Origin of the sequence: Prevotella sp. oral taxon 376 (assembly GCF_003043945.1) — a bacterium.
Taxonomy (GTDB): domain Bacteria; phylum Bacteroidota; class Bacteroidia; order Bacteroidales; family Bacteroidaceae; genus Prevotella.
Map to the genome: position 1 here is coordinate 921,693 of NZ_PYXG01000001.1, position 57,671 is coordinate 979,363.

46 protein-coding genes (2 of these 46 cut by a window edge) are annotated in these 57,671 nt (G+C 51.1%); 22 read left to right on the top strand and 24 right to left on the bottom strand.

The genetic code is table 11. The features are described from left to right. The 11 genes from C7120_RS04050 to C7120_RS04105 all read right to left on the bottom strand — a co-directional run. Positions 1-144, bottom strand: partial view of a TonB-dependent receptor domain-containing protein gene (locus C7120_RS04050; RefSeq protein WP_107620450.1) — the 5' portion only. 2,580 nt of this gene lie to the left of the window's left edge; 144 of the gene's 2,724 nt are visible here — the first part of the coding sequence; its start codon is at positions 142-144; its stop codon lies off the left edge, out of view. Between the two features lie 8 nt (positions 145-152). Next, positions 153-1,733, bottom strand: a complete 1,581-nt coding sequence (locus tag C7120_RS04055; protein ID WP_107620451.1) for a leucine-rich repeat domain-containing protein — start codon at positions 1,731-1,733, stop codon at positions 153-155. 274 nt (positions 1,734-2,007) lie between these two features. Then, positions 2,008-3,534, bottom strand: a complete 1,527-nt coding sequence (locus tag C7120_RS04060; protein ID WP_107620452.1) for a PAS domain-containing protein — start codon at positions 3,532-3,534, stop codon at positions 2,008-2,010. Between the two features lie 571 nt (positions 3,535-4,105). Further along, the gene (fucO, locus tag C7120_RS04070; RefSeq protein WP_107620454.1) at positions 4,106-5,260 is read right to left on the bottom strand and encodes a lactaldehyde reductase; all 1,155 of its coding nucleotides are present in this window, start codon (positions 5,258-5,260) and stop codon (positions 4,106-4,108) included. Between the two features lie 102 nt (positions 5,261-5,362). After that, positions 5,363-5,731: a TerB family tellurite resistance protein gene (locus C7120_RS04075; protein WP_146154193.1), complete on the bottom strand. Its 369-nt coding sequence runs from the start codon at positions 5,729-5,731 to the stop codon at positions 5,363-5,365. A 3-nt stretch (positions 5,732-5,734) separates the two neighbouring features. Then, positions 5,735-6,013, bottom strand: coding sequence for a hypothetical protein (locus C7120_RS04080; RefSeq protein ID WP_107620456.1), 279 nt, complete (start codon positions 6,011-6,013; stop codon positions 5,735-5,737). A gap of 278 nt (positions 6,014-6,291) precedes the next feature. Continuing rightward, positions 6,292-7,290, bottom strand: a complete 999-nt coding sequence (locus tag C7120_RS04085; RefSeq protein WP_107620457.1) for a hypothetical protein — start codon at positions 7,288-7,290, stop codon at positions 6,292-6,294. Positions 7,291-7,300: 10 nt separating this feature from the next. Continuing rightward, positions 7,301-8,671 (bottom strand): MBOAT family protein, encoded by a 1,371-nt coding sequence (locus C7120_RS04090; protein ID WP_107620458.1) that lies wholly within the window; start codon positions 8,669-8,671, stop codon positions 7,301-7,303. Positions 8,672-8,683: 12 nt separating this feature from the next. After that, a complete protein-coding gene (locus C7120_RS04095; RefSeq protein ID WP_107620459.1) occupies positions 8,684-8,932 on the bottom strand; it encodes an acyl carrier protein in 249 nt (82 codons plus the stop codon). A 6-nt stretch (positions 8,933-8,938) separates the two neighbouring features. Further along, positions 8,939-10,432 carry an AMP-binding protein gene (locus C7120_RS04100; RefSeq protein WP_107621382.1) on the bottom strand — a complete coding sequence of 498 codons (1,494 nt, stop codon included), beginning with the start codon at positions 10,430-10,432 and terminating at the stop codon, positions 8,939-8,941. 208 nt (positions 10,433-10,640) lie between these two features. After that, positions 10,641-12,620 (bottom strand): glycoside hydrolase family 97 protein, encoded by a 1,980-nt coding sequence (locus C7120_RS04105; protein WP_107620460.1) that lies wholly within the window; start codon positions 12,618-12,620, stop codon positions 10,641-10,643. A gap of 151 nt (positions 12,621-12,771) precedes the next feature. Between C7120_RS04105 and C7120_RS04110 the strand changes: the two genes are divergently transcribed. Next, positions 12,772-13,629: a phosphate acyltransferase gene (locus C7120_RS04110; RefSeq protein ID WP_107620461.1), complete on the top strand. Its 858-nt coding sequence runs from the start codon at positions 12,772-12,774 to the stop codon at positions 13,627-13,629. Positions 13,630-13,647: 18 nt separating this feature from the next. Beyond that, positions 13,648-14,709, top strand: coding sequence for a butyrate kinase (gene buk / locus C7120_RS04115; RefSeq protein WP_107620462.1), 1,062 nt, complete (start codon positions 13,648-13,650; stop codon positions 14,707-14,709). Positions 14,710-15,031: 322 nt separating this feature from the next. Here buk and C7120_RS04120 read toward each other — a convergent pair whose 3' ends face one another. Continuing rightward, positions 15,032-15,736 carry an NAD-dependent deacylase gene (locus tag C7120_RS04120; RefSeq protein WP_107620463.1) on the bottom strand — a complete coding sequence of 235 codons (705 nt, stop codon included), beginning with the start codon at positions 15,734-15,736 and terminating at the stop codon, positions 15,032-15,034. Positions 15,737-15,875: 139 nt separating this feature from the next. Here C7120_RS04120 and C7120_RS04125 point away from each other — a divergent pair, with 139 nt between their 5' ends. From C7120_RS04125 to C7120_RS04190, 13 genes are all read left to right on the top strand, one after another. Then, positions 15,876-16,481, top strand: coding sequence for an FKBP-type peptidyl-prolyl cis-trans isomerase (locus C7120_RS04125; RefSeq protein WP_107620464.1), 606 nt, complete (start codon positions 15,876-15,878; stop codon positions 16,479-16,481). Between the two features lie 127 nt (positions 16,482-16,608). Then, a complete protein-coding gene (locus tag C7120_RS04130; RefSeq protein ID WP_107620465.1) occupies positions 16,609-17,493 on the top strand; it encodes an FKBP-type peptidyl-prolyl cis-trans isomerase in 885 nt (294 codons plus the stop codon). A gap of 22 nt (positions 17,494-17,515) precedes the next feature. After that, entirely contained in the window at positions 17,516-18,427 is a 912-nt protein-coding gene (locus C7120_RS04135; RefSeq protein WP_107620466.1) for an FKBP-type peptidyl-prolyl cis-trans isomerase, read from the top strand. 121 nt (positions 18,428-18,548) lie between these two features. Beyond that, entirely contained in the window at positions 18,549-19,013 is a 465-nt protein-coding gene (locus tag C7120_RS04140; protein ID WP_107620467.1) for an Lrp/AsnC family transcriptional regulator, read from the top strand. 31 nt (positions 19,014-19,044) lie between these two features. Then, positions 19,045-20,790, top strand: coding sequence for a membrane dipeptidase (locus C7120_RS04145; RefSeq protein WP_107620468.1), 1,746 nt, complete (start codon positions 19,045-19,047; stop codon positions 20,788-20,790). Between the two features lie 17 nt (positions 20,791-20,807). Then, positions 20,808-21,866, top strand: a complete 1,059-nt coding sequence (locus tag C7120_RS04150; protein ID WP_107620469.1) for a M28 family peptidase — start codon at positions 20,808-20,810, stop codon at positions 21,864-21,866. Between the two features lie 47 nt (positions 21,867-21,913). Beyond that, complete coding sequence (locus C7120_RS04155) at positions 21,914-22,408, top strand: sigma-70 family RNA polymerase sigma factor (RefSeq protein WP_107620470.1); 495 nt, start codon at positions 21,914-21,916, stop codon at positions 22,406-22,408. A 34-nt stretch (positions 22,409-22,442) separates the two neighbouring features. Further along, positions 22,443-23,600 carry a FecR family protein gene (locus tag C7120_RS04160; RefSeq protein WP_107620471.1) on the top strand — a complete coding sequence of 386 codons (1,158 nt, stop codon included), beginning with the start codon at positions 22,443-22,445 and terminating at the stop codon, positions 23,598-23,600. Positions 23,601-23,923: 323 nt separating this feature from the next. Then, the gene (locus C7120_RS04170; RefSeq protein ID WP_233247016.1) at positions 23,924-27,217 is read left to right on the top strand and encodes a SusC/RagA family TonB-linked outer membrane protein; all 3,294 of its coding nucleotides are present in this window, start codon (positions 23,924-23,926) and stop codon (positions 27,215-27,217) included. Positions 27,218-27,228: 11 nt separating this feature from the next. After that, positions 27,229-28,602, top strand: coding sequence for a RagB/SusD family nutrient uptake outer membrane protein (locus tag C7120_RS04175; protein WP_107620473.1), 1,374 nt, complete (start codon positions 27,229-27,231; stop codon positions 28,600-28,602). A 14-nt stretch (positions 28,603-28,616) separates the two neighbouring features. Then, positions 28,617-29,417, top strand: coding sequence for a DUF4843 domain-containing protein (locus C7120_RS04180; protein ID WP_107620474.1), 801 nt, complete (start codon positions 28,617-28,619; stop codon positions 29,415-29,417). Between the two features lie 13 nt (positions 29,418-29,430). Further along, positions 29,431-30,990, top strand: coding sequence for a PKD-like family lipoprotein (locus C7120_RS04185; protein WP_107620475.1), 1,560 nt, complete (start codon positions 29,431-29,433; stop codon positions 30,988-30,990). Continuing rightward, positions 30,990-32,324, top strand: a complete 1,335-nt coding sequence (locus tag C7120_RS04190; protein WP_158267344.1) for a TlpA disulfide reductase family protein — start codon at positions 30,990-30,992, stop codon at positions 32,322-32,324. Before C7120_RS04185 ends, C7120_RS04190 begins: the two co-directional genes overlap by 1 nt. A gap of 42 nt (positions 32,325-32,366) precedes the next feature. Here C7120_RS04190 and C7120_RS04195 read toward each other — a convergent pair whose 3' ends face one another. Continuing rightward, positions 32,367-33,017: a DUF4294 domain-containing protein gene (locus tag C7120_RS04195; protein WP_107620477.1), complete on the bottom strand. Its 651-nt coding sequence runs from the start codon at positions 33,015-33,017 to the stop codon at positions 32,367-32,369. A 112-nt stretch (positions 33,018-33,129) separates the two neighbouring features. Here C7120_RS04195 and C7120_RS04200 point away from each other — a divergent pair, with 112 nt between their 5' ends. Beyond that, positions 33,130-35,124 carry a helix-hairpin-helix domain-containing protein gene (locus C7120_RS04200; protein ID WP_107620478.1) on the top strand — a complete coding sequence of 665 codons (1,995 nt, stop codon included), beginning with the start codon at positions 33,130-33,132 and terminating at the stop codon, positions 35,122-35,124. A 65-nt stretch (positions 35,125-35,189) separates the two neighbouring features. Here the strand turns inward: C7120_RS04200 and C7120_RS04205 are convergent, their stop codons facing one another. The 9 genes from C7120_RS04205 to C7120_RS04245 form a co-directional block, all read right to left on the bottom strand. Then, a complete protein-coding gene (locus C7120_RS04205) occupies positions 35,190-36,374 on the bottom strand; it encodes a glycosyltransferase (RefSeq protein WP_107620479.1) in 1,185 nt (394 codons plus the stop codon). Positions 36,375-36,419: 45 nt separating this feature from the next. Continuing rightward, the gene (locus C7120_RS04210) at positions 36,420-37,205 is read right to left on the bottom strand and encodes a DUF5672 family protein (protein ID WP_107620480.1); all 786 of its coding nucleotides are present in this window, start codon (positions 37,203-37,205) and stop codon (positions 36,420-36,422) included. A 3-nt stretch (positions 37,206-37,208) separates the two neighbouring features. Then, positions 37,209-38,123 carry a glycosyltransferase family 2 protein gene (locus C7120_RS04215; protein WP_107620481.1) on the bottom strand — a complete coding sequence of 305 codons (915 nt, stop codon included), beginning with the start codon at positions 38,121-38,123 and terminating at the stop codon, positions 37,209-37,211. After that, a complete protein-coding gene (locus C7120_RS04220; protein WP_107620482.1) occupies positions 38,120-39,088 on the bottom strand; it encodes a lysophospholipid acyltransferase family protein in 969 nt (322 codons plus the stop codon). The genes C7120_RS04215 and C7120_RS04220 overlap by 4 nt, the downstream gene beginning before the upstream one ends. Then, the gene (locus C7120_RS04225; RefSeq protein WP_107620483.1) at positions 39,085-41,058 is read right to left on the bottom strand and encodes an LTA synthase family protein; all 1,974 of its coding nucleotides are present in this window, start codon (positions 41,056-41,058) and stop codon (positions 39,085-39,087) included. The genes C7120_RS04220 and C7120_RS04225 overlap by 4 nt, the downstream gene beginning before the upstream one ends. 100 nt (positions 41,059-41,158) lie before the next feature. After that, positions 41,159-42,988, bottom strand: a complete 1,830-nt coding sequence (locus tag C7120_RS04230) for an ABC transporter ATP-binding protein (protein WP_107620484.1) — start codon at positions 42,986-42,988, stop codon at positions 41,159-41,161. Between the two features lie 382 nt (positions 42,989-43,370). Then, complete coding sequence (gene miaB / locus C7120_RS04235; protein WP_107620485.1) at positions 43,371-44,705, bottom strand: tRNA (N6-isopentenyl adenosine(37)-C2)-methylthiotransferase MiaB; 1,335 nt, start codon at positions 44,703-44,705, stop codon at positions 43,371-43,373. After that, positions 44,702-45,685 carry a phosphatase PAP2 family protein gene (locus C7120_RS04240; RefSeq protein WP_233247017.1) on the bottom strand — a complete coding sequence of 328 codons (984 nt, stop codon included), beginning with the start codon at positions 45,683-45,685 and terminating at the stop codon, positions 44,702-44,704. The genes miaB and C7120_RS04240 overlap by 4 nt, the downstream gene beginning before the upstream one ends. Positions 45,686-45,687: 2 nt before the next feature. Further along, positions 45,688-46,683 (bottom strand): NAD(P)-dependent oxidoreductase, encoded by a 996-nt coding sequence (locus C7120_RS04245; RefSeq protein WP_107620487.1) that lies wholly within the window; start codon positions 46,681-46,683, stop codon positions 45,688-45,690. A gap of 578 nt (positions 46,684-47,261) precedes the next feature. On the opposite strand from C7120_RS04245, the gene rnr reads away from it, so the two are divergent. Continuing rightward, positions 47,262-49,544, top strand: a complete 2,283-nt coding sequence (rnr, locus tag C7120_RS04255; protein ID WP_107620489.1) for a ribonuclease R — start codon at positions 47,262-47,264, stop codon at positions 49,542-49,544. Positions 49,545-49,559: 15 nt separating this feature from the next. Continuing rightward, on the top strand, positions 49,560-50,225 hold the full coding sequence (locus tag C7120_RS04260) for a hemolysin III family protein (RefSeq protein ID WP_107620490.1): 666 nt from the start codon (positions 49,560-49,562) through the stop codon (positions 50,223-50,225). A 24-nt stretch (positions 50,226-50,249) separates the two neighbouring features. On the opposite strand, the gene C7120_RS04265 is transcribed toward C7120_RS04260, so the two are convergent. Together C7120_RS04265 and upp are read right to left on the bottom strand one after the other, a co-directional pair. After that, entirely contained in the window at positions 50,250-51,098 is an 849-nt protein-coding gene (locus C7120_RS04265) for a patatin family protein (protein ID WP_107620491.1), read from the bottom strand. A 55-nt stretch (positions 51,099-51,153) separates the two neighbouring features. After that, on the bottom strand, positions 51,154-51,813 hold the full coding sequence (gene upp, locus C7120_RS04270) for a uracil phosphoribosyltransferase (RefSeq protein ID WP_107620492.1): 660 nt from the start codon (positions 51,811-51,813) through the stop codon (positions 51,154-51,156). An 881-nt stretch (positions 51,814-52,694) separates the two neighbouring features. Here upp and pckA point away from each other — a divergent pair. The 4 genes from pckA to C7120_RS04295 all read left to right on the top strand — a co-directional run. Then, positions 52,695-54,308: a phosphoenolpyruvate carboxykinase (ATP) gene (pckA, locus tag C7120_RS04275; protein ID WP_107620493.1), complete on the top strand. Its 1,614-nt coding sequence runs from the start codon at positions 52,695-52,697 to the stop codon at positions 54,306-54,308. An 877-nt stretch (positions 54,309-55,185) separates the two neighbouring features. Further along, positions 55,186-56,589, top strand: coding sequence for a DUF6242 domain-containing protein (locus C7120_RS04285; RefSeq protein WP_146154194.1), 1,404 nt, complete (start codon positions 55,186-55,188; stop codon positions 56,587-56,589). 6 nt (positions 56,590-56,595) lie between these two features. Then, on the top strand, positions 56,596-57,276 hold the full coding sequence (locus C7120_RS04290; protein WP_107620496.1) for a DUF6089 family protein: 681 nt from the start codon (positions 56,596-56,598) through the stop codon (positions 57,274-57,276). Then, a protein-coding gene (locus C7120_RS04295) for an isoprenyl transferase (RefSeq protein ID WP_107620497.1) crosses the window boundary here: on the top strand, positions 57,276-57,671 show its 5' portion. The gene runs 393 nt beyond the window's last position; only the first 396 of its 789 coding nucleotides appear in the window; the start codon lies at positions 57,276-57,278; the stop codon falls past the right edge of the window. Before C7120_RS04290 ends, C7120_RS04295 begins: the two co-directional genes overlap by 1 nt.

The window sequence follows — 57,671 nt, forward strand, 5'->3', positions numbered from 1 at the left end:
ACGACTTTCGGGCAGCCGTACCAAGGCTCCCTGTATGGGTTCGAGGGTCTCCCAGTCTATGACGGTACAGGTAAAGGAGGCCTGGGCGTTGAGCCCAAGCACTGCCATTACCTGGAAAAGCATAAGCAGAATGGTCTTTCTCATGTCTGTTTTTATCTCACGATGACCTTTCTTGTCGTTCCGTCAGAATATTTCACGATATTGATTCCTTGTACGGGGGTACTGATACGGGCGCCATCTATGGTATAGCGAGCCACTTCATGCACAGCCTGAGTCGGGTTGACGATAGCCGTTACCACATTCTCAAGATCTTCCACGATGGTAAAGTCTTTCCACCCCGTGGCTTTCTTGTAATCCTTCCTGCAACCTTTCACCACATGAATCGTAACATCCGAGAAGCCGTCGAGGTTATTGAAGGTGGCTTTTGTTATGGCAGGAGGAGCCAGCGCATAGCAGTTAAGCTTAAAGGATCCATCTTCTGCAAGCTGTCCGTCCATGCAGAAGACATCGTCTCCCAGCTTCTGTAGGGTGGAGGGCAGCGTCAGCTCTTTCAGGAAATAGATGTATGCAAAGGCGCCTTCGGGCAGTTCCGTTACTCCCTCGGGCACGGTGAGGCTTTCCTCGAAACCGGTGGCCATGAAGGCCCTGATGCCGATTTTCCTGACACTCTTGGGAATGGAAGCCTTTTCGAGAGAGCTATTGTCAAAGGCATGGTCGCCGATAACTTCCAGTCCTTCGGGTAGTTCTACGGCCTTCAGCTTGCTTTGCGCGAAAGCTGCCGCAGCTATCTCGGTTACGGTAGGCTCTATCTTGTAAGGCTTAGGATTCACCTTCGTGGTGGGAGCACGATAGACGATGGTCCTTTCCTTATTGTATAGTACCCCGTCTATGGTTTCAAAGGCGGGATTATCGGCAGCTACCGTGATTTCTTCATTTTGGAACATGCCGTCAAAGACCTCGTATCCCAGCTCTTTCAGCGATGCCGGAAGTTCCAGCTTCTTCACAAAATAGGCACTTTGCAGAGCACAGTCGCCCAGCCGCTGAATGCCTTCTGGAATGGTCAGCACCTTGTCGTCGGTGTCCTGATAGTCTATATCGGGGTTGCAGGCAAGCACGGTTTGGGTGTTCTTGTTTATCAGCAGGCCGTCGTCAAAGCTGAACACGGGATTGCCTTCCTCTACAGAGAACTTACGCATTCCTACATGATTCTTACCATACCAGGTGCAAAATGCCCCCTCGCCGATTTCCGTTACTGACTTTGGAATTACCAGTTCGTCTATCTGTCCGGCCTTGCAATAGGCATATTTCCCGATTTTCACCGTATTCTTGGTTACGGGCAGGTTGCCGATGGCATTGCACCAGTAGAAGGCGGAGTCGCCGATTTCTGTAACTTCATCGGGAAGATTCACCTCGAATAATGCGGTTCCGCTGTGGAAGCAGCTCTTGGGAACGCTCTTGAAGCTTGACTTCGACAAGTCAAGATAGTGCAACTGGTAGGGATAACGCCCCAGTGTCCCCAAAAAGCGGAGATCTTTATCGTTCAGGGGACCTTCCACCGTGAGTCGGTTGACATCCTTGTCGCTGGGATCGGAGAAATAAGACTCCAGCGTGCCGGCCTCGGTAACCGTAATGGTCCTGGCCTTTTCCTGATACTGGCCGCCCTGTGCGGAAACGGTGATAGTGCCCCCCATCAGGGCCATGAATAAGGATAAAAGAATAAAAACTGTTCTCATAAGCGATAATTTGTTATTTAATAATGTAATGAATTACAAAGATACGGAATACTCATGAATGGCGAAATACCTAAAAATTGTGATTTGGGAAGAGAAAAACAGGTTCTTGCTCCTAATAAGAAGGTAGGCATGCCTTTCTGGTTCGCTTGATGATTTCCAATATAAGACGGGTCTATCCGGATCCCATTGGTAGGATTTTTCCTTATGGAAAGGGTCTGCGGAGCATTTAGCCCGGCAGACCCTTTCTTCTTGATGACTTTATCTCGCGATCAATTCAGCCTATGATTTCCTTGATAAGTTTTATCAGTTCATCCGTTCCTAATCCCGAGCGTTCGCCTGCCATCTTTACGGTAGCTTTCTGCAACATGATTTTTGCCAGTGGCGTATTGAGCATCTTGAAGGGGGGATAGCATGCCGCGAGCTTTTTCTTCAAGTCCGGATAGAGCGCAAAGAGATCTTTCAGCTTGGTATCGGCATTGATTTCCAGTTCAGTGCCTGTGGCTGACTCTGCATTTGTCTCTGCCTGTTCTTTGGGCTTATGCTCCTCCTCTTCGGGCTTTTCCCCTGCCCATGTGAGCAAGGTTTGCGATCCTTCAAGGGCGCGGATGTGAGTGCAGTCCTGCATTACCTCAAGCACCCCGCGGAACTTTCCCTCTTTGTCTCTCACCGCGAAGTAAACGATATAGATGAACAGATCCGGCTTGTTAATCCAAAACTCTGCCTTGCTCTCATCCCCATTCTTAAATCTGTCTACGATTTCCCTTACGATGTGCACGCTGCGACGCGGATGACAGTTCATCACCTCGCGTCCTATCACATTCTTGGATCGTGGAAATATGCGATGGTCAGTGTCTGAATAGAACTTCACGAGTTCGTTCTCATCCACAAAGGAGATGTCTATGGGCAGGTGCTGATAGATGAGATTGATCTGCTCGAGAGTAAGTTTTCCGGTCGTAACATCCAGTTCCTGCCGTGGTCCGGCACTATATCCATATTTGCTGAGCAGGTTCTGCAGGTCTTGGACAAAGTCGCCGGCAGGTTGCGCAGCCGCCGTTTGCCGTGTTTTCTCTGGCTCTACAGTAAAGAAAGCAAAGCCAATCTCCTGGTCGCCGGATTTCATTTCCTCGAATTCCTCTTTCGAAATGAGCGCAAGGGCAGTGGGATAAAGAATGGTTTCCTCCTTTTCCATCAAGTCCCGGGCATTCTCTATGAGCTCCTGCTGCTTGGCGATAAACTCCTCGTCCTTGCCCTCCTCCAGAAGTCTTTGTCCGTCGCGGATGTTATCGCGGATGATGTCGTCGAAGTTCCACATCGTTGTCGTTGGGCGGTCGAAGCCTTTCTGCTCCAGAAGCGGATAGAGTTGGTTCTGCTTACGGGCATAGTGCACGGGATACTGTCTCAGCTTGTCATATAGTTCCTGCCACTGAGTCTTGATGACGGGATATTGAATCAGGTCCTCTATGGCAAGCAGAAGTTTGCGCAGTTCATCGTTTTCTTTATAATAGTGAGCAATCGGATGCTCTGCTGGGAGTTCCGGACGAGAGTTGTCCATGAATCCGTCGAGTAGTTCCAAAACCTTTCGCATGTTCACGCGAATACATTCATCGTCGTCTCCACTCTTGAGGTTTTGCTCCATATATGCTATATGGTATGGGCGTATGGGCCCTACATGCTCTGCCATGAAGCGATGGGCTTTCTCGAGGGAGATTTGCCCCATCTCGTATTTTTCTTCTATTTCGTAGAGCCGCTGCATTTTTTCCATCTCTATTTCAGGTAGGAATTCTTTCATCTTATTTGCCATATGCGTATCTTTTTAATGGCTACAAAGATACGGTTTAATTTGCAAAAGAAAAAGAGTTGGTCAATTAAAGATAGCATTTTTTCTTTTGTTTTTAATAAAGTTCAGTTTTATTTGGACATGGCAAATAAAGTCTTTGCCTTATCCGGCAACGAATACCATTCCGCGAGATGGGTGTTTGGTCTGAAGGCTCCAGTCTCCTATTGCTTTCTATGGTATTCCGGTTTGTTCGATCATGAGTGTTTGGTCCATCTTTTCCGGCTTATCTACCTTGGCCTTTGGCAAAGTTTCCGACAGGTCGCGCAGCCGTCGTTCGCCATATTCCTTTTGTCTCTGCGGTGAAGGAAACGAAGAAACCTTATCACAATTTTGCGGGATTCCTTGAGACCACCGGTAACCGGGAGATGAGAATGGAATAAGTTACCACGGAATTACCAGCAAGTGCTAATAATGTTACCAGCCGTTTGTAATGCTGTTACTCACAAGTAGTAATGTCATTACAAACGGCTGGTAATTGCCCCGGAAGATACCTCGTTTGTTAAGCCTGAAAACGAATTGGTATCCTCCGGGTTGTTTAGAGGATTTGGCGATACAGCTGCACGATGTCGTCGCGGGTTACTTCGCGCGGGTTACCGGGCGTGCATACATCGGCAATGGCTTGTTCGGCAAGTGCGTCGATATCTTTCTCGTAGATGCCCAGGTCTGACAGGTGCTGCGGGATTCCTACCCTGCGGCTGAGAGCCTCTATTTCATTGCAGGCTGCCTCGGCAGCTTCCTCTTTGCTCATTCCTTCCTTGTAGACACCCACGGCCTTGGCTATTTCCACATATTTGTCGAGCGCCGCGGGGGCATTGAACCGCATGACGGTGGGCAACAGGATGGCGCAGGCCACACCGTGAGGAATGTCGTGGAGCGCGCTCATCGGATGTGCCATGCCGTGGTCGACGCCAAGGCCGACATTCGAGAAGGCCATTCCCGCCACATACTGGGCCACGGCCATGCCGTCGCGGCCGATAGGATTGGTGGGCTCGTCTACCGCGATGGGCAGGTATCGGTGTATCATCTCGATGGCTTTGATTTCAAACATGTCGCTCAATTCCCACGCCGCCTTGGTGATGAGTCCCTCGATGGCGTGTGTCATGGCGTCCATACCCGTGGCGGCGGTAAGGTTCTTGGGCAGCGAATACATCAGCTCTGCGTCCACGATGGCCACGGCGGGAATGTCATTAGGGTCTACGCACACCATCTTCTTCTGCTTGCTCTCGTCGATGATCACATAGTTTATCGTGGTCTCGGCGGCGGTTCCCGCAGTGGTGGGCAACGCAATGATGGGCACGGTCTTCTTCTTGGTGTTGGCCACGCCCTCCAGGCTTACTACATCCGCGAACTCCGGGTTGTTGCTCACGATGCCGATGCCCTTGGCAGTATCCATAGAGCTGCCGCCTCCGAGGGCCACGATGAAGTCGGCCTGAGCGTTCTTCAGGGCTTTCACGCCGTCCTTCACATTGGTAACGGTCGGGTTCGGCTTCACCTCGTCGTAGATTTCGTAGGGGATATGGGCCTCGTCGAGCACATCGGTTACCTGCTTGGCCACGCCGAATTTCATCAGTCCCTTATCGGTAACGACCAGTGCCTTCTTGTATCCAAGCCGTGCCACTACTCCCGGCAGCTCCTTGCGAGCACCCGGTCCGAAGTAAGAAACTTCGTTCAAAATAAATCTGTTAATCATAAGTGTTTTTGAAATTATAAAGGTATTAATAAAGTGAATATTTCATGGTAGGGGTGTTTCTCCCTGCCTCGGGGCGAGATCTCGGGGCAGGGAAGTGAGGCTCTATTGCAGGCCAAAGGCCAGTTTCCAGAGCTTGTAGTTCTCATGTTCCAACGGATGTGTATGTCCGTCGGCATTCATCACTTTGGTAATGAAGCTCCTAATGCCTTTGAGAATCGATAAGCGCTCCACTTCATGGAATCCGTCGAGCAGGTTGCGGGTATCGGAGATAATCTCGTTAAGCGTGAATTTCCGGTCCAGCGTCTCGTAGATTTCTCCCTTCAGTTCCGGCGTGATGTCGCCGATTTGCTCAATCCCCGATACATAGTCGTTGATGTATTGCTGTTCCCGTTCCTGGTAGATGCCGTCGACGCTGGCAAAGAACAAGCCCGTCTTGGCCATCAGCTTTACTACTTGTATGATTTTCTCCATAGCTCATTCCTCCTCGGTTTCTGTTATTCCTCCTTCTGCAGCAGTCTCTTCGACACTCTCTTCTTCCTCGACTTCGTCGTCTTTACCTTTCACCGACTTACCCGCAAGCCCGATTACGCTAATCACACTCTTAGCCATCTGGCCAAGATCAGCACTTTTGATATCGATGCCGAACTTGCTAAGGGTTTGTCCAATTTTCCCATCTTTGAGCTTCGTCTTGGCTCGTTCACGGACAGGACCTGTGATGTCGCTGTCCAATATGTTCTCAAAAAAGCTTCCCATAGGCGTCATTCGTTTAGTTAAAAATAGAGTTGTCTCATCGTGTAGACGGCAGTGCAGAGTCTCAGGAGAGAGGGTTCTTGCATGACTGGGCCCTACCTATCTTCTGCAAATATAGGAATTTTTTCGAATGTTCAAAGCTTTTCTGGTATTTTTTTGTGTTTTTGATTTTTGTGGGAGGTACTCGTTCGTTTATCCATCTCGGTGATTTTGTTAAACGAAATCGCCGAGATGGAAGGAGAAAACAGACGGTTTTACTTTGCCGGAGACGACAAAAGACTTTATGGCTTGTAGATTTCTTTCATGATATATCGGCCTACCTTTACCCTGAAGTGCGCCCAGTCGTAGAAGTTATGGTAGTCGGATAGGGTGCTGTCGGCACTAAAGTCGTAGACATTCCGCGCTCCCAGCACCTGCTTCAGCCGCTTGATATCGTGCGGATTGATCCGTTGTCGCTCAATGTTCGGTATGAGTACGAACTTCAGGTGAGTGTGGCGGCGCCGGCAGAAGTCGGCCACCTCCTTCAGTTTTTCCATGTGTGGGCGGTGAATTACGCGGGGAGCCGTGCTGGGGCTGATGGTCGCCAGCTTCCGCAGCTCTATCCTGCTCTGCCAGAAGCGTTCGCCTTCGTGGCGGATGCTGTCTTCCAGGAAGGGTACATAGTCATTGGTGTAGAGTTCGTGCGAGGCAGGCCCTTCCGCTATGACACCTTGCATCGACTTTTCGAAAGTGCCCGTAAGCTGATATTTCAGATAGGGAATGAGAAATTTCGGAGTGAGGAATCCCTGCAGGAACGCTGATTGATAGTTTATCCAGCTCTTGCCCGTAACATCGGGGGGCATGATGTGCATGAGGCCTCCGCGCGGCGTATAGTTTTCCAGGGTGCTGAGGTCGGCTACGATGAGAAGGTTGGCCACCGGCTGGGCCGGCTGCTTCCCGAGGGCTTCCAGCTTCACGCAGATGTCTCCGAGGCCCTCCGCATTGGAGAAGAAGCGGAAGGGACTGCCCTGAATATATTGTTTCCAGTCGGAGCAAAGGAAACTTCGGGTGCATGAGTTGCCCATAATGAAAGAGTCGTAATGCCGCTCGGAGCGCAGCATCTTGTATTTGGTCCATGCCGTAGCACCTTCGCTCAGGCACACACGACTGTGGTCGTAGTCGGTATATTTGCGTAAAACCATGAAAGGGTCGTCGACCACATAGATGCCCAGAATCAGCAGGAATGGAGATGCCAGCAACAGGCTTTTCAGATAAAATCTATGAAGAGGTATGAGTTTCATCGGCTTGCGTTTAGAATTGAATGTAGATAAAGTTCTCTACTCCGAAAGCTCCGAAAAGGAAGATAATCATTATCATGCCTATATAGGTAGTCCATCGAAGCGCAGGAGGCAATTTCTCGCTGCGCGCGAAAAGGTCGCCACGGGCATGGAAAAACTCAAAGAGGAACATGAGCAGCACGGCTGCGCCGAAGGAAATCCAGTCGCGGTCGCTCATTCCCAGCCGCAATTCCTTGACCGAAGACTGCAGGCCGTCGAACAAATGAGCGTAGGTATAAAACACATCGCCCACTTCCTTCACACGGAAAAACAGTAGTGAGAGGGCGAAGAGCAGGTAGGTGCGTGCCATCATGAGCCCCGTCCATACCTTGGAGCTTATTTTTTGCCGAACCCATTCCCGCTGGCGGGAGAATAAGGTTTCATAGATAACCGCTACGCCTTGGAACAATCCATAGAGGGCGAATGTCCATCCTGCTCCGTGCCATACGCCGATGGTAACGAAAGTGGCCAGCAGGGCGAGGCAGACTCCTGCCTTTCCCCAATGGCGGAGGGAAGCGTTGAGCGGGGTAAATACATAATCGCGCATCCAAAAAGAGAGCGTCATGTGCCACCGCCGCCACAATTCGCCGGTAGACAGGGCGGTAAACGGGCGGTCGAAGTTGGGCTTCAGGTTGAATCCCAACATCCGGCCTAATCCCAGTGCCATACAGGTATAGCCTGCGAAATCGGCATATAGCTGTAAGGGATATAGCAGCATGGCCACCAGGAGCTGCATGCCGGAGGAACTGCGCACATGGTCGAGTACGAGATCGAGCGATGGCGAGATGCGGTCGGCGATGACGAGCTTGAGGAATATCCCCCATGCCACGAGCTTCAGTCCGCGGGTTACGGCCCGATAGTCGAATTCCTTTGCCGACTTCAGTTGTGGCAACAGATCGAAGGAGCGTTCGATAGGACCAGAGAGGAATTTCACGAACAGCATCATGTAGAGCGAGAAATCCCAGAAATCCTCTTCAGGATCTTCTTCCCAATAAACCTCTATGAGGTAAGCTAAAGCCTGAAAGGTGTAGAAGGAAATGCCGAGCGGAAAGAGGCTGAACCAGTATCTTGCCGCGAGCCAGAAGCCTACGAGGGCCGCGATGCTTGCCCATAGGAGCAGCGTGGCCCGGGAGGTATTAATCCAGCGGTGAATCCATTGGCCGGCAATGAAGGTAAATATCGTTATCGCTGCCGCCGTGAGGAAATAGACAGGGTGATAATACCCTATAAAGACACAACTGGCCGCGAGCAACACGATGTGTTGCCAGCGACGGGATGTGCGGGCATAATAAAACACGAAAGTGAGCACCATGCATGCCACAAACGGGATTGAGATGAATTCCATGATGTTGCGGACTTACTTGCTTTCGACCTTTTTCAGGATGATGTCGCATAAGTCGCCGATGCTGTGCAGCTTGATGATGTCCCGAAGTTTGAAGTGAATGTCGTATCGTTTTTCTATCTCGCTGATAATCGTCATGTGGGCCAGGGAGTCCCAACCGTCTACATCGTCGGCCGAGGTTGTATACTCAAGTTTCAGATCCTGATGGCTAAGTACGGTTTGGAAGATGCCGTTGAGTTTTTTCAAAATCTCTTCTTTTTCCATTTCTCGTTATTGTTCTATGAGTTGTTTGATGGTTTTCCTGTCTATTTTGTTGTTTGCGTTCTGGGGGAATTGCGGCATGCACATCACGGAGGAGGGTACCATGTAGGAGGGCAGATACTGCTTGAGCATGTTAATGAGCTGGTCGTTGCTGGTGTCGTCTTCCGTTTCTACGGCAAGGGCTATCACCGTATTGTCGTATGCATCCTTGACGGGAACGGCTACCACGGCCACCTTGTCTTTATAGAAACGGCGCGCCACATATTCTATCTCACAGAGTTCTATGCGGTAGCCTTGTATCTTCACCTGTGAGTCCTTGCGTCCATAATAGAGGAGGTCGCCGTCTTCGTCCTGGGCGCAGATGTCTCCCGTGAGATACCATTGTTCCCCGTTGTATCGGAAGAAGGCCTCTTCGTTCTTGGCGTCGTTGTTCCAATAGCCGGGCGTAAGCTGTCGCCCTGCAAGGCAAAGTTCTCCTTTCTCGCCTTTGGGGGTCTCTTTCAAGCCAGGAGTAACGATGAGCGTATGTACTTCCTGCATCGGTTTTCCGATACTAACGATGCCATTACATTCCTTTATTCCCGTCTGAGGTACGCGATAGGCTGTGCAGTAGATGGTGTCTTCGGTAGGCCCGTAAACATTCCAGACCTCTGCATTGGGCACGGCTTGCTGCCACAGGGCGGTCTCCTTGGCGTCAAGAGCCTCGCCGCAGAAGAGCGAATAGCGTAGCTGGGAGGCTTCGAGTTCGTCAAGATAGGGGACGAGATAATGGATGACGGAGGGTACCATGAGTACGGAAGTGAGCTGATACTCATCCAGCAGGCGAAATGCCTCCTGCCATTTCACTTTTCCTGGTTTCACCGTATACAGACAGCTTCCGTGAAGGAGGGGCAGGAGATAACTGCCCACAGAGAGGTCGAAAGTGAGGTCGAACATCTGGAGGCATCGGTCGTCTTCGCCTAACTGGAAGCCGAGGGTATGAAAAGAATGTATGAAAGCTTTCAAGTTTCCGAAAGAGATGGGGACCCCCTTGGGTCTTCCCGTGCTTCCCGAAGTGAAGAGGATGTAGGCCAAGGCCTCTTTGTCAAGGTTTCCCGTGGGTGGGGCGAGAGCTCCCGTTTCTGGCAAAGAGGCCGTATGAATCACTTTCTGATGATCGTAGCGGGTGTTTTTGCTTGAGTCGAGAATGACGGTAATGCCTACTTGCTCAATAATATCGACGCATCTTGCCAGGGGTTGAAGGGGGTGGAGCGGCACATAGCACTTCCCTTCCATCCACAAGGCGAGAATGGAAGCGTAGGTGTCGATGTCGTCATTGGCTACAAGGCCTATGTTTTTTTCTGGTTCCTTGCAGATAACGCTACGGATAGCAGCTACTCGGGCTGCCAGTTGTTCATAGGTATAAAAAGTGTCATCTACGCAAAAAGCTTGGCTTTCCTTATGGCGTAGGCATGATTCGTAGATCTGATAAACGAATTCCTTGCCGGATTCTATATTTGTCATTGTATACTGTTTCCTTCTTTTCCTATTGTTTATATCCTGCGGGACTTTACCCTTATTTGTTACTATAACTTCAAAAAAACGAAATCCCCTATTCATTTTGTTTTTTTAACAGCAGCAAGGACTTTTGAGAGTCCTGTTTTTTTATGTTGCCGAAAACAAGCCCCTATTTTCATCAACGATAACAGGGGACTGTTTCATAGATGTTTTTCTAAATCTTTATAGCCACTCCACCGCCTGGAGCAAGGTGCACCTGAAGCTTCCCGTCGGCTGGAATCAGGACTTCTCTCTTCGCCCAGTCTTCGGCGAAAATGTAGGCATTGGGACCGTCCTCATAAACGGTGGCTGTCTTTCCGGCTACTTTCAGCGGACCGAGATCGAGCGTCAAGTCGCGCGGTGTCCAGTTGGTGATGGCTCCGACATACCATTTCTGGCCGCTTCTTCGTGCCACTGCGACATACTCCCCGATCTCGCTCTTCAGTGGAATGGTCTCGTCCCATATCACCGGTATCCGCGCGATGAACTCCGTGCACTCAGGATTCTCCTCGTAGTGGGTAGGGCTGTCGCAAAGCATATTCAGCGGCGAGAAGAACACCACATATTCTGCAAGCTGGTGGCAACGGGTTCCCTGGCTCATCGGACGATAGTTATTGGGGGCATAGGTCTGCCTGGTCGCGTTGATCATGGCTCCCTGCGTATAGTCCATTTGCCCCGCGAACATGCGAGCAAAAGGCACGGTTACATCATACTGAACCTGGTTATATTCCTTTATCGTGGCCCATTTGTTCTGCTCCTGACCGTTCACGCCCTCAAAGTTGATGACATTCGGGTAGGTGCGGTTGAGTCCCGTGGGGGCGAAAGTGCCATGGAAATCGCAGAGGAGGTGGTATTTAGCCGCCAGCTGAGCCGCCCTGTAGTGGAAGTCCACGCACTCCGCGTCGTTGCGATTCATAAAGTCTATCTTGAAACCCTTCACTCCCATCTCCGAGAAATACTTGCAAGCCTTTTCCATATCTCGGTCGAAAGCCTTGTAGCCGGCCCACAGAATGATGCCCACTCCTTTGCCGTTGGCGTAACGGACGATTTCCGGAAGGTCTATTTCCGGGAGAATCTGGAAAAGATCGGCTTTTTTGTTGACGGCCCATCCCTCGTCGAGGATGACATATTCTATTCCCTGTCGCGCGGCGAAGTCTATGTAATACTTATAGGTCCGGGTGTTGATGCCGGCCTTGAAGTCCACTTTGTAGAGCCCCCAGTGGTTCCACCATTCCCAGGCCACTTTGCCAGGCTTGATCCAAGAGGTATCGGTGAGTCGGGAGGGCGATGCCAGTCGATAGACCATGTCGTTGTTCAGGATATCCCCGTCATTGTCCGAAACGCCGATGATTCGCCATGGAAAAGTGCGCATGCCCTTTGATTTCGCAATGTAGTTCTCGGCTTTTGTTACGAACTGCTCGAGCTGATTATGGCCGCCCTGCCTCACCTCTTTTGGGTAGGGAGCAAATAACGATTTGAAACCTGTTGGCTGGTTGCCGCTCTTCAGGAACATGCAGGGATAGTCTTCCACATCCGATTCGGCGATGATAAGCCTTACCCCGTTGTCGGCTTTCACGATGAGCGGGAGGAATGCTAACCGCTTTTTGTCGAACTGCGAAATGCTGATTTCATCGTAGCAATTCTCAAAAGAGTTATGCAACATGTCCTTTAGCGACTTGTTGTCGCGCACATAGGGAGTCCATGTTCCAAAGTCTTTGGCGAAATTGAACTCGGCAAGTTCGTCCTCCACATTGAATTCCTTTTGTCTCGTCGACACGAACCGGTAGGCCAGTCCCTCGTCGTAAGCGCGGAAGACGAGGTTGAATTCCCCGAACTCCAGCGACAGTTGACGATAGTTGTCGCTGATGACATTCTTCTTATAGAAGAGCGGTCGGATGGCGCCTTTGTGCTGCGAGACCTTGCCCCTCTTGAATTTAGAGTTCACGCCCCATGTTGCCCTGTCTGCTATCTTGAGCGAAACCTGCGAGGGTTGCAGGATGACTTGCCCGTCGTAGGTGAGTGTGTAGCTCATGGTTTGTGCTACTTTTACGGTAGCCTTGAGTCTTCCGTCGGGCGAGGAAAGGTTGAAGTCCTTGGCTTGAGTGCCCCAGGATGCCAGCAAGAAGCTAAAGAGAATGGTGAGAGTTTTCTTCATGTGCAGGTTGATTTGATTTTTGTGCAAAGGTATTTTTTTTTCCGAAGAAAACCAAGAGATATTGTTTTTTTTCTTATATTTGCACCAAATACTACACGGCTCATAAAGGGAGCCGGACACAAAAGTTAGTTCTTACCAGCGATTTGGCAAAATGAAAGACATTAAAAACTTTGAGCAACTTATAGGAAACCTCTCCGCACGAGGGGTAAGGAAGCGTATTGCCGTAGTCTGTCCACGGGATAAGTCCACTCGGAAAGCGGTGGAGAAAGCCGCGGAAGTTGGTTTCGTAGACCCCGTGTTTTTTGAGGAGGCCGATCCGCTGGAGGCTGCCCGCAAGGCCATTGGCCTTATTCGCGAGGGCGGAGCGGACATTCTGATGAAGGGACTCATCAACTCGGATATTCTGCTCCGTGCCATTTTGGATAAGGAAGAGGGGCTCTTGGAGCCGGGGCGTGTGCTCACCCATGTCGGGTGCGCCAGCATTCCCGACTACCCCAAGCTGCTCTTCTATACCGACGCTGCCGTCATTCCTTATCCCACTCAGGAGCAACGGGTTGAACAGGTGCGGTATCTGGCCGCGCTTTGCCGGGCTTTCGGCATCGGGAGACCGAGAATCTCGCTCATCCACTGCAGTGAGAAAGTAGACGGCAGGCACTTTCCCTTCACGGCGGGATATGCCGATATCATCCGGGAAGCCGAACAGGGCGAGTTCGGGGAATGTCTCGTCGACGGGCCCCTTGACCTGAAAACCTCCTGTTCGCACGAGAGCCTGGCCGTCAAGGAACTCTCCTCGCCCATCGGGGGAGAGGCCGATGGCCTCGTATTCCCCGACATCGAGGCAGCAAATTTGTTCCATAAAGCCATCACGCTCTTTGCCCGTTCTTCGGTGGCCTGTATGCTTCAGGGAACCCTGGTGCCGGTGGTCATGCCCTCGCGGGCCGACTGTCCGGATGCCAAATTCTATAGTATTGCGCTGGCAGCCATGAGGGCTGACGCTCCGAAAATTTAACCTTTATCTCACAAGACCATGTATATACTCGTTATAAATCCAGGTTCCACTTCCACCAAAATTGCCGTCTATGAGGATGTGAAGCCGGTGATGCTCCGCACGATACGCCACTCCGTCGAGGAACTGAGCCACTTCAAGGAAGCCACCGATCAGTATGAGTTCCGTCGAGACCTCGTCATCAATGAGCTCAAGCGCTTGGAGATTCCTTTCACTTTCGATGCCGTTATCGGCAGGGGAGGACTTGCCAAGCCCGTTGCCGGCGGCGTCTACACCATCAACGACAAAATGCTTGACGACACCCGGCACGCCGTGCACAAGCATGTCTGCGACCTCGGCTGCATCATAGCCTACGACATAGCTCGGAATATCCCCAACTGCAAGGCCTTCATTGCCGACCCCGGCGTGGTTGACGAACTGTCGCCTCTGGCGCGGATATCGGGCTCTCCGCTCATGAACCGCATCTGCATCTGGCACGCCCTGAACCAGCGGGCCATCGCGCGGAGGTTCGCCAACGAGATAGGCCGCCGCTACGAAGACTTGAATCTCATCATCTGTCATCTCGGGGGAGGCATCTCCATCGCCGCCCACGACCATGGACGGGCCGTGGATGCCAATAACGCGCTCGACGGCGAAGGGCCTTTCTCTCCTGAAAGGGCAGGCTCGCTTCCTGCTGCCGACCTCGTGCGCCTCTGCTATAGTGGAAAATACACGGAGCAGGAACTTCTGAAGCGCATCTCCGGACAGGCCGGACTCATCGCCCATCTGGGCACTAACGACATGAAGGAAATAGAGCGCCGCATCGCCGGAGGCGACAAGCATGCCGAGCTCATCGTGGATGCCATGATCTATCACACCGCCAAATGTATCTGTGCCGAGGCCGCTGTGCTATACGGGAAGATAGATGCCATCCTGCTCACGGGCGGCATGGCTCGAGAGGAATATGTCGTTTCCAGACTGCGGCAGCGCATCGGGTTCCTCGCTCCCACCTATTGCTATCCCGGCGAGGACGAGCTTTCGGCCCTCGCCCATAATGCCCTTGCCGTGCTGCGGGGCGAGCGTGAGGCCAAGGAATACACCTGACGGTCGTGCCGGCAGCAACCTTTTCTCTGGTGGTCAGCGGGTTTTGAGCAGGCCATTTATGGCTGTCGGTGTGGCCGTCAGCGGCAAATAGTCTGACAAAATCGGCGATTTCGTACTACGATTTCGCCGATTTTGTCGTTCAATCTCGCCGATTTTGTCAGACCGATTATTGCTTTTGTGAAAGGCGGGGGTCGCCTGCTATGTTTCCGGAGATGATCTCTGCTTCCTGCGAGAGGGTCTTGCGGGCAGAAAAAAGGGTGGGAGCCCGCTGCGAGAAGGCACCCATGGGGATTCTTGGACACCTGTCGCTCCGGCAGGGAAGCTACTTCATCTCCTTGAGAATGCCGCAAAGCTCTCTCATGCCTTCGCTGGCCCCTCTCTTAATGTGCGTGATGTCGCGATAGCCTCCGCTGCCCACATCGTCGGGGTCGATGAGGAATATGGGGCAGCCGGGCCGTACATATCTCACCAGTCCGGCGGCGGGATACACATTGAGCGAGGTTCCGATGATGACGAAGACATCGGCTTTCCCGGCCTCCAAGGCTGCAGGTTCTATCATCGGCACGCTCTCGCCGAAGAAGACGATGAACGGGCGGAGCAGCGAACCGTCGCCGGCCTTGCTGCCCGCGGCGATGTCGGAGTCGTCGGGGCCGAGCTCCCGTATGTATTTCGGATTATAGGGGTCGCGGCTGGAGCACACCTTGGCGAGCTCCCCGTGCAGATGGATAACCTTTGTGGAGCCGGCCTTCTCGTGCAGGTTGTCCACATTCTGCGTTACGACCGTTACCTCGAAGTCGGCTTCCAGCTGGCTGATGAGCCTGTGCCCCTCGTTGGGTTGTGCCGCCCAGAGCTTCTTGCGCAGCATGTTATAGAAGTTGGTTACCAGAGTTGGGTCGGCTTCCCATCCCTCATGCGATGCCACTTGCTCCACGGGAAAGTCCTCCCAGAGCCCATCGTTGCCGCGGAAAGTCTTGAATCCGCTCTCCACCGACATGCCGGCACCTGTCAGAAATACGATTTTCTTCATGATTCCAGTAGTTAGGTTTCTTGTGCAAAGATAGGCAATAATTCTTAAAAAACTTATTTTTTTCCCATTTGTGTATGGGTAGTCGGATAAAAGTATTACCTTTGCATATTATTTGTAAAGCATAGAAACATCTTCAGAAATGGACAAAGTAAGTTACGCTTTAGGCCTTGGCATTGGCAGGCAGTTGCTTGATATGGGTGCCCAGAAGCTGGACATCGATGATTTCGCCCAGGCCATCAAGGACATGATCGCCGGCAAGAAACCGGAGATTGGCGATCAGGAAGCGCAGACATTGGTACAGACTTTTTTTCAGGAGCAGGAGAAGCAGCAGCGCGCAGCCGCGGCCAAGCGCTTCGAGGCCAACCGTGAGCAGGGCGAGAGCTACCTTGCGGAGAACCGTAAGAAGGAGGGCGTGGTTACTCTACCCAGCGGATTACAATACCAAGTGCTGAAGGAAGGGAACGGCAAGAAGCCGAAGGCTGCCGACCAAGTGCGTTGCCACTACGAGGGAATGCTCATAGACGGCACTCTCTTCGACAGCAGCGTGCAGCGTGGCGAGCCAGCCGTGTTCGGTCTCAATCAGGTTATCAAGGGATGGACCGAGGGCGTGCAGCTGATGCAGGAAGGTGCCAAGTACCGCTTCTTCATCCCCTATCAGTTGGGATACGGTGAGCAGGGAGCCGGCCAGCAGATACCCCCTTATTCCGCCCTCGTGTTCGATGTGGAATTGATAGAGGTGCTGTAGTCGGCTCGGAAGCGGAGGAGAGAGACTCAAGGAAGATAGACGAAGGCATGTCCGTGGCTGGCGATGGCCCGCGGAGCATTGCCGGAAAACAAAGAATCAAGAATCAAACAAAAACAATAAACAGAAAATGAAAAAGTTGACAATTGTAGCCGTTCTGGCTATTGCGACCGCAACATTTACCGGTTGCGGTAATTCAACCCCAAAGGCAAGCTTGAAGACCGATGTAGATACTTTGAGCTATACCATGGGGATGGTACAGTCTCAGGGCCTGAAGGATTACCTCGTAGGCCGTATGGGCATTGACACCACTTATATGGACCAGTTCATCAAGGGTCTGAACGACGGTGCGGCAGCCGGCGATGACAAGGGTAAGGCTGCCTACTATGCCGGTATCCAGATTGGTCAGCAGGTGGCAAACCAGATGGTGAAGGGCATCAACCATGAGATCTTCGGCGAGGATAGCACGAAGACCATCTCCATGAAGAACCTTCTGGCTGGTTTCATTACAGGCACAACGGGTCAGAAAGGTCTCTACAGCATGATGGACGCACAGCAGATAGCCCAGGCTAAGATGGCCGCCCTCAAGACCAAGAACATGCTTAAGCAGTATGGCGCCAACAAGGAAGAAGGCGAGAAGTTCATGGCCATGAACAAGAAGAAGGATGGCGTGAAGGTGCTCCCTTCAGGTGTTCAGTATAAAGTCATCAAGGAGGGAACGGGCGCTATGCCTAAGGACACCTCTTTGGTAACGGTAAACTATGAAGGCAAAACGCTCGACGGCAAGGTGTTTGACAGCACCTACAAGCGCAATGAGCCTGTGGAGCTTCGTGCAAATCAGGTTATCAAGGGCTGGACAGAGGCCCTCGTCCACATGCCGGAAGGCTCTGTATGGGAAGTATATATCCCTCAGAACCTTGCTTACGGCGAGCGCGAGAGCGGCCAGATCAAGCCTTTCTCTGCCTTGATTTTCAAGATAGAGCTTGTCAAGGTTGGCAGGGTCAACAAGAAATAACCGACTGAATTCGTAAGAATCAATGAAACGGATGATCATCATGGCACTCGTCGTAATGGCGGGTGCTTCTTTGAATATAGGAACGGCGACGGCCGGAAAGCCTAAGAAAAAGAAGGGAGAGCCCGTTGCGCAGCAGCAGGTGAGGCTCGCTACATCGTCAGACTCCATCAGTTATGCCGCCGGAAAGGCCTCTACGCTCGGCCTGATGGAATATCTGCAGCAGCAGTATCAGGTAGACACGGCCTATATGGCCGATGTGATAGACGGCTTCAAGGAGGCAATGGAGCAGGGTGCCGACCCTCATTTCACGGCTCACAATGCCGGGGTGCAGATTGCGAAGATGGCCATGGAGCGCATCCTTCCAGGCACACAGAAGCAGTTTGAGGGTACCGGCGACAGCATCACCATCGATCTCTTCAATGCAGGATTCCTCTCTGAGCTGACCAATGACTCGTCTGTCTATACGATGGAGGCAGCCCGCAAGTTTTTCGATGACCGTCTGAAAACGGCTCGTGAGGCTTCCCAAAAAGATTATATAGAGAAAAATACGAGGTGGCTTGCCGAGAACAAGGTGAAGGCTGGGGTGAAGACCACCGCCAGCGGACTCCAGTATAAGGTGCTTCGCGCAGGCAATGGTCCCATTCCCACCAAGGACGACAAGGTTACCGTGAAGTATGAGGGAAGGATGATTGACGGTACGGTGTTCGACAGCAGCTACAAGCGCAACCCCCAGACGAGCACCTTCGGGGTAAGTCAGGTTATCAAGGGATGGACCGAAGCCCTCTGCATGATGCCCGTAGGCAGTAAGTGGGAACTGTATATTCCACAGGAGTTGGCTTATGGGAGTCGTCAGGCTGGTAACATCAATCCCTATTCCACCCTGATTTTCACGGTGGAGCTGGAAGCTGTAGAAGTCGCCAAGGCAAAGCAGTAGAATTTATATAGATATTGACACGATGCACGGATTTTATAAAGAATTCGTGCATTTTGTTTGTCCATATCATTTAATTTATCTATTTTTGCCATCGTCATAGTAACTAAACTTAAACAGAGCGATGGAGAAAATTGATAAGCTTGACAAAAAAATATTGAGTATACTGGCTGGTAATGCCCGTATTCCTTTTAAGGATGTAGCAGCGGAATGCGGCGTTTCGCGCGCCGCCATCCATCAGAGGGTGCAGCATCTGGTTGAGAACGGTGTCATCACGGGCAGCGGCTTTGATGTGAATCCGAAGGCCCTGGGGTATACCACCTGTACTTATGTAGGGCTGAATCTGGAGCGTGGCAGCATGTATAAGGAAGTGGTGCAGCGCCTCGTGAACATCCCGGAGGTCGTGGAGTGCCATTTCACCACCGGCCCTTATACCATGCTGATAAAGCTTTATTCCCGCGACAATGAGCAGCTGATGGACTTGCTGAACAATCAGTTGCAGACAATTCCAGGCGTAGTTTCCACGGAAACGCTCATCTCCCTTGAGCAGAGCATCAAGCGGGAGATAGCGGTCAAGACCGGTGTTTGAGGCTTAGTAGAGAAGTTTTCGATACGGAGAAATGAACAAATTCAGTTTAGAAGCACATCTGGAAGAGGTCTATGCAACCTTTCCCGAGGCTCGCCGACGACCCGTTATAGGGATAACGGCCAACTATGTGGACGGCGATGCCACCCTGCGTGACCGCTATTATAAACAGGTTGTGGCAGCAGGAGGTATGCCGATGCTGATTCCGCCTGTCGCTGACAAGGAGGTCATCGTCAACACCTTGGAGCTTATCGATGGGCTGCTGCTGACGGGCGGCGGAGACTATAACCCCCTATGGGCAGGCGAGGAGCCGCAGAGAGGGCTTCATGCCATCAATGCGGAACGCGACCTTCCAGAGCTTTTGATTACCCGGCTGGCCTATAACCGGCAGATTCCGATGCTGGGCATCTGCCGCGGCATCCAGACTTTGTCCATGGCCTTGGGAGGAACGGTAATCCAAGACATCGATGCGAGGATTAAGCATTCACAGGATGCCGACCGCTCATTGCCTACCCACAGGATAAAGATAATCCCCGATTCCACCTTATATAATATATATGGCGAGGAGGAAATCTATGTAAACACCTTCCATCACCAGGCAGTTGGCGAGCCGGGCAACCGTTTCCGCGTTACCGCTCTCTCAGAAGACGGAATCGTGGAGGCCATCGAGGGCGTGGAATATAAACCGATCATGGGGGTGCAGTGGCATCCGGAATGGCTGGAGGAAGAGGGGCTGAAACTCTTCCAATGGCTCGTCGGCCGTGCCGGGGAGTTTGCCCGTGCCAAGGCTCTGCACGATAAGATCCTTACATTAGATACCCATTGCGACACCCCGATGTTCTTCCCGCAAGGCATCCGCTTTGCCACTCGTGATTCCCGCATCCTTGTCGACCTCCACAAAATGACGGAGGGAAGGCAGGATGCCGTTACCATGGTCGCCTACCTGGAGCAGCCTAAGGAGGGCAGGAGTTTCTGCGAGATTGCGCCGTTTGAGGTGGAGGGGCCGAGAGCCTACGCCGACCTCATCTTCGACAAGATAGGAACCATATTGGGGGAGAATGCTCCCTATATAGCCCAGGCTTGCACACCGGAAGAACTCTATGCGCACAAAAGAGCAGGAAAGAAGTCAATCATGTTGGGCATTGAGAACGGTTTGGCCATCGAGAACGACCTTGCCAATATCCGGCACTTTGCCGAGCGCGGCATCGTATATATCACTCTGTGCCATAACGGCGACAATGCTATCTGCGACTCGGCACGCGGCAGTCATACGCATAACGGCGTGAGCGAGTTCGGCGAACAGGTAATCCACGAGATGAACCGGTTGGGCGTGATGGTAGACCTTAGCCATGGAGGCGAGAAAAGCTTCTATGACGCCCTCGAGATTAGTACGATGCCTATCGTCTGCAGCCATAGCAACTGCAAGGCTTTGTGCGATGTGCCCCGCAATCTTACCGACGATCAGTTGCGTGCCCTTGCCCGAAAGGGAGGTGTGGCGCATGTTACGCTCTATCATGGGTTTCTTCGCAAGGATAGCGAGGCCAGCATCCTGGATGTCATGCAGCATCTGGAGCACGCCATTCAGGTGATGGGCATAGATCATGTGGGTCTTGGTACCGACTTCGACGGAGACGGGGGGGTGAGAGGAATGGCCGACTCCTCGGAGATGATTAACTTCACCCTCCAGTTGCTGCGACGAAAATTCAGCGAGGAAGACATAGCCAAGGTTTGGGGTGGCAACTGGCTCAGGGTCATGCGTCAGGTACAGTCAGTAAAATAAAATATGCGAAAATAAAGATGACAAAACGAATGAAGATAATTCTGGGATGTGTAGCTGCTGCCGTTATCGGCATTGTCGTTTATGGATGGAGTGATTTCAAAAAAGACTGGAGCGGGGATGGTGCTACCGCTTGGAGCGAGGAGGAAGAGGAAGGGACGGCTCGGATAGGCTTGGAGTTCAATGCCGATTCAGCCTATGCCTTTACCAAGGCGCAGTGCGACTTCGGCCCCCGTCCGATGAATACTTATGCTCACGGCACCTGCACCGAATGGATTATAAGGAAATTCGAGCAGTATGGATGTAAGGTAACCACGCAGAAGGCCGACCTGAAAGGCTATGATGGCACGGTGCTGCATGCCTGCAATATCATGGCACAATATCGCCCGGAGCTCACTACGAGAATACTCCTCTGCGCCCATTACGATACCCGCCCTTGGGCAGACAATGATCCTGACCCCGCCAATTGGCGCAAGCCCATCATTGCGGCGAACGACGGAGCCAGTGGCGTGGGCGTGATGATAGAGGTGGCGCGGATGCTGCAGGAGGTTGCGTCGGGGGCTCACAATACTGTGGCTCTCGACCTTGGAGTCGACTTTGTGTGTTTTGATGCCGAGGACTGGGGCACCCCCCGGTGGGCTGATGTAGAGGACAAGGCCGACAGCTGGGCCTTGGGTGCCCAGTATTTCGCCGCCCATCTACCCGAAGGCTACGAGGCCCGTTATGGCATTTTGCTTGATATGGTAGGCGGGCAAGGGGCAAAATTCTATCAGGAGGCAATGTCGCAGCAGTTTGCGGGACAGATTGTCAAGAAAGTGTGGAAAGCCGCTCGCAGGGCAGGGTATGGCAGTTACTTCCCCAAGGCTACGGGAGGAGCCATTACCGACGACCACATTCCCATGAACGAAGTGGCAAAGATACCCACCATAGACATCATCCCCTATTATCCCGACTGCCGGCAGAGCAGTTTCGGCCCCACATGGCATACCCTTTCCGACGATATGGAACACATCGACAAGGCAACCTTGAAAGCAGTGGGTCAGACATTGGTGGAAGTGCTTTTCACGGAACTACAATGAATGAAAGAATATCGCTTTTAATAATATAAAGACATCATAAACAAACCATGAGGGACGGCAAAGAATTTGACAGGATATTTCAGGAGTGGTATCCATCATTCTTTTACTTTGCATTCCATTATGTAAGAGATGAAGAGGCATGCAAGGATATAGTCAGCGAGACTTTTGAGTTCCTATGGAAAAACTATGAGAAAATTGATAAGAATAGAGCCAAGGCATACCTCTTGACCACCGTGAAATCCAAATGCATCGACTATTTGCGCCGACGGAGCACGCATAAAAACTATATTAAATACATCACGGAGGTTAACGACACATATTTCAGGGAAGAAGAGCTGCCGGAAATAGAGCTGCGTGTGGCATGTGTGCGTGAGAGCATGAAAAAGCTTACGCCTTATAATCGCCATATTTTAGAGCAGTGCTACATCCATCGCAAGAAATATAAGGAGGTGGCCGAAGAGCTGGGAGTGAGCGTCTCCGCCGTGCATAAGAATATCGTGAAGGCTCTGCGCATTTTGCGAAAAGAGGTAGGGACGAGGTAACCAAAAGGAGGCGTAATCCGTAATTTAGATAATAATGTGCGAGGATAATATTAGCCAATCGGAACAGAAAGCCTTGGACGGTGCTGAGAATCCGGCCGCCGTTTCCAGCGAGCAACTCCGGCAATTGCTGGAGGATGAAGAGGGTCTTGCCGTTTGCCGTCTCTTGATGGAGGTGAGCGATACAGGGGCAAGCATACCCGACGCGGGCGAGGAACTGGCTCTGTTCCATCGGAGACACCGCCATCGCAAGAGCCTGCGGGTGGCCTTGGTGGCAGCGACGGTCGTTGCCGCTTCGGTTGTTTTCCTGTTCTTGTTGCACTCGAGGCAGAATGAGGTTCTGCGGAAGGAGGTTGAGCCACTGCTCGTATTCAAGGCAGAGAAGCAGCCGCAGAGATATGCCTCCCTGCAGATCCCCTCTGAGAAGCGCGAGGTGAGCCCGGGCAAAAAGGATGCCGGCATGCCCGGGTCCATTTTCCGAATGACTTCGCACGAAATCGTCTATGTCCCCTCCGTGAGCCTATCGGACCTCATGCGGACTGGCGTAATTGCCACGCATCGTATGGTAGTGCCTTATGGTGAGACCTTCAGGCTTGTATTGTCTGATGGTACGGAAGTCCACCTCAATGCCGATAGCCGGCTTACCTATCCCGAAAGGTTCGAGGGGGGCGAGCGCACGGTCTATTTGGAGGGCGAGGCTTACTTCAAGGTATCCAGAGACACGCGACGCCCATTCACGGTAATGACCCATGACATGGGGGTCAGAGTTCTGGGAACGGAGTTCAATATGAGGGTCTATCAGGGCGAGAACGCTCAAGTGGCGTTGCTTGAAGGTTCGGTGGAGGTACGCAAAGCCTCGTCAGGGCAATCCATTAGGCTTGTTCCCGGACAGCGTGTCGAAGTGTCGGACGACGGAAGCATGCATGTAGAGAGTGTGGATGTGGATCAATATCGCTATTGGAAAGACGGTTATTTCTATTTTGATGGTTGCTCGTTAGAAGAGATCATGAAAGAAATCGGGCGGTGGTATAATGTGGATGTGGAATTCCGTATGCGTCAAGTACCCCAATCCCATCTTCATTTTGTGGGCGATAGGCGTAAGACTTTGTCCTATACGATGGGGTTGCTTAATCGAATGGAAAAAGTGAAAGTGAGCTACGAGAACGGAAAGCTGGTGGTGGACCAGTGTAAATAGATTTTTCTGCAGGCGGTGCTTAAGAGAGAGGAAGATAGGTATTATAAATAGAAAACCATCATTTTATCATGTAGAAACACTTATTTTACTTTACAATCTCGGCGATGTTGTCAGGCCGCTTACCGTCGATGGGAAGACAGGAGCCCGTTTTTGGCCAAGACGCTTGCTTGAGGTGGATGAGAAAGGGGTTACCCCAATACATTCTCCCTTTATTATTTCACAAAAACAAATGGGGTGTGGATTTTTTTTCGCAGCAGGGTAACCATATAACTTCAGTATTCGTATACTTCATATACTTTAAACCGAAAAACATTTTTTAGATTATGATGCCAAACAAGCGGGTATGGTTTTTAGGTCTGTTTCTTTACTTCCTGGCGGGAGTGTCGGGAATGGTTTCCGCGCAGGAAAATAGGGATAGGATTACCTTAGAGGCCAAGAACGAGCAGCTGCCTTCTGTCTTCAAGAAGATAGAGAAGCTCTCCAGGTATAAGTTTATCTTCGATTATGAGGAGGTGAGCAAGTTTAGAACCACGGTGAAGCTTAGCAACGCCTCCATTGGCGAGGCTTTGCGCAAGATCATCGGTCAGCATCCGCTGCGATACACCATTAACGACTACTTCATCAACATCGTAGTCGGAAAATCGGAGGGGCTGTTGGCTGAGGTGAAGGGAAAAGTGCTCTTCCAGGACGACGGCACTCCCGTACTGGGCGCTTCGGTGAAGCTGGATGGGCGGCTCGTGGCTACCACCGACGCCGGGGGCTGCTTCACCCTGCGCAATGTGTCGTCGGGCTCCTATCTCGACATTTCCTATATCGGTATGCAGGATGAGCACCTGAAGGTCTCGCCGCTGGTCAACGCTTACCTGAAGACCGCCGTGGAAGCGCTCGACAATGTGGTAGTAACCGGTATCTTCCGCAAAAACAAGGAGAGTTTCACGGGAGCCGTCTCTACCATCGACAGCAAGCAGTTGAAGTCTTTCAAGGGAAGAAGCCTGATATCTACGCTCAAGAATATAGATCCCACATTCAATGTGCTGGAGAATAACCAGTTCGGGGGCGACCCGAACCATCTCGCTTCGGTGCAGATTCGTGGCACTTCGAGCCTGCCGACGGTGGAGGACCTAAAGAATGAGACAAGGGTCGACATCAATACTCCCCTCATAATACTCGATGGTTTTGAGATTTCCCTCTCCCGAATGCAGGACATGAATGACGAGGATATAGAGTCTATAACTATCCTGAAGGATGGTTCTGCCACGGCCATCTATGGCTCCCGGGGTGCAAACGGCGTCATTGTAATCCAGTCTAAACGACCAGAGATAGGCAAGCTGAGGGTTTCTTATCGTGGTGCACTCCAGTTGGAGGTGCCAGACCTGACAGGATATGATGTGCTGAATGCTCGTGAGAAACTTCAGTTGGAGCTTGATGGAGGGCTCTACAAGAGCAACTTTGCCAATATGGAGATGAGACTTAGGGAGCGTTATAACTCCATGTTGGAGAATGTGGAGCGAGGAGTGGACACTTATTGGTTATCTAAACCTTTGCGCACGGGTGTCGGCCATCGCCATAACCTACGCCTCGAAGGTGGAGGATCTGAGGGTTTTCGTTATGCGGCAGCCATGCAGTATAACGATGTGAAAGGTGTGATGAAAGGGTCGGGTCGCAATACATTCAGTGCCAATATCGATTTGATGTATGAGCAGAACAAGCTTCTATTTAGCAATAATTTGGAAATACTCCACTCTTCCGCCGACGAATCGCCCTATGGCTCGTTCAGCCAATATGTGCAGCTCAACCCTTATTGGACGGAAAGAGACGCCAATGGGAACATCTTGAAGGAGTTCGAGAACCGAAATGACACATTCTTCAATCCTGCTCCGGAGAATCCCTTGTATAACGCTACGCTCGATGTGGTGAACAAGCAGAGGAGCACCGCCATCTCTAATAACTTCAATGTGGAGTGGCGCCCGTTTGAGGATTTCACGCTGCGCTCGCGCTTTAGCTTGGCGAAGAGGTTCAACAGTCGCGACCTTTTCAAGCCCGCGGCTCACACGGATTTCAAGGATTACTCTGAAGACCAGATTTTCAGGAAGGGCAAATACCAGTATTCTACAGGAAACGGAATGAACTATGACCTGAGCATAACGGCAAATTATGCCCATACTTTCAACCAAAAGCATAGTCTTTATGCAGGTTTGAACTTTAATGTGGCGGAGTCGTCATCGGAGTTGTACACCTTTGTGATGGAGGGATTTCCACAATCCAACTACAAACAGCTGTCCATGGCGCTGCAGTATGAGGATAAAGGCAAACCTACGGGCAATGAGGCACTCGACCGAAGAGTAGGTATCACGGGTAATGTGAACTATATCTACGATAACAGATATTTTGCCGATTTTGCCTATCGTGTGGATGGCGCGTCGCAGTTTGGAAAGAATAGACGCTTTGCTCCGTTCTATTCTGCAGGATTGGGATGGAATATCCACAAGGAGAAAATCATGCAAGGTGTGAAATGGATTAATCGCCTCAAGTTGCGCGGGTCGTATGCCGTAACGGGCGCGGTGAATTTCAGTCCTTATCAAGCATTGGGTACTTACGAGTTCTACACGGCAGACAGGTATAGATACTGGTTTGGCACGCGCTTGATGGGCCTTGCCAACGAGGACTTGGAATGGCAGCGTACAGATAAGTTTGATGTCGGCATAGAGATGGATGTACTTGATAGTCGTCTGAGAATGGTAGTCGACCTGTATCGGAATACAACAGATAACCTGCTCTCGGAGATGAATTTGCCTTTAGCAAACGGATTTCCGAGCTATACGGCCAATATCGGAAAGGTGCGTAATCAAGGTATGGAACTTTCGCTTACAGCGAATATCTTCCGCAGGAATGACCTGAACTGGTCGCTTTCGGCAAGCATGATACATGAAACCAATAAGATTCTGAAAATCTCGGAGGCCCTCAAGCAGGCTAACAGAGAACTTGAGAAACGAGGCGGCTCAAATCCAAATTTCCTATATAGGGAGGGTGGCTCGCTGCGCACGATTTATGTAGTACCTTCCTATGGCATAGATCCGAGTAACGGTATGGAGCTCTATCGCGACAAGGATGGTAATGCCACTTATATATGGAATGCATCCGATCGGGTGGCCTGCGGCGTGGAAGACCCTAAGTTCAGAGGCAATATCAACTCCATGCTGAGCTATAAGAATTGGAGTATGAATGTTTCTTTCAGTTATCGCCTCGGTGGGGATATTTATAATTCCACATTGGTAAACCGCGTGGAGAACGCCGACTTGCACTATAATGTAGATCGCCGGGTCTATGAAGAACGCTGGAGAAAGCCGGGAGACCATACCTTTTTTAAGAATATCCTTGATCGGAGGCAAACCCAGATGTCGTCCCGTTTCGTGCAACGAGAGTACACCCTTGAATGCCAAAGCCTTATGCTGAAGTATGATCTGCCCAAGCAATGGATTGCGCATCTGCATGCACAGTATGTATCTTTGGCTTTTAGCACGGATAATCTGTTCCGCTTGTCTTCGATTAAGCAGGAGCGGGGAACATCCTATCCATTCTCTCACAGATATTCTTTTTCTTTGTCCGTAATCTTCTAAATATATAAAATATGAAACATACCTTATATTATATATTGTTTTTGAGTATGATGCTCTGTTCTTCGTGTAGCGACTGGTTGGATGTAAGACCCGAAAAATATACCGAGGAAAATGAGATGTTCTCTACTATCACCGGATTCCAAAACTCGCTTACGGGTGTCTATATCCAGCTGAAAAGCAAGACCTTGTATGGCCAGAACCTCTCTATGGGCATGATGGAATATCTGGCACAGCATTGGGTGACAAATTCTTCCGAGGCTGTGGGTAAGCTTTCTAACTTTGAATATGATGATGCAGATGTAGAGACGATGATCAATGGCGTATACGCGGATCTCTATAACACCATCTTGAGTATCAACAACTTATTGAGGTTTGTGGATAATGGAGTGCTGAGAGGCAAGTCTTATAATATGATAAAAGGTGAGGCGTTGGCTTTGAGAGCTTTCTGTCATCTTGATCTTCTCCGCCTTTACGGGCCGGTGCCAGGCAGACAGACAGACAAGAAAATGTTATCCTATGCTCAGGTTGTATCCAGGGAACCGATGAAAGTGAATACTTGGAAAGAGTATACGGAATTCTTGCTCAAAGATCTGAATGATGCCGAGACCTTATTAAAGGAAGTAGATTTAGGAGAGCCGATAATAGACGACTATGCTCTTTTCCGTCAGAACCGCATGAACTATTGGGCGGTAAAGGCCCTGAAAGCTCGTTTTTATCTTTGGATCTTGGATAAGGATCAGGCCAAGAAGTATGCTCTGGAGGTGATTAATGGCAACTGGAAATCGCTTTGCACCCCAGAGGATATCAGCACAAATAAAGACTATGTGGCCAGTAAGGAGCACCTTTTCTCGCTGCATGAGTTCGACCTGGAGACTAATACCGAGCAATTCATCTATCGTGCGGGGGGTGTCTACATGCCGGAGGAGTATATACGAAAGAGGCTTTTTGCGTCGGATATCACCGATGTACGTATCAATACCTTGTGGAAACAGTTTACTGAGGCGTCGAGCGTACGGTTTAAGTTGATGAAATACAAGCAGGGCTCAGAGGTCGCTAAAAACTCCGTTGAGCAAATTCCGCTACTTAGGCTCTACGAGATGTATCTCATAGCCATAGAATGTAGCGACAATGCTGCCGAGTATAAGCCATGGGTAAAGGAATTGACGAAAGCGAGGAATGTGTCCAACGAGCCTAATGTCGAATCTCCAGAAGCCAAGGATGCCTATGTCCTTTTGGAGTATAACAAGGAATTCTATGGTGAAGGACAGCTCTTTTTCCAATATAAGCGTCGTGGAGAAGAAACGATCTTGTGGGCTGATAAGGCGGGTACTAATAGCGTCTATATGCTTCCATTGCCGAAGAGTGAAATCAAGTATAATGAATAAAGAGAGGATAATCTATGAAAATAAGATTTTCATTTTGGGCGCTCGTGGCTTCCATAGCCCTTACGAGTTGTACTGCCGACCTGATGCATTATGAAGGATCCAACATGGTGCGGTTCTCGGGTGATGCAGAAGTTGTGTATTCTTTTGCCTATTACTCGGAAAATAAGGTAGAGGATGTGATAGATATCAATGTGAGGACAGTGGGAGAAGTGGTAGATTATCCGCGTACTGTGAGATTCGAGCAGCTAAGGAAGGAGTGGAAGTATACCTACGACCCACAAGACGCTAACAAGGTGATAGACTCCACCTATGTAGATATGGAATTCCCCGCCGAGGAAGGTGAGCATTTCCAGATTCAAAATGCCGAAAGAAACCAGTTCGTTATTCCTGCAGGTGCCAGTGGTTATGTGCTCAAGATCTTGCTGAGGCGTTCAGATGAGGGATTAAAGAAGACTGCAAGGAAACTCCATCTAAAACTTGTGCCTAATGAAGACTTCGGCATCATGTCAGATGTGGCTTCCTTGAAGAAGATCACGATCTCGGATAAACTTGAAAAACCTCGCCGGTGGAGAGGCTATTATTGTAATTATTATTTGGGAAATTGGTCTGAGGTAAAACATCGTTTTATGATCAATGTAACAGGTCAGAAATGGGATGACGATTTTATTCTGCATTACATAAACAGCCGTGACGGGGCTGCCTTGCGCGATTTCTATCTCTCGAAGATCAAGAAAGCGTTGGAGGAATATAATGCAAATCCAAGCAATAATCCCCCGCTGAAAGATGAAAATGGTAAAGAAGTAGTGTTCCCTTGAAATATCAAGAGCTATGAAAAGAAAGAATAAGATATTAATGATAGTTTCTTTGTTGGTTCCTTCGTTGGTTTTGGTCTCGTGCTATGAGGATAAAGGAAACTATGACTATGTGGACTTACCACAGGCAGAGGTAAAAGGTATTGCGGAGACTTATGTGAGCAATCTGTTGGATGTGCTTGATATAGACCCGCAGATAACTGCTTTGGCCAACGGGCAGGAGTATGAGTACATGTGGATGTGCTATGACAAGCATGACTTCAAGAAAGAAATTGATACGCTTTCTACCGATCGGCACCTGTCTTATAAGATGAATCTGCCGCTGTCGACCTATCAGCTTATCTTTGCTTACAAGGATAAGAAAACCAATGTTACAAAGTATGTGAACTCCACCCTTACCGTTCAGTCGGCTTATTCTAGTGGTTGGTATGTGCTGAAGGAGAAAGGGGGGAATACGGATCTTGATCTTTTCGTCGATAACACGAAGAAAGAAGACATCTTGTTCCAATCATTGGGAGCTGCTGTGCCTGGTGCTCCTCGCTACTTGGGATATACTCTTTATGCATATTTGGATAAGGAGACGGATTCTTTCATAAAAGAAAACCAAGGCTTTGTCGTCATGTCAGACCAGGATATGCGTATCATTCGGGTTGCAGATATGAAAGAAATGGCTCGCTTTGGAGAGCTTTTCTTTGAAGATTCTCCCTCTTGTAAGCCTCAATTCTGGTATGTCGGATCCGAAGAGAATGGTTTTGTTAGTGATGGAAAACTTTATGCTTATACGGAGCGCAACGGGCAGTTGGGTATATCAAAGTTCTCGTATCCAAAGGGAGGTGATTACCAACTCAGTTCTGTCTTTACTAAAAATGCAACCATGTCGCCACTTTTGTTTGATTTGAAGCATGGAAAGTTCTGTTCTTCGGATAAATCTATAGGTAATATCGTAGTGCTTGAGGACGACGCGGCATCTACCATTAAAAATGAATTTGACGGCTATGAGCCTTTATATTTTGGATTTTTGTTCGATGACATGTGGACTGGTGGGAAAATGTATGCTGTCATGGAGAAGGAATCAGATCAGTCTCGCTATATTGTATATATAGACTCGGAAAACCTAGTATACTTTGGAGAGTATTATCTTAAGAATCGGATTACAAAGATAAAGGCCCTAGATGCATCCTCAAAATTCTCCAAGGCAACTTGCTTTGCGCAGAATCGGAAGTTTGAAATGATGTATTTTTCCATAGGAGATAAACTCTATTCTTATGATTTGCAGAATCAAGTAGAGCGCGAAGTAGTCTGTGAAAATGGACAGAGAGCCATTCCTTCCGGTGAGAAAATTGTTATGATGCAGCATATAGTCTTCGATTGGTATGACTATATGGAACCCACTATCAAGGAACAAGTGGAGAAGCTTGTTGTGGCTACGGAAGTAGGAGACGGCTATAAGCTTTACCTCTTTGAGCCGGAGGCTAATAATTTGAAAGGCTCTCCAATCATTTACGAGGGTAAGGGAAGGCCCGTTCAGGTGTTTTATATGAGTCCTCATATGAATAATACGAGTATATGTTATTGATGAAAAGAATATTTGTATTCCTTTCGCTGGTACTCCTTGCAATGCTTGCAAATGCTCAGTCCGATGGCTTTTCCTGTATCCAGGGGAAGGTGGAAGGCGAGAATGCTCCCCGTGAAATAAAACTTCTTCGAGCGGAACACGGGGCTCCGATAATCTGTGCGACGACTCAAGTGTCGGCAGCGGGGAGTTTTGGTTTTGCCATAGAGCCATCGGCAGACTCGGCTTACTATTATTTATATGATGGAAAGAATTACTTCCGACTCTGTTTGCAACCATCAATAACCATTAAAGTAGTATGGTCTGGCGATGAATTCAATTTCATAGAGCCGGCTTGCAAGGAAAATCAGGTACTTTTGCGATGGTATTCGATGGAGCGTCCCCTGCGTTTTTTCCGTAAAAGTGATTCCTATGCGGCTTTCTTTCAACGGTTTGACTCAGTAGCGGCAGTCTCAAAAAGCTTCTTGGAAGATCTCAAACAGGCAGATTCCCCATACTTTATGCAGATGGAGGATATTGTGCGCCTGGATCTCTTAAACGATTTTGTCTCTTATATTTCGAAATACCAGCAATCGTATGAGTCCGAGGAAAGCGCCTCTGCCTATTACCGTAATCTCATGCAAAGATTTCCCGAGACTTCTGCATCCCTGCTCTGTCAGCCTTATGGATGCACCCTCATGAAAGAATACTTCAACTACAAGCAGACTTATATTTATCGACAACGGGAGTTCTCGATGGATCAACAGCTCGCTGAGATTCAGAATACAGATTTGCGCATGGAGTATATTTTAGCGAATATACCTACAGACGATTTTGCCAGATATTGTGAATATGAAGATCGCTATCTACCTTTGTTGCCTGATGAGAAAATCCGAAGTCGTATGCGTAACCATGAGCATCGCCCTCAGGGAGGGATGCGGCAAGGTGAGAAAGCGCCTAATCTGATTTTTCAGGACATTGAGGGGCGATTGCATAGCATGACCGAATTACTCGGGAAATGGGTTTATGTAGATATCTGGGCTACTTGGTGTGTGCCCTGTAAGGCCGAAATTCCGGATCTGAAAGCCCTCGAGGAGAAATATAAAAAGAGCAATGTCGTCTTTGTGAGCATATCCATCGACAAAAATCATGCGACATGGAAAAGGTTCGTAAAGGATAAGCAGTTAGGTGGTTTGCAACTTTGGGCTGGAGACTGGTCAGAACTTCCTTCGGAAATGGAACTCGGTTCCGTGCCTCGATTCTTACTCATTGATCCTCGGGGTAACTGGTTCGACAGCAATGCCCCTCGCCCGTCAAGTACTGAAATACAGCGATTCTTCCACGAAAAGTTAGATTAAGCCTTTGGGGAGGTTATATGTAGAGACAAAGCGGATGGATTTTCAAATCTGTCCGCTTTCTACTTGTCTTACCACTCTTTCTGTAAGACGGTCGATGCCGTTTGGTTCATATTGCTTCATCAGCGAGGCTCCGAAAAACCAGGCGACACCTTGATAGAGACCGGCACGGGCAGAGCCGAAGAAGGCCTGGATCAGATTATAGGATGAGGAGCCGCACTCACGGTAGACAAGTTTGATGAGCAGTTTGCCTTGCTGATAGGTGAGCTTTTTCATTCGTGGGGTATATTCCTTCATGATACTCTTCTCTACAAATTTCATGTGTTTCTTCCGGGCTTCTTCGTTGGGGAGTGTGTTGAGGTAGTCTCCGGTTTCGATGACGATGGTACTTACCTCTTTAGCTATCGGGAGCACTTTCTTCACATTGTAGACCAGACGGTTATAGCGTGTTTCTTGTGCCTCGTTCTTGAAGAGAGGGGGAGGATACACATAGATATTGTTGAGTTCCACATACTGTATGGAGTCCCCGTTGTGGAGCACCTTGCCGACTTTCACCATCGGTTCGAAACTCGGAGATTCCGTTTTCACAGACCGATCCTCCGGGTTTACATAACCCGGTTGCGTATTCTGTGCTCCTGTCTGTATTGTAAGGCAGAAGAGGAAAATGGTGGCCAAGATAGTTCTTACCTGATGCATCGCCGCAAAAGTACATATAAAATCCCGTTTCGAAAAATTTTTTAAATTTTTATTTGCTAAATTAATCTATATGTACTATTTTTGCAGTAACGGAAAATTATAATCATATACTATGAAGAAGGCCGTTTTATTCTTTATTGTCCTGGCCGTGAGCATGATGATTCATGCCCAGACTCAGAAATCATGGGAGCAGCTTTTAGGGGAACTTGGAAGTTTGGAGGATGTGGAGAGCGACGATGTGGAGTCGTCGTATGAACTGATGGCCGAGCTTGCGGCTCATCCCCTTAATATAAATAAGGTAACGCGCGAAGACCTGGAACAGCTGCCTTTCCTTACAGCCCGGCAGGTAGAGGATATTTGCGAGTATATCTATAAGTATGCGCCCTTGCAGTCGGTTCACGAACTTGCTATGGTGGAGAGCCTCGATGCCCGCAGAAGAGCTTTGTTGGCATGCTTTGTAACCGTGGTTCCGGAGACGGAGGAGGTGAGGATACCGAGCTTCAAGAAACTCCTGAAGTATGGACGACACGAGGCGGTAGGCTACATGAAGATTCCCTTCTACGACCGCAAAGGAGACAAGTCGGGCTATCTGGGATATAAATATAAGCATTGGCTGCGCTACACTTTTCAGTATGGTCAGAATGTGAAGCTCGGGCTCATAGGTTCTCAGGATGCGGGCGAACCTTTCTTCGCGAATAGGAATTCCTTAGGATACGACTATTATAGCTTCTATCTTCAGGTGAGGAATATCGGCCATCTTAAGGCCTTGGCATTAGGAAGATACCGCCTGCGGTTTGGGGCAGGACTTATCCTCAACAGCTCATACTCCTTTGGTAAATTAGCCACGCTGTCGTCTTTAGGCCGGAACTCGAATCAGATCTTTGGACATTCCTCCCGCTCCGAGGCGAACTATCTGCAAGGGGCAGCTGCTACGGTGAGTCTTGTGAAAGGCCTTGAGCTGACAGGATTTGTATCATATAGAAATATTGACGCGACCTTGAACAAGGACTCTAACAGTGTTGCAACCCTTCTGAAGACGGGATACCATCGCACGCAGAGTGAAATAAATAGGAAGCATAATACCACAGAGTTTCTTGGAGGTGGCAATCTCTCGTTTAAAAGATTGCCCTTTACGGTGGGATTAACGGCTTTTTATTCGACTTTTAACCGACTCCTGCGCCCCAATATCTCGCAGCGTTATCGTCGCTATTATCCTCAGGGAAAGGATTTCTGGAACATGAGTGTGGACTATAGCTATGTGTCTTCCCGTTTCACTTTTTCCGGGGAGACCGCCACGGGTAACTGTAAGGCTGTCGCTACGCTCAACACCATGAGCTATAAGCTTACCCATGAGCTCACACTCATGGCCCTCCAGCGATTTTATAGCTACAAATATTATTCGCTTCATGCACGAAGTTTCGGTGAGAGCAGTATGGTAAATGACGAGAGCGGTGTCTTTGTGGGAATCGACTGGCAACCATCAAGGAAGTGGAAAATATTCTTCTATAGCGACTATGCCTATTTCACATGGCCTAAATATCAGGCTGCTGCGTCGAGTTCTGCATGGGATAACCTGCTTCAGGCTACCTACAGTCATGGCAATTGGTCGTTCCTTGCCCGCTATCGTATCAAGGTTAGGGAGAAAGACAATGAAGAGAAGACCGGGCTGATGAATGAAACTACCCAGCGGGGCCGTTTGTCCGCCATGTATGGGAACGACAATTGGAGCACGAAGGCGCAGGTTGACATGGCCTGCAACCAGTATGAGAGAAGCAGTTTTGGATGGATGTTGAGTGAACATTTGTCCTTCAGACATCGTTGGTTGAGAGTCTTTGCCACCATGGGCTACTTCCATACGCAGGACTTCAGCTCACGCGTCTATATGTATGAGCATGCTCTTTTATACAATTATTCTTTTCCGGTTTTCTATGGGGAGGGAATCCGGTATATGTTTGATGCCGAGGCCCGTATTGGTAAGCATGTAGATTTGATTGCAAAGGTGGGTACGACCGACTATTTCGACCGCGACCACATCTCGAGTGGATACCAGCAAATCGACGGCAGTGCGATGACCGATCTTGAAGTGCAACTGCGCTTCAGGTTCTGAAGGCGGGATGGAAACGAGAAACAGGGGGAATGGCCTTGATATATCGTGTGTATCGATCCTGCTCCTTAGGAGCCCATGACTTCTTGATAGAACCGAAGATATTCGTTTCCGATTTTCTCCGGTGAGAATCGTTCAATCACATCCTGACGGATGGTTTTTGCGTCATAGCTCGTGGCAAGGGCGGTTCGGAGTCCTTCTTCCAATGCTTCCGGCGTAAATCCTGAACAGCGGATGCCGTTGGCTGGAGTAATCAGTTCTTCTGTTCCACTGCATGGAAAAGCTACGACGGGCAGTCCGCAAGCCATAGCCTCGATAGGGGTTTGGGCAAAGTTTTCCTTGAAACTCGGCATACAGAAATAGTCGGCAGCTGACAAGAACCATGATAATTGTTCAGCATCATTTATTCGTCCCACCTCGATTACATTATCCCATGCAGAGTTGCCACGGTTCTTCCCTATGGCGAGAATACGATAGTCAGGGGATATCCGGCCAAGGGCAGTCGAGAGTTCATTAAGCCCTTTGCGCGGTTCATTGATGTTGCAGGCGCAGAAAGCAAAGATTTTCGTCTCTGGGGCAATATTCAACCTTACTCTTGCCTCTGTCTTATCCTTAGGTTGAAAAAGGCGATGGTCTACCATATTATATATGAGGGTCTTTCGCGCATGCGCAATCATCTCGTGATCTCCGTATTGTCGGAACCCCATTTTAGAAAGGAATACCACCCCCATTCTTTGCAATAGCCTGATTTTCTCAAGTTTCATGCGATAGTATTTCTGTTCTAAAGGATGCTGCGACAGTCTTTGTTGTTCAAGATTGGCGATACCGTAAAGCAGGTTTTCGTCGTGCATGGTAAAGATGATGGGTTTTTCTTGCAGGGTATCAAAGAAAGTCCTGTAGTCGAGGAATTCGCCAACCCAGTGGATATGGATGATATCCGCTTGTTTTACCAGGGGATGCCGACTAAGGTTGATGGGTGAGGTGGGCAGGGTATAGACGGCATTATACAGTTTGGTAAGCTCCCGGCAGACATTGCGGTCGTCTTTCATGTGGAGTAACTTACGGACTTTGTGCAATATGCTATGTGTGAAGTAGGTGTAGTTGCCATAACTGTGAACGAAATTGTCGGTATGCTTACGACGGCGTACGATGAGTTGGCTGTCGACCCCCAGTTCCCTTTGCGTCTTGCAGATGCGGTAGGCGCAGAGCCCGGCTCCGTTGAAATCGTCTGTGCTGATGTGTATAATCTTCATGAGAATACGGTTTTCTTAGAAATATGGGATTATGTTTTCCGCGGGCTACCGGATAGGGTTCTTGGGAATGAACGGTCTCCAGAAATCGATTCTTGTCGGCTTATTGAATCCATGGCAGCCCATTGGAAGTTGGTTTCCATTAAGTTCATAGCAGAGTCGGGGCTTCAGGTCAAACGAGAACTTGAGAGCTGTCTCCACGCTGGGATAGTTGAACTCTTCGGGTATTAATGCCCAGAAGAGATCTTCATTGTAAAGTACATCCCCCACGGATTGTGCGATAAATCGTCGTGCCTCGGCCTGATATTTCTCGCAGGCGCTGCTGAAAGATTTTATCCTGCGTAGGCAGAGTCCCCCGTTTCCGATGCGTCCGAACATGTCCTGATGCAGAATCTTGCCTTTGGGAGCGAGCCTCCTGCGCAGTCTGAGATATTGCTTCAGGGGAAACCTGCGGTAGCGGGGCCGCATCGGCCATGGTGCTGCCACGATATCGTATCCCTGTCGGCACCACTGTTCGAGTTCGTCGCGGAAGATCCATGCGTCGGTGTGGCAGATCAGGATATATTCGCAGTCGGCAAACCTGTCGTAGAAATCTTTCGATATTGTCATCTCGTTGTACCCCCTAATGCCACGCTCCAATCCTAGCCACTGACTGCTGACACGCATTTCCTCGGCTTGCGGATAGAGCCAGAGAAGCTGTGCGATGTCTAAAGTCTCGGGAATCAAGAATACAATGGGATATGAAGCAAGTTTCCGCATCGTGTTTTCGAGCGAAGCTTCCTCTTCAGGTTTTAGTGGTAATCTGTATATAGGTATGACGACCTTTACAAGCATGGGCTATTCTCTTTTTCCTAAGCGTTCATGAATACCGTCCTGATAGGCACCCCAGAGCATCCCGAGGTCTTTCCAATGCCATGCCTTGCTGAAGGGCATGCTGAAAACGGCGGGGATGATATAGCCTACTACTCCGATGAAGCTGCGCAGGTAACGCACCCCCCAGTTGTTTCCGTAATGGTGGTTCAGGTAAGCCTCATTGCGCACCTGATAGTAACGCTTCCATTTTTTCTTTTGGTTTCGGGTGGTCCAGGTGTCGTTGCTGAAGAACTTATGCTTGTCCATCAAGGCATGGATGGCATAAATCAGCTTGAATCCAGCCAGATGAGCACGCAGACAATAGTCGGTGTCGTCGCAGAAAATAAACAGGTCCTTGTTGGGCAATCCTATTCTCTCCACGACCTCGCGTTGGATGAAAGGCCCCTCAAAGTCGCACCCCACGATGGGAATAGATGATTCTTTTGCGCGGTCGATTTCCTCATTCTTGAGTTTTTTGCCATGCATGGAGGCAAAAGGATGCGAGAAATCGTAGTGCCGAAATTCGTGAGTGAAAGTCGTTCCGTCTACTTTCCGATGAGGCGCAACGATGCCTGCACCTTTGGTTTCAGCGGCTTTGAGTAGGTTTTCGAGACATTCTTCTTGAGGAAAAACATCGTCGTCCATGCACCAGATCCAGTCATACCCTCCCTCGTAGGCTTTTTGGATTCCGGTATAGAAACCGCCGGAACCTCCTACATTCCCCTGATGTACGACCTCAAGGTCCGGCTGGTTGTCAAGCCATTCATAGGTGCCGTCAGTAGATCCATTGTCTATGACAATGATATTATCCAGCGAGCGGCTCTGCTTGCGTAGGCAATGGATGCCCCTTTCGAGCAGTTCCCTGCGGTTATAGGTTACTACGACTGCCGTAATCTTCATTTTCTCAATCTTGTTTTAAGGGTTTCCGAGGTCTCGTTGTTCTCGCGGTGCACCACCTTTCCGTCTTTCTCCACCCAGTCGCGGTCGAACTCTTCATGGGTTCGCTTCCATCGGTTATGGCTCCAGAGCCAGTTGGCGGGATCTCGATGGATGCTTTCTTCGAGCATTTTAAAATACCAGTCGGTGATTTCCCATTCCACGGTTTTCTTGGGTTCTGTGGTCATTAAGCGCATGTCGCATTGGTAATAGCCGCGTTTCACTCGGCGTATATCGCCGTAAAACACGGCCTGATTGGTATGGCGCACAATGCGTTCGGAGCCTGTAAGTACAGGTGTGTCATGATGGAGAAAGTCAATCCAGTGGTGGATGTTCCACCACAGAGGCACCTGATCAGCGATATATCCCACTACTACGGGATGTCCCTCTTGATTGAACTGGATGATTTTGCGCAGTGATTCCTGCATGGGAATACAAAGGGCGTTCTGCTTTTCTCGAGCTTTCTTAAACAGTTTGTCCATGGCCTTGTTCTCAAGTGGGTGATAAAGCTCGCAGCACTGGCAGTCTTCTGTTATCCAGAGCGGTAATGAGGTTACCCATTCCCAGTTGAAGACATGGCCGAGATAGACTGCGACAGACCGCCCGTCCTTCAGCAGCCGGTTGATTTCGTCAACCCCTGTGTAAACCATGCGGCGGCGGGACTCTGCCTTGCTGATAGTCATCAGTTTGATGGTTTCCATGAGATAGTCGCAAAATTGGCGATAGAACTGTTTCTCAATGGTGCGCAATTCAGCCTCGCTCTTTTCCGGAAACGACTCTGTGAGGTTCTTCCATATCACCTTATGGCGATATTTCACCCCATGTGCTGTCAGCAGATAGAGCCCGTCGCTGAACAGATAGAGCACCCTGAAGGGCAGCAGCGACATGAGCCACCAGAGGACATAGCATATCAAGTAGATGATTTTCATTTACCGGGCATCAGTTTATCGTTTACCATTCGTTGCATATATTGCTGTATGATGGCCTTGATTTCACGCTCCATCTGTTGCTGCCGGGGCACTTTCCCTACGAGGTTATGCTTCATGAGCCTGTCCGTGAGGGCATATAAAGCCTTGGTCTTCTGTCCGTCGAATTGTAGCACATAGCCGTATTTCACATATTGGTAAGTGCCGTTCAGATAGTTGACCGCATAGGTCTCTTCAGCCGGTGTGCTCATGAGGTCGCATCCGAAGGAAAGATACGGCTTGTCATAGCCCAGTATTCCGAGCACGGTAGGCATGATGTCTATCTGCTGGGCGATGGCATCCTGCATGCCGGGTCGTACCTCTCCGCTTGGGTCGTAGATGATGATGGGTGAGGCGAAAAGGCCGAGGTCGGTCTCGTATTCTGCATGACAGCTCTGGTTGGTGTGGTCGCTTGTCATCACGAAGAGGGTATTCTTGAACCATGGCTGCCTGCTTGCGTTCTCGAAGAACTTGCCGATGGCCATGTCGGTGTAGCGGATGCACTTATGGATGGGCACCTTGCCCTCCTTGAAAACATTCCGGTATTGTTCCGGCACCTCAAAGGGATGGTGGCTCGACACGGTGAAGAGTGCCGTCATGAAGGGTTGTCTGAGTTCCCCGATCTTGGCACACCAGTATTGCAGGAACGGCTCATCCCAGATTCCCCAGTTGCCGTCGAAATCCTTATCGCCCCCGAAGCGGCTGTCGGCATCGTAGTCCTGCCGGCCGTAGTATTCCTGGAATCCCGTCTTATTGGCAAAGGCCAGGAATCCCATGCTGCCCCGGTTGGCACCGTGGAAGAAGGCCGTCTCATAACCTTCTTTGCCGAGGATTCCCGCAATGCTGGTATACGAGTTCATGGAGGCGGGCGTGAGCACGAACGGCTCGACGAACATCGGGATTCCGCAGAGCACGGAGGGCATGCCGTCGATGCTCTTGCGCCCATTGCAGAAAGAGTATTTGTAGACGCGGCTCTTCTCTACGAGCTTGTCCACATTCGGGGTGTAGCCCTTGTATCTGCCATTTTCGAGCCAGTCGTTAAAGGCTCCGATATATTCTCTGCCAAAGCTTTCTACGATGAGAATCACCACATTTTTCTTCTGAAAGGCATGCGTGGGCCTGGGGGTATGGATGGGGGTGAATACCCGTTGCAGTTCGTCTTGGCTCTTGTAATAGTCAGGGACGACAAAGACGCTCTTGCCGATGGTTCTCAGGAGGGCGAATGGCGTGTTGAGTACCAGTCCGCACTCTATGGGTCGGTCTACATATTGGTTGGCATTGTTGATGGTGATGGGTCGGATTCCCGTTCCTAATCCTCCACGGGCACCGCCTATGCAAAGTGGAACGGCGGCGGCGAGGAAGAGCGTGTACCATCCCGCGAATTTCCATCGCTGCCTGAGAGTGGGATAGTCTTTGCGGTTGGTTCTGGGCATCACATAGAGTTTCCACATCAGCCAGACTGCCACGATGGCGAGGATGACCAGATACCAGTGGTTGATTAGTTCCGTCGCGAAGATGCCGCCGAGGTTTCCCTCGTTGTCAAATTCCTGAAAGACGCTGGTTGTGGTTCGCCTTGAGGTGTAGGGGAAGTAGACGGAGTCGCCGAGATTGATGATGAAGGCGAGCGCGTTTACCACCACGAAGAGCCATTTGCAGATTTTGTGATAGAGCGGGGTCTCTTTGATGAGCAGGGGGAAGAGCATCATCAGGATGTAGAGCATGTGGGTATAGACGATGGCGGTGCGGTCGAACATGAATCCTCCGCCGAACATCCGGCACAAATGCCCGAGGCTGAGGTCGGCAGAAAGCAGATCCCAGTTTTCCAGCAGAAATTCTACTCGGGCTATCAAGTAGTAGATGAATGCCATTGCCAGATTGACCACGAGTGCTATGGCAGGTCCCATTTGGGTATCTAAAATCGTTTTTTTCTTCATAGAAATGGCTATTCAAGTCGTCTTCTCCGTGTCTGTCTCCGGGGGGGCGGAAGCCAAAAGCGTTCCCTTGGGCAGCCAGGGGAGGCCTACTTACTGTTCTTTATATCTCCTGCATATCGTGCAGTTTCTTGTAATATCCGTTTTTCTCAATCAGTTCGTCATGTGTGCCCCGTTCCACGATTTCCCCTTCATGGAGCACGCAGATTTCGTCGGAATTCTTGATGGTTGACAGCCGGTGTGCCACGGCAATGGTGGTGCGCGTCTTCATAAGCTTGGTGAGCGCGTCCTGCACCAGCCGTTCGCTCTCGGTGTCAAGGGCCGATGTAGCCTCGTCAAGGATGAGGATGGGCGGGTTCTTGAGGATGGCGCGGGCGATGGAGATGCGCTGCCGCTGTCCACCGGAAAGTCTGCCACCCCGGTCGCCGATATTGGTTTCGAACTGGTAATCCGACTCCATGATGAAGTCGTAGGCATTGGCAATCCTTGCGGCCTTTTCCACTTCTTCCTTCGTCGCATTGTTCACGCCGAAGGTAATGTTGTTATAGTAGGTATCGTTAAATAGGATGGCTTCCTGATTCACATTCCCGATGAGCTTGCGCAGGTCGTGGATGCCAAGTTCTTTCACATTGATTCCGTCGATGAGCACCTCGCCTTCCTGCACATCATAGTAGCGGGGGATGAGGTCGAGCAGGGTCGACTTGCCGCTTCCGCTCTGCCCCACCAGGGCTACGGTCTTGCCCTTGGGGATGACGAGGTTGATGTCTTTCAGCACCCATTGCTGCTCGTATTTGAACGAAACATGGCGAAACTCTATCTGGTGATTGAAGTTTGCGATGTGTATGGGGCTTTCCGTCTCCTTGATGTCTATCTCCGCGTTCAGAATCTTGTCGATGCGTTCCATGGAGGCCAGTCCCTTCGGGATGTTGTAGCCGGCTCGCGAGAACTCTTTCAGCGGGTTGATGATGGAATAGAGGATGGTCAGGTAGTAGATGAATACCGGACCGCTGATCTGGTGGCTGCGCATGACCATGATGCCGCCGAACCACAGCACGATGACAATCATCAGCGTACCGAGGAACTCACTCATGGGGTGGGCGGCCTGCTGGCGTATCTGCACGCGCATCAAGTCGTTGCGATAGGCCGAGTTGGTGCGGTCGAAGCGGCGGTTCATCTTGCCTTCCGCCGCGAAGGCCTTGATGATGCGGAGCCCCCCGAGGGTCTCCTCCACTTGGCTCATGGTGTCGCTCCAGAGCGTCTGTGCCTTGATGGAGTTGGCCTTCAGCTTTCTGCCCACAAAGCCCATGAACCATCCGAAGACCGGCACGAAGAACAAGGTGAAGAGCGTGAGCTTCCAGGACACCAGCACGAGGGCTATGAAATAGGCCACGATGAGTATCGGGTTCTTGATGAGCATGTCGACCCATGCCATGATGGAGTTCTCTATCTCCTGCACATCACCGCTCATGCGGGCGATGATGTCGCCCTTGCGCTCGTCGGAGAAGAACCCTAAGTGCAGCGAGGTGATTTTTCGGTAGAGCAGGTTGCGGATGTCGCGCACCACGCCCGTGCGTACCGGGATGATGAATGCCGATGACAAGAAGTAGGAACCGGTCTTGAGAAAGGTCATGAAGGTGAGTGCCAGCCCGATGATAAGAATGGTCGTTACGGGATTGGTGAGCTCTATGAGCTGGCGCACATAGTAGTCGGCGTTGTTGCTCAATACATCGGTAAACTTGCCCGAACCCCACTCCATGAGATGCGTTGCAGTAGCATGTCCCGCCGTGTTGAAGAGTATCTGCAGGAGCGGGATGATGGCTGCGAACGAGAAGATGTTGAGTATCGCGGAGATCAGGTTGAAAACAATCGACCAGATCAGATATTTCTTGTAGGGCGGCACGAAGCGCCTGATGACTTGTAGGAATTCCTTCATGGCTGCAAAGATACATTTTTTATATAGGACGACCAAATTATATGCCGATTTTTTCGTTTCCGTTTTCTCGTGGAAAAAGCTCTGAATATACGATAGGAAAAGCGTAGGACTATAACCGCGATTCGTGTCCTGTCCCCGGGAAGATTGTTAGCGGTGACCCAGGAAATGACCTGAGTCCCGGACGGAGACAGGAGAAAACCGGCCGGGAGGCGGTTTTCCGGCCGGTTACAAACAGCGTGTAACAGGATTACAAACAGCGTGTAACAGGATTACAAACCGCTTGTAACACGATTCCACACGGCTTGTAATGGGGACGGGAGCGGCTTTTGTTTTTCCGCAATGCCGCCGCCGGCGGAATCGTTTGTGGGGAAAGGTGGCCGGGTCAGCGGTCTGCCTCCTCGCCGAAGAGCGTCGCGCTGGTGCTCCTCGTAATCCTCACGCGCACGGTTTCGCCGATGTGGTGGTTGCCTCGGTCGATGACCACGACCTTGTTTTGCGGCGTGCGCCCCATCAGTTGCTGGCGGCTTCGTTTCGAGAATCCCTCGATGAGGACCTCGAACTCCCTGCCCTCGTCTTTCTTGTTCTGCTCCGCGCTGACCTCGGTCTGCAGGTGGATGAGCTCGTTGAGTCGTCTCACTTTCACCTCCTCGGGCACATTGTCGGGCAGATGCTTGGCCGCATAGGTGCCCGGACGCTCGGAATACTTGAACATGAAGGCGCTGTCAAAGCCCACTTCACGGACGAGCGAGAGCGTGAGCTGCTGGTCTTCCTCCGTCTCGTCGTGATAGCCCACGAAGATGTCGGTCGTGATGCCGCAGTCGGGAATGATTCGCCGGATGGCGGCAATCTTGTTCAGGTAGTCCTCACGGGTGTATTTGCGGTTCATGAGGCGCAGCACCTTGTCGCTTCCGCTTTGTGCCGGGAAGTGGAGATGGTGGCAGAGATTGGGCTCCTCGGCTATGGCGTGGAGGATGTCTTCGGTCATATCCTCGGGATTGGAGGTGGTGAAGCGCACGCGCATGGCGGGCACGGCCTGTGCCACCTTGTGCAGGAGTTGGGCAAAGGAGGTGCCGTTCTCGGGGCGTTTGCCATTGGGAAGCAGGCCGTAGGAGTTCACATTCTGTCCTAACAGGGTAACTTCCTTGAAACCTTTCTGCTCCAGGTCCCTCACTTCTCGCAGGATGCTCTCCACATCGCGGCTGCGCTCGCGCCCCCGGGTAAACGGCACGATGCAGTAGTGGCAAAAGTTGTTGCAGCCGCGCATGATGCTCACGAAGCCGCTCACATGGCTTGCGCCGATGCGCTGCGGCACGATATCGCGGTAGGTCTCCGTGGTGGAAAGCTCGATGTTCATGGCGTTGTGCCCGTTCTCGCACTGCGCGATCATGTCGGGCAGGTTGAGGTAAGAGTCGGGGCCGCACACCAGGTTGGCATAGTGGTTTTGTATGAGATCGTCCTTCACGCGCTCGGCCATGCAGCCCAGGACACCGAGGATGACCTTGCGGCCTTTCTTCTGTTCGGCATGGAGGGTGTCCAGGCGGTGGTAAATCTTGTTTTCGGCGTTCTCTCGCACCGAGCAGGTGTTCATGAAGATGGCGTCGGCATCGGCCTCGTTCTCGCACAATTCATAGCCGGCCATGCCCATTACGGAGGCCACGACCTCGCTGTCGGCCACATTCATCTGGCATCCGTAGGTTTCTATATATAGCTTCTTCATCTCTTTTTCCTTCTTTTGCTTGGGGGTGCAAATGTACTCATTTTATTTGAAACGGCCAACAAACCGTAGAAGAATGCCGCGCCCGTGAAGAATCCTGCTATGGCATCGACGACATAATGGGCCTGAATGTAGACCGTGGCGAGGCACAGGAAAATAAAGACGGGCAGCACGATGAAGAAGAGCGACTTGCTCTCCGCCTTCAGAATGAGCAGCATGCAAACGGTGGCCACGCCCACATGCGAGCTGGGGAAGGCGGCCGTGGGGCGTTCGCCGGTTTGCTTGGCGGTCTCCACGAGCTGATAGAACACCCCGTTGGTATATCCCGGAGAGGGCAGGCAGTCGGTGTGATGGTTGAAGTAATCTCCCAAGGAGGGGAATACGCCCTTGGCAATCTGGTCGATGCCCACGGCCTTGTAATAGAAGGTGGGGCCCACCACGGGCAGCAGGTCGAAGATGACATAGAAGAGGAAAAACGAGCCCATGATGATGAACACGCACTTCTGGAACTCGTCATGGCGGCGGAAGAAATACCACAAGGCCACCAGCGCGATGATGAAATAATACATGGAGTAGCCCATATCCATCAGCTCGCTGACGAGGGGCGACGGCAATGCCTTGGCAAAAAGCAGGGCAGGCTGGAAGCCGAAGAGGGCCTGGTCGGCCTCGGCAAACCAGTGGTCGAGGTTGGGGAAGATGCGGTTGATCTCGTAAGTGTCGGGATACCATACGCTCAGGAGTGCCATCTGGGGCAGCACCCGCAGGAATTCGGTGAACCGGCAGGGCACGAGCCGGTAGACAATCCACAGGGCGGCGGTCATGGCGAGGATGCGCACGCGGCCCACGATCATCGACTCCGGGTTTTCTAACTTCGTATAGGCGAAGAAGGTGAAGGCAAGGGTGAGCAGGAGATAGGTGATGACCACCCACTCGAAAGGATAGAGCCCCTTGCGGGGATTGTGCTCTATTTTGAACAAGTTCATGCTTAAAGCCATTGGTTTTCCTTATACCACTTGATGGTGAGACGCGTCCCCTCCTTCAGGTCGAAGCGGGGTTTATAGCCAAGTTCATCCATGGCGGGTTCGATGTCGCACCGCCAGTTGCGCTGGCGCAGGATATTATACTTGTCGTTGTTGAGGGCTGAGATTTTCCCCGTGCGCCTTGCGCGGAGCTCCCCGAGATAGGTTGCGATGCGCAGCACCCATATAGGGGCCTTGACGCGGATCCACCACGGATGCCCGAGCTCCTCGCGGATGTAGTTGCTGAAGGCGGCCGACTGATAGACCTTTCCGTCGCTCAGGAAATACTTGCGGCCGTTCATGCCGCGGTCGAGGGCGAGAAACACGGCCTGCACCACATCGAGCACATAGACAAAGGTGATGTCCTGCCGCCTGAAGCCGACGCTGAAGTCGGTGTGCGCCTTGATCGACTTGGCCATGAGGAAATAGTCTTTCTCCCGCGGGCCGTATACTCCCGTGGGTCGCAGAATGATGTAGGGGAAGTTGCTGCCGATGGAGTCGAGGAACCGTTCAGCCTCCAGCTTGCTCTTCCCGTATGCCGTGTTCGGCCTCGGGAGGTCGTGCTCGGTGATTTCCTGATAGGGCTGCCGCTCCTTGATAGCCCCGAAAACGGAGAGCGAACTCAGGTAGACGAATCTTCTGACGGGCATCCGCAGGGCCAGCAGAGCCTCCGCGAGGTTCTTCGTTCCCTCGTAGTTTATCTTGTAGAAGTCGGCCGGGTTCAGGCATTTCGTGGCTCCCGCGGCATGCACGATGTAGTCGAACGCATGGCCCTCGAGCTGCTCTTCGAGCCGTTGCCGGGAAGAGAGGTCGAGCTCGATGAAGTGGATGCGTCCGTCCTGCAGGTACTGCCTGGAGGAAGTCTTCCTGACGGCGGCCCATGTCTCGAAGCCCCGCTTGAGGGCTTCCTCCACGATGAAGCTCCCGATGAAGCCGCTGGCACCCGTGATAAGTATCTTCATTCTTTCCTATTGAAATTGATTCCGGCTGCAAAGGTAATCCAAAAAAGCGGGGTTCGCAAAAATGTATGGATAATTTTATTGTTTTTTCAAGAATACCAGCCTCTTAGACCCGGCGGGACGGGCGATTCCCCCCGCTGTTCCTTTCGGCGGCCTCCTGCCTGACAATTTCGCCGAATTTGTGGGACGAAATCGCCGATTTCGTCGGTCAATCTCGCCGATTTTGTCAACAGGGAGACCGTCTCCCGCCTTCCTCCCAGCCGACTGCCGCCTCGATGATTGCCGACTTCAGCCTCTCTTCTAATCTTCTGCCATCCTCATATGCTGGAAGATCTCTTCGGGTGGAAGCTGTGATTTATTGTGAGAACAGACCTTAGGATAAACCGTAAGCGATGTCTGGGCCGCATGCCCGAGGCATCGTTTTTCGCGCGGGGCAGTCTCTCCGCTTCCCTTGTTGCTGGCCTCTCGCGGGAGAAAAAACGCTCCCAGGATGCAAATTTCCATAAATAATGCGGGGGAAATGGTCTTTTCTCAAATAATTTTAGTTAATTTGCAGCCGGACAAAAAAACATAGAATCATTATGGGAAAAGAAAAAAAAGGAGGGAAGCGCATCACGAAACGGCTGCTGGCCGAACAGCTCGAGGCGTTCTTCTCCTCGCAACCGGATAAGTCGTTCTCGTTGAAGTACATATTCAAAGCTCTCCATCTTAAGACGCATCCGGCAAAGATGCTGGCCATCGACACGATGGAGGAGATGGCGTGGGACGACTTCCTGACCAAGGTCTCGGACACTTCTTACCAGCTGAACACGAAGGGACAGGTGCAGGAGGGCAGCTTCATCCGCAAGTCGAACGGCAAGAACTCGTTTGTTCCGGATGGTGGCGGCACGCCCATCTTCGTCTCGGAGCGCAACTCGATGTCGGCCCTGACGGGCGACCGGGTAAGGGTTTCGTTCATGGCTCGCCGCGCGAAGCACATCAAGGAGGCGCAGGTGATAGAGATATTGTCGAGAAAGAAGGATACCTTCGTAGGCCGGCTGCGGGTGGATAGGGACATCGCGTTCCTCGTAACCAACGAGGCGCTCTTCACCCACGACATCCTCGTGCCGAAGAAGAAGCTGAAGGGAGGGAAGACGGACGACAAGGCCGTGGTGCGGATTACGCAATGGCCGGACGCCGGCCACAAGAACCTGGTAGGGGAGGTGGTGGACATTCTCGGACAGACGGGCGATAACGACACCGAAATGAACACCATCCTGGCGCAGTACGGGCTGCCTTACAGATATCCGAAAGCCGTGGAGAAAGCCGCTGAGAGGATTTCCGGTGAAATCACCGAGCAGGACTTGAAAGAACGGGAAGACTGTCGCGGCGTGTGGACTTGTACCATTGACCCCGCCGATGCCAAGGACTTCGACGACGCGCTGAGCATCAAGAAGATCAGGAAAGGCCTCTGGGAGGTGGGCGTCCATATTGCCGATGTGTCGCATTATGTGAAGGAGGGCGACATCATCGACCGTGAGGCACAGAAGCGCGCCACCTCGATCTATCTCGTAGACCGCACCATTCCGATGCTCCCCGAGCGTCTCTGCAACTTCGTGTGCTCGCTGCGGCCCGACGAGGACAAGCTCTGCTATAGCGTCATCTTCGACATGAACGATGAGGCCGAAGTACTCAGGTATCGCATCGTGCATACCATTATCCGTTCCAACCGTCGCTATGCCTACGAGGACGCGCAGCGTCTGCTGGAGCAGAACGGGGTGGTAGACGGTACGGGAGAACCCGCCCCGAATCCGGGGAAGGCAGGCTATAAGGGCGAGTATGCTGAGGAAATCATCACCCTCGACCGCCTTGCGAAAAGGCTGCGTGCGCTGCGGTTCAAGAACGGGAGCGTGAAGTTCGACTCCGAGGAGCTTCACTTCGATGTCGACGAGAAGGGAAAGCCCGTCCGCTGCTACTTTAAACGCTCGAAAGACGCCAACAAACTCATTGAGGAATTTATGTTGCTAGCCAATAAAACGGTGGCAGAAAGCGTAGGAAAGACCGTCAGGGGCAAGAAGGCCAAGGTCTTGCCTTATCGCATTCATGACAATCCGGATCCCCAGAAGATGGAAACCCTGCGCGAGTACATCGTCCGTTTCGGCTATAAAGTGAAGACCGACGGTACCAAGGGGGCAATTGCAAAGTCTATCAACAAGCTCATGGACGATTGCGAGGGCCGTCCCGAGCAGAAGCTGGTGCAGACGGTGGCTCTCCGGGCCATGATGAAGGCCAAGTATTCGGTGCATAATATCGGGCATTTCGGGCTGGCCTTCGACTACTACACCCATTTCACAAGCCCTATTCGCCGCTATCCCGATACGATGGTGCATCGACTGCTTACCCGCTATGCGGGGGGTGGCCGCTCCGTCAACGAGAAGCATTACGAAGAGCTCTGTGAGCATTGTTCCGACATGGAGCAGATTGCCCAGAATGCCGAACGCGACTCCATTAAGTATAAAATGGTAGAGTTTATGGGAGCGCATATAGGTGAAGAATACGACGCTCATGTCAGCGGGGTTACGGCTTATGGTATCTATGCCGAGATAGACGAGAACCATTGCGAGGGCATGATACCGATGCGAGACCTTGACGATGACTACTATGAGTTCGACGAACGCAACTTCTGCCTCGTGGGGCGCAGGCATCACAATCGCTATCAGCTGGGCGATTCCGTGCGTATCCTTGTAGCAAAGGCTGACCTTGAGAAGCGGCAGCTCGACTTCACGATAGCCGGAAGCAAGTGCATGGAGAACCGTAATCGGCAAGAGAACAGCCCGTTTTCTCCCAAGGGAGCATCGCCAAAGAAAAGCAGACGGCGCAGATAGCAGGCATTGGAGGAAATGGCGAGACAGGAGAGGAAACCATTCTTTACCCGCAGTGAGGAACGATGGAACTCGTGGAGCCATGCGGGAGGCGTTCTGTTGGGCGTGGTGTTTGGCGTCGTTTTCCTCGTGTGGTGCTTCCGGGAACATGACGGATGGGCTACGGTGGGCGTCAGCCTCTATCTTTTCGGCATGCTCTGTTCGTATCTGGCATCGACGATATACCATGCCGTAACGGATCACAGCAAGTGGAAAGAACGCCTCCGCAAGTGGGATCACGCCGCCATCTACTGGCATATAGCGGGTTCTTACTCCCCCATCACGCTTGTGGCTCTCCGGGAAAGCGGCCTGTGGGGCTGGGGATTGTTTGGTTTCGTTTGGCTTTGTGCCATTAGCGGTACGATCGTCTCTTTCCGAAAACTCAGCGACCACAGTAATTTCGAGACACTGTGCTTTGTGGGCATGGGACTTTCCGTGCTTGTGGCGTTCAAGCCTTTAATGGATGCGGTCAGCACGGAAGCCGTTGTCTGGATTATTTCCGAAGGAGTCGCATATATCACAGGGGCGGCTTTCTATAGCTTCCACAAGCGTAGATATATGCACACGGTGTTCCATTTCTTCGTACTTTTAGGCTCCGTCTGCCATATCATTGCCGTTTGGGACATCCTGCTGGAATACTTGTAGGCAAACAAGAAAGTTCTCTGTCTCCTACCTCCCTTTCATGAATTTCTTGATCTCGGGAAGCCGTCGCAGGGCGAGGTCGCGGCCGACCTGATAGGTATCCATCATCTCTTTCGGGTCATGACAGATGTGTCCGATCTTCAGTTTCTCCTCCGAGCGGAGCACGAGAGCCATACCGTCGGCCTCCTGATGCCGCACATACGCCTTCTGCTCGTTATATGCCCGGGGTCTGCGGCGCAAGGCTTCTACGAGTGCGGGATACCGGTGGAGTGTTGCTTTCATGAGTCCGAACATCCGATAGGGCGTCTTCACATACTCGCGGGGTTGCGTCTCGATGACGATGTTGCGGGCGTAGCCGATACTTTCGAAGAACTTTAGCGGAATAGAATCCGTGATTCCGCCGTCCAGCATGCGGTGCCCTTCCAGTTCCACGGGCCTTGCGGCAATCGGCATTGAGGCCGATGCCCGTATCCATTCATAGCTCTCATAGCCGCCGCTCATGATTTTCTTATAGACGGGTTTCCCCGTGTCGATGTCCGAGCAGACAACATAGAACTCCATCGGGTTGGCTTCGAACGCCTTTGCGTCAAAGATATCTAACTTCTCCGGGATGTGGTGATAACCGAATTCTGCCCCGAAAAGGTCGCCCGTCATGAGCAGTGAGCGCAGGCTGCAGTAGCGCCACTCCTTGGCAAAGCGCTGGTTGTATCGGATGACTCGCCCCGGCTGTCCCGACTTGTAGTTGCAGCCGAAGGCAGCACCTGCCGACACCCCGATCATCCCGTCGAAGCAAATGCCGTTCTCCAGCATCACATCCAGACACCCCGCAGAGAACAATCCCCGGAGGGCCCCACCTTCAAGCACGAGTCCAGTCATAGGTTCTATGGTTAAAAGACACCCTTTTTAAAACGGAATCTACAGGGAACTGATCTTACAGTTTGTCGCCGTAGCACAGGTCGCCGGCATCGCCGAATCCGGGCACGATGTACTTATGCTCGTTCATGCCGGGGTCGATGGCTGCGCACCAGATGGTGGTCTTGTCGTGGGGAAATACCTTTGCGATGTGGTCGATGCCTTCCGGCGTAGCAATGACGCAGGCCACATGGATGCGCTTCGGCGTGCCTTTGGTGAGAAAGGCCTTGTAGCCCAGTTCCATGCTGCCGCCCGTAGCGAGCATCGGATCTGCTATGATGAGGTTCTTCTCGTCGATGCTCGGCGTGGCAAGATACTCGATGTGGATGCCTACTTGATGGTGCTCGGCGTCGGTATACTCACGGTAGGCTGACACGAAAGCGTTTCCCGCATGGTCGAAAATGTTGAGGAAACCGTTGTGGAAGGGCAGTCCAGCCCGGAAGATAGTGGCCAGCACGATCTTGTCCGTAGGCACATTCACCTTGGCTATGCCTAATGGGGTGGCAATGTCCTTGGCTTCATAGCTGAGCGTCTTTGAGATTTCGAAGGCCTCATACTCGCCGATGCGCATGATGTTGTTACGAAACAGCAGACGGTTTTTCTGATATTCCTTGTCTCGAATCTCGGCCATGTACTGGTTAATGATAGAGTTTTGTTTGCTTAGATCAATAATTTCCATGTTGAATTGATAAATTTTTGCAAAAGTAGAAAATTCTATCGTATTTTGCAAAAAGCACACTTGGAAAATCATAAAACCACCTATCTTTTTGCCACATTTAACCAAAAACTAAACAATAACACCTAAGAACCTTTCGGAAAATTGGAGATTAGGACCTAAATATTTTACTCTATAAAATACAAATACATGTAACTATTAAGCCGAACTATTATTCCTTTTTGGACAGACATTTAGTTATCCGGCATCGGATAGTGGCGTAACTTGGTTTTATTCTATAATCCCGCTTACGCTTAGTCTCTGTTCTGACGGTTCAATACCCACTGAAATTTTAGACTCATATTTGTTTGTCTTCCGGAAGAAGCTCACTTTTGCGGCGCAAGAAGCGTTGAGACAGGTCATTCAACTACAGCAAACATAACCATCGAAGGTAATGTGTAGGATGGTAAGAAAAGACATATTAATCCGCAATATTCCACGGAAGCACTTTACACAGCCGATGGGAAGACATTGGTGTTGGTGATGGCAAGCGATCCGCAAATGCTTGTCGTCGCTCCAGGGACAAGGGAAGTTGCTCCCAAGGCTTTGCCGGGGCTTCAATCTACAGTGATACCTGTGCGAGTATACATACCGCATTCAATTACCAAAACTAATCATTTCCTTCCGAAAAGGGATGTTCCCGATTCCGAAGGAAATTATATTTGTTTTTGCAACTTGCACTTTGCAAAAATGTTTTCAGCAGTAGAGATTTTAAGTTCTTTAACCTAAAAAGGTAGCGCAACTTAGATTTTTACGGGTCGAAACTTTGCTATTCCATGAGAAATATATAACTTTGCATTCGGTTTTAAAGAACTTTTAAACACTCAAAAAAATACAGAAAAGAAATGGCAAAGTTTGACAAAAAGACACTTGAGCAGTACGGAATTACCGGTACTACTGAAGTTTTGTACAATCCTTCCTATGAAGTATTGTTCAACGAAGAGACAAAGGAAGGCCTCGAGGGCTACGAGGTTGGTCAGGAGACGGAGCTCGGCGCAATCAATGTGATGACGGGCATCTATACCGGTCGCTCTCCCAAAGACAAGTTCATTGTAGATGACGAGACTTCTCACGACACCGTATGGTGGACTTCCGACGAGTATAAGAACGACAACCACCGTGCTTCCAAGGAGACCTGGGCGGCTGTCAAGGAGATTGCCAAGAAAGAGCTGTCCAACAAGAGGCTTTTCGTGGTAGACGGATTCTGCGGCACCCACAAGGACACCCGCATGAAGGTGCGCTTCATCATGGAAGTGGCTTGGCAGGCTCACTTCGTTACCAATATGTTTATCCGCCCTCAGAACGAGGCCGATTTCGAGCAGGAGCCTGACTTCATAGTCTATAACGCTTCCAAGGCTAAGGTCGAGAACTACAAGGAACTGGGCCTGAACTCAGAGACAGCCGTTGTGTTCAATGTAACCAGCAAGGAGCAGGTGATCATCAATACATGGTATGGCGGTGAGATGAAGAAGGGTATGTTCTCCATGATGAACTACTTCATGCCTCTGAAGGGCATGGCTTCCATGCACTGTTCTGCCAACACCGATATGAACGGCGAGAACACCGCCATCTTCTTCGGACTGTCCGGAACGGGCAAGACCACGCTGTCTACCGATCCGAAACGCAAGCTCATCGGCGACGACGAGCACGGATGGGATGACGAAGGCGTGTTCAACTACGAGGGTGGATGCTATGCCAAGGTCATCAACCTCGACGCTGAGGCTGAACCCGATATCTACAACGCGATCCGCCGCGACGCATTGCTGGAGAATGTAACCGTAGACAAGAACGGCAAGATTGACTTCGCCGACAAGAGCGTAACGGAGAATACCCGCGTGTCTTATCCTATCTACCACATCAAGAACATCCAGCGCCCGACTTCTGAAGGACCAGCTGCAAAACAGGTGATATTCCTCAGCGCAGACGCTTTCGGCGTTCTTCCTCCAGTATCCATACTCAATGCAGAGCAGACAAAGTATTACTTCCTCTCCGGATTCACGGCTAAGCTGGCCGGCACGGAGCGTGGTATCACAGAGCCTACTCCCACCTTCTCCGCTTGCTTCGGCCAGGCATTCCTTGAGTTGCATCCCACGAAGTACGCGGAAGAGCTCGTGAAGAAGATGCAGAAGAGCGGTGCCAAGGCTTACTTGGTGAACACGGGATGGAATGGAACAGGCAAGCGCATTTCCATCCGCGACACCCGGGGTATCATCGATGCCATCCTTAACCACTCTATCGACGGTGCTCCTACGAAGACGATTCCTTACTTCAACTTCGTCGTTCCGACGCAGCTGGAAGGCGTAGATACAGGCATCCTCGACCCACGCGACACCTATGCTGACGCCGCTCAGTGGGAAGAGAAGGCCAAGGATCTCGCGGCACGCTTCATCAAGAACTTCAAGAAGTATGAAGGCAACGAGGCAGGCAAGGCACTCGTAGCGGCCGGCCCGCAGCTCTAATCTGGAAATCAGGAGATTTCAATATCATAGGCCCCGCGCTTCCGAGTGCGGGGCTTTTTGTCGCCGTAAGGTCTCCGGCGGACCGTGAAGGCCCGCATGACCCTGCTTCCTGCCGCAAGCGTCGGCGGAAGCTCCCGCTCTCGCCACGGGTGGAAAGACCGTAAAGGAAGCGTCTTGTCGTCCTTGCGCGAGGAGAGGCATGGCCTTGCCCGGGCGCGTTCGCGGTATCCCGTCTTGCGGGCGGCGGCTCATATCTCCGCTATTTTTCGCCTTTCGCAGGGCAGTCAGCGGCAAACAGGCTGACAAAATCGGCGATTTTGTAGTACGATTTCGCCGATTTCGTCAGACAATCTCGCCGATTTTGTCAAGAGGCTTGCCGTCTCTGTGAAAGCCGGAGGTTGTCTCCCGAAGTTTCAGGAGATACCCCGCCAGTCTATCTAAGAATGCCTTGAGCGTGGCGGAGCCCGTTTTGACTTATATCAATAATTATCCCTTTTTGTGGAAAAAGTGAGCAAAATGTTTGTTGTGTTCGGCCACAATATGTAATTTTGCATTGTGTTCGAGAGAATACATTTCATTTTAGGTTAGTAGATTTAAGGTTTTTAGATTTTGTTTAGGTTAGCTAAAAGAGCAGAGTGTAGAGACACTCATTGCTCTTTTTTTTATTTATGAAATCACAAACAAACTTAAAAAACTGCCTCTTTCACGCTGTTTTGCATAATAAAGTATTAAAAAAGGCCTTTATTTAAAGAATTCTGATTAAATTTGCAGACAAAATTCTGTGAAGCGTGGCTTCGTCGATGCGGGGGATGTTCTTTTCCTGCAGTAGTGGGATGCCTCCTTCACGGTAATGTCGGTTTTAAGAAAAAGAGCGTAAATGAGATTCAAATTCATTGCACTTGCTGTATCGTTTTCAGCAATATTCATGTTCTCCTCCTGTCTGAGCGACAACACGGACAACATCGTTTACTATGACGACTGTGCCCTGACGGCCTTCTCCGTCGGGACTCTGAAGATAGTCAAGGACACCGTTTCCTCGAAAGGAGAAGACAGTACCTATACCACCACGCTGAACTGCAGCCGCTATGCGTTCACCATCGACCAGGAGAAAGGGTTGATTTATAACCTCGACTCGCTGCCCCGCGGCATCGACGCGACCAAGGTGCTGGTTACCGCTGTGGCGAAGAACGGCGGCTCCGTGGCTCTCAAGAGCTTAAAGGACGACACGCAGTCTTACTACAGCAGCACCGACTCCATTGACCTCTCCCAGCCTCGCCACTTCATAGTGCGCAGCCTGAGGGGCGACTCCAACCGAGAGTACATCGTTACCCTGAATGTGCACAAGCAGAAGGCGGAGGAACTGGTATGGAACTCCTCGGCTATCAGCAACGGCGACTTAGCCTCGTTGAAGGCCATGAAGGGTGTAGCTTGCGGTGGCAAGGTCTATGTCTTCGGCCACGACGGTTCGAAGGCGAGGATATTCGCCGCCCCGGAGAGCAATGCCGCCGCATGGAGCGAGATTACCCCCGGCACGACCTTGAGCGTAGACGCCTATAAGAGCGCGGCCGCCTATGCCGGCAAGCTTTATGTCTACAGCAACGGCTCGCTGCTGGTTTCTGCCGACGCGGAGACTTGGACGGAGGTGGCGTCTCCCGCCTTGAAGCTGTTGCTTGGCGCGAGCGGAGCCCGCCTCTATGGGCTTACGGATGCCCATCAGCTGATGAGCAGCAAGGACGGCGGCGCCACATGGACGGCCGACGAGCTGGACTCTGACGCCGGGCTGCTTCCTGCTGACAACCTCAACTTCATCACTCTGCCCCTCTCGGGCAATGCGTCCGGAAGCCACCTTGTGCTTGTTGGCACCACGACCACCGAGGCCCGGGTGTGGGGAAAGATAGAGGAAAACGACCCCAATGCGCAAAACCAGCCTTGGGCTTACTATAATGTCTCCTCGGGAAACAAGTATAAGGTCCCCAACCTGAACGGCCTGCAGGCCGTCAATTACGATGGCGGCATCCTGGCGATAGGAGGCAGTGCCGTCGGCGCGGCGGCCTCCACCCCGTTTGCCGGCTTCTACAGGAGCGGGGACGCGGGCATCACTTGGAAGCCCGATACCACCTATTACTTCCCGAAAGGATTCTCCGCGCCGGGCGAAGTGCTCACCCTGGTAAAGGACAGCAAGAACTATCTGTGGATTGTCTGCGGCGGCACCGGCCAGGTGTGGCATGGAGCCAAGAACCGGCTGGTCTGGGAAACCACCAAGCGTTACTTCACCGAATAGCATGCTATGCGGAAGATAGTCGTCATAACTCTGCTTCTGACTTCGTCGCTCGCCCTGCCTGCGCAGAGCGATCCGGAGTATCTGATGGAAATCGGGGCAGGAGTGGGCATGGTCTCCTATGAGGGCGACTTCAACAACAGCATCTTGAAGGATATGCAGCCCATGGCATCTGTGGTGCTTCGCAGGAATTTCAATCCTCACATGGGGCTGCGCCTTGCGGGCTCTTTCGGTAAGCTGAAGGGCAGCTCCAGGGATGTGGAGACTTACTATCCCGACTATCAGGCGGCGCCGTATGAGTTCAACCACTCGCTGGTGGATGTCGGTCTGGTCTATGAATATAACTTCTGGCCTTATGGAACGGGGCGTGATTATCGTGGCGCAAAGCGTTTCACGCCTGTTGTCTTCGGCGGACTGGGAGCTACCTATGTGTCGGGAGGCGGCAAGAATGTGTTTACGGCCAATGTACCTCTTGGTCTTGGCGTGAGATATAAGATAGGTGAACGCCTGAATCTGGGCGTGGAATGGGCTGTCCACTTCAGCCTGAGCGACAAGCTCGACGGAGTGAAGGACCCCTATTATGTAAAGAGCAAGGGAGCATTCAAGAACACCGATTGCTACTCGGCTTTGCAAGTTACGCTCACTTATAGTTTTATGGCAAAGTGCCGAACCTGTAACAACGACGACTAATGGCAGCAGAACTCGATGCGACGCGCATTCCCGGGCACATCGCCATCATCATGGATGGCAATGGGCGATGGGCAGCCGAGCGGGACAAGCCCCGCAATTTCGGCCATCAGGCAGGGGTGGATGCCGTGCGGAGGATTACCTCCGAGTGCACTCGCCTGGGCGTGAAGTTCCTCACGCTCTATACCTTTTCCACGGAAAACTGGAATCGTCCGGCCGACGAGATATCGGCCCTGATGGGACTGGTGCTGACCTCCCTGGAAGATGAAATCTTCATGAAGAATAATGTGAGGTTTCGGGTTATCGGCGACATTGCACGCCTTCCGGGGAATGTACAGGACAAGCTCGCCCAGACCATGGAGCGCACGGCGCGGAACGACGCGATGACCATGGTGGTG

What these genes read in the sequence shown, in the direction of transcription:
- C7120_RS04125 (WP_107620464.1), top strand. Translation starts at nt 15,876, where the DNA reads ATGGACAAAGTAAGTTACGCTTTAGGCCTTGGCATTGGCAGGCAGTTG.
- rnr (WP_107620489.1), top strand. Translation starts at nt 47,262, where the DNA reads ATGGGAAAAGAAAAAAAAGGAGGGAAGCGCATCACGAAACGGCTGCTG.
- C7120_RS04120 (WP_107620463.1), bottom strand. Translation starts at nt 15,736, where the DNA reads ATGAAGAAAATCGTATTTCTGACAGGTGCCGGCATGTCGGTGGAGAGC.
- C7120_RS04095 (WP_107620459.1), bottom strand. Translation starts at nt 8,932, where the DNA reads ATGGAAAAAGAAGAGATTTTGAAAAAACTCAACGGCATCTTCCAAACC.
- C7120_RS04185 (WP_107620475.1), top strand. Translation starts at nt 29,431, where the DNA reads ATGAAAAGAAAGAATAAGATATTAATGATAGTTTCTTTGTTGGTTCCT.
- C7120_RS04075 (WP_146154193.1), bottom strand. Translation starts at nt 5,731, where the DNA reads ATGGAGAAAATCATACAAGTAGTAAAGCTGATGGCCAAGACGGGCTTG.
- C7120_RS04105 (WP_107620460.1), bottom strand. Translation starts at nt 12,620, where the DNA reads ATGAAGAAAACTCTCACCATTCTCTTTAGCTTCTTGCTGGCATCCTGG.
- C7120_RS04155 (WP_107620470.1), top strand. Translation starts at nt 21,914, where the DNA reads ATGAGGGACGGCAAAGAATTTGACAGGATATTTCAGGAGTGGTATCCA.
- C7120_RS04215 (WP_107620481.1), bottom strand. Translation starts at nt 38,123, where the DNA reads ATGAAGATTACGGCAGTCGTAGTAACCTATAACCGCAGGGAACTGCTC.
- C7120_RS04245 (WP_107620487.1), bottom strand. Translation starts at nt 46,683, where the DNA reads ATGAAGATACTTATCACGGGTGCCAGCGGCTTCATCGGGAGCTTCATC.
- C7120_RS04055 (WP_107620451.1), bottom strand. Translation starts at nt 1,733, where the DNA reads ATGAGAACAGTTTTTATTCTTTTATCCTTATTCATGGCCCTGATGGGG.
- C7120_RS04225 (WP_107620483.1), bottom strand. Translation starts at nt 41,058, where the DNA reads ATGAAGAAAAAAACGATTTTAGATACCCAAATGGGACCTGCCATAGCA.
- C7120_RS04085 (WP_107620457.1), bottom strand. Translation starts at nt 7,290, where the DNA reads ATGAAACTCATACCTCTTCATAGATTTTATCTGAAAAGCCTGTTGCTG.
- miaB (WP_107620485.1), bottom strand. Translation starts at nt 44,705, where the DNA reads ATGAAGAAGCTATATATAGAAACCTACGGATGCCAGATGAATGTGGCC.
- C7120_RS04130 (WP_107620465.1), top strand. Translation starts at nt 16,609, where the DNA reads ATGAAAAAGTTGACAATTGTAGCCGTTCTGGCTATTGCGACCGCAACA.
- upp (WP_107620492.1), bottom strand. Translation starts at nt 51,813, where the DNA reads ATGGAAATTATTGATCTAAGCAAACAAAACTCTATCATTAACCAGTAC.
- C7120_RS04260 (WP_107620490.1), top strand. Translation starts at nt 49,560, where the DNA reads ATGGCGAGACAGGAGAGGAAACCATTCTTTACCCGCAGTGAGGAACGA.
- C7120_RS04190 (WP_158267344.1), top strand. Translation starts at nt 30,990, where the DNA reads ATGAAAAGAATATTTGTATTCCTTTCGCTGGTACTCCTTGCAATGCTT.
- C7120_RS04180 (WP_107620474.1), top strand. Translation starts at nt 28,617, where the DNA reads ATGAAAATAAGATTTTCATTTTGGGCGCTCGTGGCTTCCATAGCCCTT.
- C7120_RS04160 (WP_107620471.1), top strand. Translation starts at nt 22,443, where the DNA reads ATGTGCGAGGATAATATTAGCCAATCGGAACAGAAAGCCTTGGACGGT.
- C7120_RS04135 (WP_107620466.1), top strand. Translation starts at nt 17,516, where the DNA reads ATGAAACGGATGATCATCATGGCACTCGTCGTAATGGCGGGTGCTTCT.
- C7120_RS04060 (WP_107620452.1), bottom strand. Translation starts at nt 3,534, where the DNA reads ATGGCAAATAAGATGAAAGAATTCCTACCTGAAATAGAGATGGAAAAA.
- buk (WP_107620462.1), top strand. Translation starts at nt 13,648, where the DNA reads ATGTATATACTCGTTATAAATCCAGGTTCCACTTCCACCAAAATTGCC.
- fucO (WP_107620454.1), bottom strand. Translation starts at nt 5,260, where the DNA reads ATGATTAACAGATTTATTTTGAACGAAGTTTCTTACTTCGGACCGGGT.
- C7120_RS04150 (WP_107620469.1), top strand. Translation starts at nt 20,808, where the DNA reads ATGACAAAACGAATGAAGATAATTCTGGGATGTGTAGCTGCTGCCGTT.
- C7120_RS04110 (WP_107620461.1), top strand. Translation starts at nt 12,772, where the DNA reads ATGAAAGACATTAAAAACTTTGAGCAACTTATAGGAAACCTCTCCGCA.
- C7120_RS04265 (WP_107620491.1), bottom strand. Translation starts at nt 51,098, where the DNA reads ATGACTGGACTCGTGCTTGAAGGTGGGGCCCTCCGGGGATTGTTCTCT.
- C7120_RS04230 (WP_107620484.1), bottom strand. Translation starts at nt 42,988, where the DNA reads ATGAAGGAATTCCTACAAGTCATCAGGCGCTTCGTGCCGCCCTACAAG.
- C7120_RS04220 (WP_107620482.1), bottom strand. Translation starts at nt 39,088, where the DNA reads ATGAAAATCATCTACTTGATATGCTATGTCCTCTGGTGGCTCATGTCG.
- C7120_RS04170 (WP_233247016.1), top strand. Translation starts at nt 23,924, where the DNA reads ATGATGCCAAACAAGCGGGTATGGTTTTTAGGTCTGTTTCTTTACTTC.
- C7120_RS04285 (WP_146154194.1), top strand. Translation starts at nt 55,186, where the DNA reads ATGAGATTCAAATTCATTGCACTTGCTGTATCGTTTTCAGCAATATTC.
- C7120_RS04090 (WP_107620458.1), bottom strand. Translation starts at nt 8,671, where the DNA reads ATGGAATTCATCTCAATCCCGTTTGTGGCATGCATGGTGCTCACTTTC.
- C7120_RS04175 (WP_107620473.1), top strand. Translation starts at nt 27,229, where the DNA reads ATGAAACATACCTTATATTATATATTGTTTTTGAGTATGATGCTCTGT.
- C7120_RS04100 (WP_107621382.1), bottom strand. Translation starts at nt 10,432, where the DNA reads ATGACAAATATAGAATCCGGCAAGGAATTCGTTTATCAGATCTACGAA.
- C7120_RS04140 (WP_107620467.1), top strand. Translation starts at nt 18,549, where the DNA reads ATGGAGAAAATTGATAAGCTTGACAAAAAAATATTGAGTATACTGGCT.
- C7120_RS04290 (WP_107620496.1), top strand. Translation starts at nt 56,596, where the DNA reads ATGCGGAAGATAGTCGTCATAACTCTGCTTCTGACTTCGTCGCTCGCC.
- pckA (WP_107620493.1), top strand. Translation starts at nt 52,695, where the DNA reads ATGGCAAAGTTTGACAAAAAGACACTTGAGCAGTACGGAATTACCGGT.
- C7120_RS04205 (WP_107620479.1), bottom strand. Translation starts at nt 36,374, where the DNA reads ATGAAGATTATACACATCAGCACAGACGATTTCAACGGAGCCGGGCTC.
- C7120_RS04210 (WP_107620480.1), bottom strand. Translation starts at nt 37,205, where the DNA reads ATGCTTGTAAAGGTCGTCATACCTATATACAGATTACCACTAAAACCT.
- C7120_RS04240 (WP_233247017.1), bottom strand. Translation starts at nt 45,685, where the DNA reads ATGAACTTGTTCAAAATAGAGCACAATCCCCGCAAGGGGCTCTATCCT.
- C7120_RS04200 (WP_107620478.1), top strand. Translation starts at nt 33,130, where the DNA reads ATGAAGAAGGCCGTTTTATTCTTTATTGTCCTGGCCGTGAGCATGATG.
- C7120_RS04195 (WP_107620477.1), bottom strand. Translation starts at nt 33,017, where the DNA reads ATGCATCAGGTAAGAACTATCTTGGCCACCATTTTCCTCTTCTGCCTT.
- C7120_RS04145 (WP_107620468.1), top strand. Translation starts at nt 19,045, where the DNA reads ATGAACAAATTCAGTTTAGAAGCACATCTGGAAGAGGTCTATGCAACC.
- C7120_RS04080 (WP_107620456.1), bottom strand. Translation starts at nt 6,013, where the DNA reads ATGGGAAGCTTTTTTGAGAACATATTGGACAGCGACATCACAGGTCCT.